Here is a 57,671-nt window from a genome sequence, read left to right on the forward strand (position 1 = left end):
GAGCAATTAAGTAATATGTATAAAGAACTCGGAATATAAAGACATTTTTGTCGGCATGATAAAACACGTATTCTGCCTTTCGCTAATGTAAGTGAAGATAAAAAATTAAAGGAAAAGATTACATGATCACCTTAAATATCAACGGTAAAGAGCATCAATTTAATGATGATGGCAATATGCCATTGTTGTGGGTATTAAGAGATATTTTAAAATATACCGGCACTAAATATGGTTGCGGTAAAGGTTTGTGTGGCGCATGTACTGTCCACGTAGATGGCCAACCTATTCGCTCTTGTGTTATGCCAGTATCTGCACTTGCTAATCAAAAAATCACCACGATTGAAGGATTGTCAGAGCTGGGAGATCATCCGGTTCAACAAGCTTGGCAAGATTTAAATGTGCCTCAGTGTGGTTATTGCCAATCAGGACAAATAATGTCGGCAGTTGCGTTGTTAGAACGTGAACCTAATCCTAATGATGAAGAAATAGAACTTGCCATGAGTGGTAATATTTGTCGATGTGGGACTTATCAAAGAATCAAACAAGCTATTCATCTTGCTGCAGATTTAGCCACTGAAGTTAAAGGAAGCTAACCATGAAACATATTGAAAATGTTAGCCGTCGCGGCTTCTTAAAAAAACTGGGTATTAGTTCAACAGCATTAGTGTTGGGCGTGCAATTACCGTCAATGCTGACTATTCCAAAAGCGTTAGCCGCTGTTACTGGATCAGATACATTCTCACCGAGTGTTTATGTGCAAATCGGCGCTGATAACATTGTCAGTGTTGTAGTGCATAGATCTGAAATGGGACAAGGGATCAGAACAAGTATTCCGATGATTGTCGCCGACGAAATAGGTGCTGATTGGCAACAAATAGCGGTTGTACAAGGTTTAGGTGATAAAAAGTATGGGAGCCAAAATACAGACGGTTCGCGTTCTGTAAGACGTTTCTATCAACCATTGCGTGAAGCTGGCGCGGCAGCCCGTATGATGTTGCAGCAGGCAGCAGCTCAGCAATGGCAAGTAGATGTTAGTGAAACTACTGCAGTAAACAGTACTATTGTGCATAAAAAATCAGGCCGAGTATTACCATTTGGTAGCCTAGTTTCAGCAGCGAGTAAATTAAAACTACCGGAACAGTCGGCATTGGTATTAAAAGCCAAGAAAGATTTCAATCTTATTGGTAAGTCTGATGTGGCATTAGTTGATGGTAAGAAAATAGCTACCGGTGCTACCACCTATGGTTTTGATGTTGAACTCAACAACATGCAATATGCCGTTATTGCTAGGCCTCCGGTACTAGGCGCTAAAGTTAAGTCGTTTAATAGCGAAGCTGCAAAAGCGATAACAGGTGTTATTGATGTAGTGCAAATGCCTGATCTTGAAGAGCCTGCGATATTTAAGCCACTAGGTGGTGTTGCGGTGATCGCAAAAAATACCTGGGCAGCAATAAAAGGTCGTGAAGCATTAGAGATTCAATGGCATGAAAGTGAGCATCAAAGTTATAACAGCGAAGAATATAAAAAAGCGCTAGCTAACAGCTGTGATAATCCTGCGAAAACTTTACGCAGCAAAGGTAACGTAGATAAAGCACTTGCTGACGCTAAACAAGTGATTACAGCGTCATATTATGTACCAGAATTAATTCATGTACCGATGGAGCCACCAGCCGCAGCCGCACATTTTCATGATGGTATATTCGATATTTGGGCCTGTACACAAACACCACAATCAGCACAAGGCACTGTGGCTCAAATTTTGGGTGTAGCGCCCGAAAAGGTTAATATTAATGTTACTTTGCTCGGTGGAGGCTTTGGTCGTAAATCCAAGCCAGACTTCGTTGTAGAAGCAGCACTATTGTCAAAACAGTTAAATGTGCCAATTAAAGTTATGTGGACACGTGAAGATGAAGTTAAAAATGGCTACTACCATGCGGTTAGTTATCAAAAGTTAGTCGCTGGCATTGATGAGAATAACCAAGTTACTGCATGGCAGCATCATGCTGCTGAGCCACCCATTGGCTCAACATTTAGTAAAGGTGCTGACTTAATTGGTACAGAAGCAAGTTTAGGCTTTATTGATATGCCTTATGATATTGCTAATGTAAGTTGTGCTATTGGTAAAGCACCAGCACATACTCGGATCGGTTGGATGCGCTCAGTCACCAATATAAACCACGTATTTGCGATTAGTTCATTTATTGATGAACTAGCACAAGCTAAAGGTGTCGACAGTAAAGACAACTTAATAGCTATGCTAGGTGCTGATCGAAAAATCGATTTTGCTAAAGAGAATGCAGACTATAGCAACTACGGTGAAACGCTAGAGAAGTTTCCTGTAGATACTGCTCGCATGAAAGCCGTGATCGAAAGAGTAAGTAAAATGGCGAAATGGGGCAGAAAATTGCCTAAAGGCCATGGTCTTGGCATTGCAATGCACCGAAGTTTTGTTAGCTACGTTGCTTGTATTGTTGAGGTTTCAGAAAACAGTGACGGAAAAATTAAAGTCGATGATGTGTGGATGGCGGTAGATTGTGGTTTAGCCGTAAATCCTGAGCGTATTCGCTCGCAGATGGAAGGTGCGGCTATTTTTGCTTTATCGTTAACCTTCTTTAGTGAATTAACAGCAAAAAATGGTGTTATCGAACAAAATAATTTTGACAGTTATCAAGTAGCTCGTATTGCAGATGCACCCACTACACATGTTGAAATTATTGAAAGTGATGCGCCTCCGGGCGGTGTAGGTGAGCCTGGTGTTCCGCCTATCGCTCCGGCTATTTGTAATGCTATATTTAATGCCACGGGTAAACGTTATAGAGAATTACCTTTGAAAAAATATGGTATTGTTTAATTAAATAGCTGAAAATTAAGTCAATATAGTTTGGCTTAAGTTTTATTCAACACTTTAAAAAGCAGCAACTTCGCTGCTTTTTTATTGAATGCTGTTAAATAATCAATGAACTGATAAAATAACACGCATATAAACATTCAATAAGTATTCTAGCGCAGGAAAATAGATGGCTTCTTTACAAGATCAATTGTTAAAAGCAGGTTTAACAACCAAACAAAAAGCACGACAGGCAAATAGTGATAAACGTAAATCAGGCAAGCAAAAGCGCAGTGGCGTAAAAATTGATGCCAGCTTACAAGAGCAAGTAAAACAAGATCTTGAGTTAGCAAAAAAAGAAAAACTTGCCCGTGATATTGCCTTGAATAATGAGAAAAAGTTAGCTTTAGTTGCAAAAGAGCAACAACTTAGAATTCTACAAATTTTAAAGCACCATCAAGTAACCAATGTGAATGGTGAAGCAGAATACAATTACACTTTTAATAGCAAAATTAAGAAGTTATTTGTAGATAATGTAGCCCACAAAGCCCTCGTTAATGGTCGTTTAGCTTTATGTGGTATTGATGATACTACTTACATCGTAACGGCAGAAACGGCAGAAAAAGTGTCGAGTTTAGACCCTAGCGTAATTTTGGTGCAAAACACTAAAAGCATTGAAGACGTTATTGCTGAAGATGACCCTTATGCAGAATTTCAAATCCCAGATGATATGATGTGGTAATTACAGCATTTCATTTTTTTAGTTTATTTACTTAACTGTGAGCACAACCCTATTATGTTTTTAATTCGTTGGCCGATTGGCCGTTTAATTTTGTTATTAAATTTTATATTTTCACCAAGTGCGCCAAAACGCTCGCCACAATTACAAAAAGAAGTCGATGAAAGTACCGCGCACTTAAGCTTGTATCAACTACCTGCGTGTCCATTTTGTGTTAAAACTCGTCGAGCGATTAAGCGATTAGGCTTAAATATTGAATTACGCAATATTAACCAAAATGAGCAATACCGAGAAGAGTTGATTAAAGAAGGCGGAAAAAGAACCGTACCTTGTTTAAAAATAACTCAGGAAGACCAATCAATTATCTGGATGTATGAATCAAGTGACATTATTGCTTATCTAGAGAAGTACGCTCGCTAAGCCAGTTTTTCTAATTGATTTAATTTTATTAAGAATTTTTTTGCCTGTTTCATGGTCTATGTTTACTGACCGGATTAAATAACTTTCGCTTTGTGATCTATTATTTCGTCCGATTAGTATAATTAGATCTACTAGGGGTAAATATGTTGATCAAATCTAAGAAGAGCTATCAGCTGTCTGAGCAGCAAGTAACTGATGAATCAGTTTATCATTCGAGACGTGATCTTTTAAAAAAACTTGGTTATCTTGGGGCGGGTAGCTTACTTGCCCAATCGGCTGCTAGTCATGCTAGCCCAATTGATTTTTTTAGCAGTAAAAAAGAAGTCGTATTTCAGCGCCAAGCTTTAACATATGCCAAAGCTGATGAATCTGCACAAATATTAACGCCTGAAGCCAAAATTACAACACATAATAATTTTTATGAATTTGGTACCAACAAAGGTGACCCGGTAGAAAACGCGCAAGAATTCAACGTTAACCCTTGGCAGTTAACTATCTCAGGTGAAGTCGATAAACCTTATACACTGGGTTACGATGACCTCTTTAAACGCTTTCCTTTAGAAGAACGTATATACCGCTTACGCTGCGTAGAAGCGTGGTCTATGGTTATCCCGTGGGTGGGTTTTAGCTTAGCTGAGTTAATTAAAAAAGCAGCACCAAATTCAAAAGCCAAATATGTCGCATTTGAAACTTTATATGATCCTAAACAAATGCCAGGACAAGACAGTCGTCGTATTGGCGGTGGTGTGCAATATCCTTATGTAGAAGGCTTACGAATTGATGAAGCTATGAACCCATTAGCCTTTATGAGTGTTGGCTTGTATGGGAAAACTCTACCAGCCCAAAACGGCGCACCTATTCGTTTAGTTGTGCCTTGGAAGTATGGTTTCAAAAGTATTAAGTCAATTGTTGGCATAAAATTGGTTGAACATAAGCCACCAACAACCTGGAATATTCTAGCTAACAATGAATATGGATTTTATGCCAATGTAAATCCAGAAGTAGATCACCCTCGTTGGAGTCAAGCAAGTGAAAGACGTATTACTACCGGCGGTTTATTTGCACGCAACCGTATAGCTACATTACCTTTTAATGGCTATGGCGAAGAAGTTGCACAAATGTATAAAGGCATGGATTTAAGGAAAAACTATTAGTGTCAGCCAGTTCAGACACCATGCGTACAGTGACTTTTAAGTCAGTTTTCCTGCGTAATAGGGTATTGCTACTTAAAATAGCGATTCATTTAATGGCTTTTTTACCGCTATTAGGACTTTATTTTTTGGCATTTACTGAACAGCTTGGCGCGGATCCTGTAGAAGAAGTGATTCACTTTACGGGCATTGGCGCTTTTAATTTACTGCTTATTTCCTTATTGATCACACCGGTTGCAAAGAAATATCGTCAAGGCTATTTAGTTCAAACTAGACGGTTGGTAGGTTTATATAGCTTTACCTATGCGGTGTTTCATTTACTTAATTTTTTAGCTTTTGAAGTGCAATTTGACCTGACATTATTTTTTAATGAAATATTTGAACGGCCTTATATTACTGTGGGAATGGGCGCTTTAATTATTCTTCTTTCTTTGGCAGTAACATCAATCACAGCGCTGAGACGAAAAATGGGCCCTAAATGGCAAAAACTACATAATTGGGTTTATGTTGCTGTTTTACTCATTGCCTTACATTTTTTCTGGTCAGTTAAATCTGATATTGTTGAGCCAATGATTTATTTTTCTATTGCAGTAGTACTTTTAATATTACGCAAAGATAAAATAAAGCGTTGGTTTAGATAAAACCTTAACTGATATAAAGCTTAAGATACAAAAAAGCGAAAGTAATAACTTTCGCTTTTAATACTCAAAGAGCAGTGAAAAAACTATCTATCAAACATTACTCGCTACGAGATGTTACTTCAAGTAAGTGATAACCAAATTGAGTTTTAACAGGGCCTTGTACTTCATTCAATGGAGCTGAAAAAACAACCTCATCAAATTCTTGTACCATTTGGCCGCGCCCAAAAGAACCCAAAGCTCCACCTTGAGCTTTAGAAGGACAATTTGAATGCGCTTGTGCAACGGCGGTGAAATCTTCGCCCGCTGAGATTTGTTGCTTTAATGTTAGACATTGCTCTTCAGTATCAACCAATATATGACGTGCTGACGCTCTTAACATTTTATTACCTCCAGTTTTATATATCTAGCAGGACTTTACCGTATTTTTTTTCAAAATAACACAACCATTACAATTAAATACATTTACCATGGTTCGCTACATGTTGATAAAATCGCTTTGAATATGGCCTTAAATTAGACATTGATTATATTTTTAACCACTATCGTTTTAATTAATTGAAATTAATCTTATTGATAGGTTAAATTAATGGTGCAGGAGTTAATTTATAAATTTTAACACCAATAACCTAATCATTAATGAGCGAATATGTACTTACCAAATTTAAAACATTTACGCTACTTAGTAGCATTGCATCAACATCAACACTTTCATCAAGCGGCTCAGGCTTGCTTTGTTAGCCAGTCAACATTAAGTAGTGCAATTTTGAAGCTTGAACAGCAACTTAATTGTCAATTAATTGAACGAGACAATAAGTCATTTTTATTTACTAGCCAAGGTAATGAGTTTGTTGAAAAAGCACGTAAGTTGTTGGTTGATGCTAATGATCTTGTTAACAGTGCAAAACAACAAGGTCAAACCGATGGTGGGGTATTTAATATTGGTTGTATACCCACAATTGCCCCTTATTTATTGACTGACTTAGTGCCCGCTTGCCAACATGAATTAAAAAATTTACGTATTTATTTTCGAGAAGATACGACTGATAACTTATTAAATATGCTTAAAAACGGTGAGCTTGATGTTGTTATTCTTGCATTACCTATTGCGCAAAGAGGCTTTGAAAGTGAAGTGGTTGGTAAGGACCATTTCTTTGGGGCAGGTGATCCTAAATTAATGGCTAAATTTAGTGCTGAGCAAGATTATCAATGTTTACCTGAACATAGTGTGTTTTTGTTATCAAATGAGCATTGTTTAACTAAGCATGCTTTATCAGCTTGTAAGTTGGCTGACACCAGTCGAATCAACCCTTTTTCAGCCTCAAGTTTAGCAACCTTAGTACAAATGACCGCTTTTCATCAAGGCTTTACTTTTCTCCCTGAAATGGCGATAAAAAAAGGCTTTTCAAAAGCCGAAGGGCTAACGATAGAAAAACTTTCTGGAAATGTTTATCGAGAAATCGCTTTAATGCGACGGTCAACTAGCGCTGTATCACCTATCTACCAAAAACTATCGGCCATATTAGTAGATTTATTAAAATAATTTGAAAACTTTCAAACTTTTTTACTCCTCATCTCTACCTTTAATATAAGAACGTAAAATAATAGGACAATGCGTGTTTGAACGAAGCGACGAAACGCTAGTAAAACAAGCGCTGAAAGGTAAAAAGTCAGCTTGGGTTACCTTGGTAAAACGGTATGAGAAAAACTTATACAACTATACTCTTCGCATGGTGAGTAATCCTGACGACGCCTTAGATTTGATGCAGGATGTTTTTATGGCTGTTTTTCGAAATTTGGCATCATTTCGTGGAGACAGCCCATTTAAAGGTTGGTTGTTTAAAATTGCTCATTACCGTTGTATTGAATTTTACCGTCGAAAAAAGCCAACACAATCTTTAGATGATGCACCCGAGCAACAAGAACAAAGCGATGATACTTGTCCAGAAGCTCATTTTTTTTCAGGTCAGCAAGCAAGTTTGTTAAAAAAAGCGATGCAGACATTACCGGTTAATCAAAAGCTAGTGGTGGAGTTGAAATTTTTTCAACACTGCACTTTTGATGATATTTCAAAGCAATTAGGTGTTTCGGTGAACACGGTTAAATCACGCTTATATAGTGCGTTAGATAAACTAAAAGATCATTTGGAGTTAGACCATGTCAAATAAACGGTCGGAACAAGCGGTTAGTAAAAATACGAATAATGCTGAATCAAATCAAGAGCAAGCCTTTGCAGAATGGCTTGATGGTAAATCAGATGAATGTTCGTTAGATGAAGCGTCGTTATGGCAACAACGTAAAAATACTGTCAATGCTATTGAGCATCAAATCGAAATGTATGGTGATGAAAAAGTGCCATCATGGGACAGAGCTAGCGGCTTTGAAAGTGATAAAATACCATTTTGGCAATGGCGAGGCTTGCCTGCATTATCGATGGCTTTTTCCATATTCGCTTTGGCATTCGTGGTGTTCAAAGTCGAGTTAGTGATACAAGATAATAGCGTGTTATTAAGTTTTGCCGGAAATAATAACCAGCTACAAGAGCAAAAGTTAACTCAGTTAGTTGATCAACGCTTACAGAGCTTTGCGCAAGAGCAGCAAGTGGTATTAGCTAACTATGCCGCGGATATTAAAGTTAAACAGCAAGATAATAATTTACAGCTTGCCAGTTATATCATGGGGGCTTCTCGTCAGGAGCGTAAAGAAGATATAAGTGACTTTATTCAATACATTAATGCTGAACGAAAAGATGAAATTTTAGAGCAAAAAATTAAGTATCAAGCGCTAGAACAAGCGATTAAATATAACAAAGCTTATCAAAGTGAAAGTATTAAAGGCTTTGGGTTAAAGCAAGGCGATGTAAAAAGTAGCCCTGCTAATTGGACAACCGAGGAATAGAGAATGAATAAATATAAAGTATTATCATCAAGTATAGTGTTGCCTTGTATGCTTATGTCGACTGCATTATTGGCTGCAGAGCAAGGTACAGAGCAGTATTCAGGATTGCATAAACAGCTATCTATCATGAGTGATATTATTAAATCATCAGTGACTGATAAATCGGCCAATCAGTTATCAAAAATTAATAGTATTGAAAGTACCTATTTACGTGGCCAAGGTGTTGTTTTTACTATTAGCTCTGCCGCAAATAATAGCCAGTGGGGTAATTACAGTTTTAATTTTTCAATGCCTGAAATGCCTACCTTGCCAGAAATGCCAGCGGCTCCAATAGCGCCTGAGGTTAATCAAAATTTTCATGAGAAATTTGATATTGATATTAATCAAACGGTTAGTCATGCAATGGAGTCCGCAGCTGTGGGTTATGAAAGAATCGTAGAAATTTTTGAACATAATCGTGATAAAACCAGAGAGCTCAGAGAAGAGCAGCGTGAGCTTGCATACAATTTAAGGGATGTAGAGCGTGAAAAACGTGATTTAAATTACCAGCTTGCCAGAGCGAGCGATGAACGCAAAGCCGAGATCATAAAAGACTTAAAAAGCCTTGAGAAACAGGAATCAAAATTAAACGAAGATAAAGTAAAAATTACCGACAAGGCGAATGACTTGGCCAAAAAGCAAAAAGCAGAACAGTCGAAAAGGATAGAACATCGTGCGCAGTATTATCAGCAATTAACGGTGAAACTAACCGAAACGCTTTGTTTATATGGTAATGGTTTAAAAGAGTTACCAAAGCAAGAACATGTCAGTGTTATTTTGAAGTCTGCGGGCGAGCAATCTTCAGGTCGTTATAAAGACAGTATTTTGGTGTTTACTAAGGAAGATATTGCAAGTTGTTCAGCAGATAAAATAAGTGCTGCAAAGTTAATGGACAAAAGCCAAGCTTATCAATTTTAACCACATTTAGATTAAGCATATTAGATTAAGTAAAAACGAGTTAACGCTACATAATAAAAAACCGTTAATAAGCTGTTTTTTATTTAATGACTTAAATACAAAATAGATGAATGACTTAATTTATATTTTTAACTATAAAATTGACTTTTCTTTTATCAACTTTTTCATTGATATTTTCTTTGCTCTTAGCGCTTTTTGATGAAAAGTTGAAGTAAGCGATGACTTGTTGCAACTTGTCATTGAATTTTGCAGCGAACTCAAAGAAGGAATTTTTTTTATCAAACTTACGTGGCACTAAACTGGAAAAGTCAGCAACTTTAATTCCCTGCATAGGTTGCTGGGAAGTTTGATTAGATGAAACTGCATTGCTTTGATGGTATTGAGTGAATATTTCACTGGTAATTGCAGGATACGAGAAGTTATTAATATCATCGATAGCAGATGACTGTATTGTAAAAACTACAATATCTTTGGTTAAGTTAGAGTGCAACTTTTGCTTAGTTCTTTTTTCTGCATAAGCTGTTGAGCAATATAGAAAAAAAAGACTGAAAATAGTAAGTAAAGTGGCAACTAAGTTGGGCTTAAATTGAATTGTCATTTTGTATTCCTCATCACATGTCGACCTTAAATCATTCCTTGATATCCCATCGTACCATTATGTTACAAATTAATATAGATAATGACTTGTGTTTACGCGATAGCGATAAGGTAGACGGTTTACTTTATCAGACCAATAGCCTAATTTTTAATAAGTAGAGTTATAAAAGTGAAAATTAGCATTATCACACAAGCTTTAGCTTTATTCGTATTAGGCAGCAGTAAGTGCAAGTTGTTGTAGGAAAATATGAAAGCTAATCTGCAGTTAAAATACCAATAGTGTGGAAGTTAATAAGGCGTTGTTATCAGTGAAAAAACTATGTGTAGAATATTTGCTGACAATAGATTGGTAGTCATAAATGCAATTATTTATGACTACCGGCAAGAGCTTACTTAAGACGTAACAACTGCAGAGTGCTTTATTTAACTTGTGCTTTATACACAAGCCTATTTTTATGTAATAAAGGCTCAGTATAACCGTTAGGTTGTTCATGGCCTTGCAGTACTAATGCTAATGCAGTTTGAAAAGCAATACTGTTGTCAAAGTTATTCGACATTGCATGATATTGCGTATCATGCTGATTTTGTTTGTCTACAACGGCCGCCATTTTTTTCAAGCTTGTTAACACTTGCTCTTTAGTGCAAATATTATGTTGTAGCCAATTGGCCATATGTTGACTCGAAATACGCAGTGTTGCTCGATCTTCCATTAAGCCAACATTGTTAATGTCGGGTACTTTTGAGCAACCAACACCTTGATCAATCCAGCGAACAACATAACCTAAAATACCTTGCGAATTATTATCCAACTCATCAGAAATTTCTTGTGCAGTCCACTGAGTATTCTCGGCTAAAGGTATGGTTAATATATCGTCTATGTCGGCCGGCGTACGTTTTTTAAGTGTTTGCTGTAATTGCAGCACATTAACTTTATGATAATGCAAAGCATGCAATGTAGCAGCCGTTGGTGAAGGTACCCAAGCCGTATTTGCACCCGCTTTAACATGGTTGATTTTTGTTGCAAGCATGTTCGCCATTTGATCGGGAATCGGCCACATGCCTTTACCTATTTGTGCTTTACCGCTAAAACCACACGCTAAACCCACATCAACATTGTTATCTTCATACGCAGATATCCATTTTGTTAACTTTATATCTGCTTTTCTTGCCATAACGCCCGCTGCCATAGAGGTATGGATTTCGTCACCTGTTCGGTCAAGAAAGCCAGTATTAATAAATACTACGCGCTCTTTTGCCTGATAAATACAGGCTTTAAGGTTTACACTGGTACGACGCTCTTCATCCATTATGCCCATTTTTAAAGTATTACGTGGCAGTGTTAATAAATCTTCAACACGGTCAAATAATTCATTAGCGAAAGCGACTTCTTCTGGACCATGCATTTTAGGTTTAACAATGTAAACAGAGCCTGTTTCACTGTTGCGTAAAGTATTTTCTTTATTGACGTCATAGCTTGAAATTAATGAGGTAATCACGGCGTCCATAATACCTTCAGGTACTTCATTATTGTGCTGGTCAATAATGGCATTGTTAGTCATTAAGTGGCCAACATTTCGCACGAACATTAAACTACGCGCTTTTAAGCTACTTTGCGTACCATCAAGTTTTTGATAAGTTTTATCTGCATGCATTAAGCGAGTTTGCTGCTTGCCAGACTTTTCAAATGTTTCAGATAACGTACCTTGATTTAAGCCTAACCAGTTTTGATAGGCTATTACTTTGTCAGCAGCATCAACCGCGGCTACAGAGTCTTCACAATCCATAATGGTTGTTATTGCTGACTCCATTGCAATGCCACTAACGCCTGCTATATCGCTTTTTGCAATTGTACTGTCTTGATCAAATTCAATAATAAAATGTAAATCATGATGTTTGAAAACCAACTCACTCGGAGATGCTGGTTCGCCATTAAAACCAATAAATAAACCAGGTTGGCCTAGGTAAGTATTCTCATCATTCTTCAGTGTAACGACTAACTTACCATCAACCACTTTATAACACTGTGCGTTATGGTGTGATCCGCTCTCTAGTGGGATAGTTTGATCTAAAAAGTCGCGAGCAAAGTCAATAACCTTAGCACCGCGAGCTGGATTATAAGATTTTGTTTTTTCTGCACCATTGTCTTCACTTATAACGTCTGAGCCATATAAAGCATCGTATAAACTTCCCCAACGAGCATTTACTGCATTTAAAGCAAAGCGGGCGTTCATTACTGGAACTACTAGCTGTGGACCGGCTATAGTGGCTAATTCTGCATCAACATTTTTTGTTGAAATAGTGAAGTCGTCAACAGGTGCTGCTAGGTAACCTATCTCTGTTAAAAAGCCTTTGTAATCAGAAAAATTAAAGTTATCAGCTTGATGACCTTGATGATAAGCGGTTATTTTTTGTTGTAGCGCATCACGTTTTATCAATAAGTCTTTATTTTTTGGTGCTAGCTCCTCAATAAGGTTGGCAAAGCCTGACCAAAAGGTGTCTTGAGGTAGCTTGGTACCCGGAAGCACTTGTTCATTAACAAAGTTATAAAGTTCTTCTGCTACCTGCAAATTTGCGATTGAAATTCTTTTTGTCATGGGACACCTATTGTTGAAAGTTAAGAAGAAAGTATTCTTACTTTAATACATTTACGAAAAACCAATACCTGCAATGTAGGAATATTGTGTAGCTGATGCAATAGCTGCTGGTTAACCACTGCGTGAGTTTGTGTGGTGTTTTTTATGCTGTATTGTTTTTTATATTTATAACTACTTGTTAAATAATATTAAATATTAATTATTTCATGGTTTTAAATATCATTATTCACACTATTGTTTATTATGATTTTTGTTATTTATTTTATGAATTATCTATTTAGAAGGCATGTTCTCACATTATATTGCTTTAGTACCATGGCAATATAATAACTTTAGCTTAGGTTATTTAAAATTTCCGATCAAAATTTCAATTAAATATTGTCATAAAGCAACGGTAAAAAAGCGTAGAATTGCTACGGATATTACGAATAAAGCGCTACTAAAAAAGCGTTACTAAAAAGTTAATAATAAATGGGCTAATAGTAGCGGTAATAACCGCGGACACAATTAAGGCTAATGAACTATAAGCGGCATGTTCGTAACTGATATTACTCACGGTAGCCGTACCTATAGCGTGGCTAGCTGCGCCTATGGCTAAGCCTTGCGCTTTCGGTGATTTAACTTTTATAAACTTTAACCAAGGAGGACCGGCCAAAGCACCAATAAAACCAGCAAGAATAATAGCAAAAGCTGTAATTGCTGTATTACCGTCCAATTGACCCGCTATGGCAATAGCAATAGGTGTAGTTACTGACTTTAATGACAGAGCAACCGCAATGGTGTGATCGCCAACCAATAACATAGTAACAACAAAGCTACTAACAATGGCAACAAAAGCCCCTATAAACAATACCCATATGATACTTTTCCATTGATTGGCAATAGTTGCTAGATGTTGATAAAGCGGAAATCCCAGGGCTACAACAGCAGGCTCTAGTAAGGCATTTAATAACCAAGAACTAGCAAAGTAACGTTCAAAGCTAATGTCTTGCCACAATAAAATAGCAATAATAACTAAAATACTCACCAGCATAGGCTGTAACCAAATTGCATTGAGTTTGCGTTGAAAAACCGCCGTGATTTGAAATAGTGCAATAGTAGCCGCTATAGCAAAAATTGAAGATAACAAGTGGCTACTTAATAGATTAGAGATCATTAGCTTACTCGTCATCCGTAGCATGGCGCTGATAATGTAAGCCGACAATAGTCATTAGCAAGAAGGTTGTTACAAAAGTAATCATGACGATGGTGATACCAAACTGCTTGATTAATTCAAAATGGTTCATGATACCAACACCTGCGGGCACAAAGCATACCCCCATATGTTTCAAGCCCCACACGACACTACTTTTAATACGATCGGCATTAAAAACTCGAAGATGTAATGTCAGCGTAAAAATAATCAAGCCGTATAAACTACCCGGTAAAAAAGGAACAAAAAAGGCACATAGTTTTCCCAAAGCAACACAGCTAAATATTGCAAACATACTATATAATGCATTGAATGTTCTTTGTTTAAACGTGTTCACAATTACTCATAACCTCCATGTGCTCGAAGCTTAGTTAGCCCTCATTTGCAGCTTCGATAACTAACTGCCTAAACCAAATATGACTAGCATCATGATGCAAGAGTGGGCTCCATATCATTTTTAATTCAATGTCAGGAATATCGAAAGGGGGTTTTAGCACCGTGTAATTTGCATCATTTTTGTGAATTAAGGCGGCCCGTGTGGGTAAAGTTGCCACTAATTCATCTTCAAGTGCCAATTGCATCGCTACATGGTAATTTCGGGTAAATACTTTTATGTCACGCTGTTTACCTAAGCGCGCTAAAGCTTCGTCAACCCAACCCAACTTTTGTACATCTTTTGGATCCATACCAACACCAACACCAAAGCCTGTTTTAGATACCCAAACATGCTTGGCACTCAGGTAGGTGTTGAGATTGAATTTTGACACTACGGGATTATCAGCACTTAACAAACAAGAGAAGGAGTCACGCCATATCGTTTTTTGATGAAATGATTGCGGCAGTTCGTCAAAGCGGTTAATCGCCATGTCAATTTTGCCGGCTTCCACGTCATGAAAGTTAACATCACTTGGGGTCATAATATCAATCGTGACATTAGGCGCTATTTGATTAATACGTTTCAATAATTTTGGTAATAAGGTTGAAGCCGCGTAATCACTTGCCATTAATCGAAAAACTCGCTGGCTGTTAAGTTCGTTGAACTCTTCTTCACCTTGCAGTGCTTCTTCTAATTCTAATAAAATTTTACGAATAGCAGGTCCTAAAGCACGTGCACGTTCTGTTGGCACCATACCATCAGAAGTTCTGACTAATATAGGATCATTAAAAAGTGTGCGCAGCCTTTTTAGACCGTTACTCATGGCAGGTTGTGTAATATTTAACTGACCTGCAGCACGCGTAACATTTTTTTCTCTGAGTAATACATCAAGATAAATCAGTAAATTTAAATCAATTTTTGAGATATTCATAAAATTAATAATCTAATACAAAAATATAAGCTAGATTTATGTCATGGCTCAAGAGGATAATCAAGTAAATTTAGAGAAAGAAATAAATTAATTTTAGTGTTTTTACACATGAAAAGCAGAGATAAATAATCTTAATTATTGAATTCATTGGACTATTTTATAATGTTATTTAGAGTTAATACACCATTATTTCCTTTGTGAATGGTAGGTATGTTAATTATATATTTCATTTATTTTAGTTGGTTGGTTTAGTATTTATGTTGTTCGGTGTGACAGCTTACACAAGCGGTTACATCATAAAGTATTTACATACTGTCAGTTATAACTTTTGGAGAAAGTGATATGTCTAATTATCAAAGTGCAATAGAAGCAGTTCAAGCGATTAAAGAAAAAGCTGGCAGTTCTTGGGATGCCATCAATCCTGAGTCAATAGCTCGTATGCGAGCGCAAAATAAATTTAAAACAGGTTTAGACATTGCCCAATATACAGCAGACATTATGCGCCGCGATATGGCTGCTTATGATGCTGATAGCTCTAAGTACACACAATCATTAGGTTGCTGGCATGGTTTTATTGGCCAACAGAAAATGATTTCTATCAAGAAACATTTTGCTGGTCAAACTGACCGACGCTACTTGTACCTTTCTGGTTGGATGGTTGCTGCACTGCGCAGCGAGTTTGGTCCTCTTCCAGATCAATCAATGCATGAGAAAACCTCAGTAGCTTCTTTAGTAGCAGAGCTATACACCTTTTTACGCCAAGCAGATGCGCGCGAATTAGGCGGTCTTTTCCGCGAATTAGACGCTGCAGCAGAAGGCGACAAAGCCGCAATTCAAGATCAAATTGATAATCATGTAACACACGTTGTTCCAATTATTGCTGATATTGATGCTGGTTTTGGTAATGCTGAAGCAACTTACATCATGGCTAAACAAATGATCGAAGCGGGTGCTTGTGCATTACAAATCGAAAACCAAGTAGCTGATGAAAAACAATGTGGACATCAAGATGGTAAAGTAACAGTACCTCATGCAGATTTTCACTCTAAAATTCGTGCATTACGCCATGCTTTCCTAGAACTAGGTATCGACAACGGCATTATCGTTTCACGTACTGACTCTGAAGGTGCTGGCCTTACAAAAGAAATCGCTGTTGTTAAAGAACCTGGCGACCAAGGCGACATATATAATTCATTCCTAGACGTTGAAGAAATTGACGTAGCTGATATGGCTGAAGGCGATGTATGTTTTAACCGCGATGGCAAGCTTGTTCGTCCTAAGCGTTTACCTTCTGGTTTATACCAATTCCGTCAAGGTACAGGTGAAGAGCGTTGTGTATTTGATAGCATTGAAGCGATTAAAGCAGGCGCAGATTTACTTTGGATTGAAACAGCAACACCAAACGTAGCCGATATCACAGCGATGATGAACGAAGTACGTAAAGAAATTCCAAATGCGAAGCTTGTTTATAACAATAGCCCATCGTTTAACTGGACACTAAACTTCCGTCAACAAGCATACGACAACATGGTTGAAGCTGGTCAAGATGTATCTAGCTACGTACGTGCTGATTTAATGAGTGTTGAATACGATACTACAGAATTAGCGGCATCAGCTGATGATAAAATCCGTAGCTTCCAATCAGACACAGCGCGTGAAGCGGGTATATTCCATCACTTAATTACATTGCCAACTTACCATACGGCTGCGTTATCTACCGATAACCTTGCCAAAGAATACTTTGGTGATGCAGCTATGCTAGGTTATGTAGAAGGTGTACAACGTAAAGAAATTCGTCAAGGTATTGCCTGCGTTAAACATCAAAACATGTCAGGTTCTGACATGGGTGATGATCACAAAGAATACTTTGCTGGTGAAAACGCTCTTAAAGCAGGTGGCGCTAAAAACACCTCTAACCAGTTTTAATAACATACCAACATTATTGTTGATGTGTAAAACAGACCCAACCGAAGTAAAAGTACTGTGTTAGAGCAGTATGATCGATAAGTTAATAATTTTTAACTTGAAAATCGATTGAAACCAAAGTCCGATGAACATGTTCATCGGATTTTTTTTTATCAAAAATAAGTCACCTAGAAGAATAATAAAACTAGCTGAGCTTTATTGCGTACCATCAAAAAGTCCGAAGTTATTCGTAGTAAATATATACTGGTTACATAAGTTTACACTTTTGTTAAAGATTCTAAGTGGTTAACCTGTTAAAACTGGACTTGATTTGCTATAAAAATCAACTGACTTTTCTTATTGGACTTATTTAGCTAAATAGTATTTTAGCAAAAAAATACTATTCAAATATTATAAAAAAACAAGTCATTATAAAACATAAAAAGGAAGATAAAATGAAACTCTCAAACAGACGTAAACATACACTCGCCCTCAGCATAGCCGCTGCCTTATTTGCCTCACAAAGCCATGTTGTGGTCGCTGCTGAAAAAGACAGCGTAGAACGCATAGAAGTTACCGGTTCTCACATCAAAAGAACTGACATGGAAGGACCATCGCCATTAACATCACTTAGTGCAGAAGATATCGCTAATAGTGGTGTTACTGACCTAATCGGCCTTTTTACTAAGTTACCTATGGCCGGACAAGGTACATTTTCAACACAAGGGAACAGTAGTGACAATACCAGTAATGGTGGTTCAAGTGTTTCATTACGTGGTTTGGGTGCAGACTCAACGTTAATACTTGTCAATGGTCGTCGCGTTTCTGTTTCACCTTTTGCTAATAATATTGACACTGCATTTGTTGATATTAACAATATTCCATTAGCAGCAATTAAGCGTGTTGATATTCTAAAAGATGGCGCTTCAGCAACATATGGTTCTGATGCTGTTGCCGGTGTAATCAATATCGTACTTCGTGACGATGTTGAAGGCGCTGAAGTTTCCGCAAAACTCGGTGATACCGCAGATGGCGGTGGTAAAGAAAAAAATATAAGTCTTGTTTGGGGTAACTCAACAGAAAAAAGCAGCCATACGTTTGCGTTAGATTACTTCGAGCGTGAAGAAATTCTTTATGCGGATCGCGACTATTCAAAATCGGCGAATCAAGCAGCATTGAGACCTAACGATCCGTTTGCCACTGACTTTAGAAGTTCATCAGGGTTCCCTGGTACTATAGCTTTAGCGGATGATTCAACTATTCGTATGCCAGATACTTTTGGCAATGACGTTTGTGCACCAGAAGACATTATCGGCAACCTTTGTGGTTATGATTACGCACCGGTAATGACTTCAGTACCTGCTACTGAACGAGCTAGCTTTATTTACTTAGGTAAATATGAAATTAATGACAATTTACGTGGTTTTGCTGAATTGAATGGCCAACATTCAAAAACCACTATTCGCGGTGCAGGTAGCCCGAGTTTTAATGAGCTATTTATGTCGGGCGATAATGTAAATCATCCATTTGCAGATTTGCCAGACCATGCTTTTTATCAGCAAGATTTAACTATGCGTCGACGTATGCTCGATATTGGTAACCGTGAAAAGCGTGTCACTTCTGACTATTACCGTTCAATCATTGGCTTACAAGGTGAGATCGAAGATTGGAGCTGGGAAATTGCTTATAACTACATTAAAAGCACATCAACAGAGCGTGGCGTAAACGGTTTCCCTAATTCTCGTCGCACACAAGAAGCAATTGATAGTGGTTTATGGAATCCGTTTGAACCTTCAAGTAACTTACAAGAATCATTAGATTTTATTGAAACCACTACTACACGTATTGGTAAATCAACCAGTAAGTCTTTCGATGGTAAAATTAGCGGTTCAATCATGGAAATGGAACATGGTGATCTTGGCTTAGCCGTTGGTGTTGAATACAGAGAAGAAAGCATTAGTGATAATCCTGATGATCAATTCTTACGTGGTGAAGTTTTTGGTACTGAAGCAACTCAAGCGAATGGCAAGCGTGATAATACCTCTGTTTTTGCAGAGTTAGCTATTCCAGTGCTAGACACACTTGAAGTGCAAGTTGCTGTTCGTCATGAAGACTATAGTGATTTTGGCACCACAACCGATCCAAAAGTTGCCTTTATTTGGCAACCTACCGATTCTTTATCATTACGTGGCTCATACGGAACAGCGTTTAGAGCACCTTCATTGCATCAAATCGGCTTAGGTAATACTGATGAATCTCCTACTTTAGTTGATTCGGTGCGCTGTGCAGCTGTCGGCATTGATTGTGATCCGAAAGAGTACACCGCGGTATTATCAGGGAATGACGACTTAGGTCCTGAAGAATCGAAAAGCTATAACTTAGGTTTAATCTATGAAGTAGCTGATAATTTAGACTTCTCAATTGATTATTATGATTATGATATTGAAAACGTAATTACTAAAGATACTCAGTTTAAATTTAGTACTTTAGGTAATGATCCAACTGTTGTAGAACGTTTACCGTCATCTCTTGCTGGCGATCCAGGTGAAGTAGTACGTATTTTTGATCAATATGAAAACATTGGTAATATCACAACCTCTGGTTTAGATATTGAAGCCAACTACGGTTTAGACACTGATATAGGCGAGTTCAAATTTACCTATGTAGTCAATTATGTTTTATCTTATGAAGATGCGCGTCCAAATGCTGATGGCTCTATGCGTATTGACACTCAAGAAGGTGACTTTGAACAACCTGAAGTGCGTTGGACATTCAACACGTCTTGGGTACAAGGTGATTGGAACGCAAGTATGGCGATTAACTATATTGGCGAATTTAAACAAGACGCTGCTGTAGCGACTGAAGGCATGAGTGATGTAGACGCATGGACAACGGTTGATACCACGGTAAATTATATTGGTATTGAAAACACCACGTTAAGTCTTGGTGCTACAAACCTATTTAATGAAGAGCCTCCGTTTGCTTATCATGACTTTATGGGCTTTGTTAGTGGTACGCACAATAGCCAAGGTCGTTTTGTGTATGTTAAAGCAAGCTATAAGTTTTAAATAATGATTAGTATTTAATATCAGCTTAAATCTTGTTAAAGCGCTTACTTAGGTAAGCGTTTTTTTTTGCCAAGAATAGGCTGAAATAAGCCGTAACAATCGTTAAGAGAATGCTTTTGTTGTGTATGTTAATAGTTGTGTATTTTAAGCTGACTTTGCTGTTAACGTGTTGCCTTGGTGTTTAATCATTTGTCTGAATGCTCGAGGCGTTATGCCATATCGGCGTTTAAAGTGCCGATAAAAGTGACTTAAGTTACTAAACCCTGTGGCGAAAGCCACTTCTGTTATATCGGTACTTGAGCTTGCAAGTAAGTTAGCCGCCGCATCGCAGCGAACCTTTAGCAAGTATTCAATAACGCTAAAGCCGGTATGCTGGCGAAATTGTCGAGCGAAATGGCTTCTTGATATATTCACCTGATTCGCTACTATTTCTAAAGTTATATCTAGGGCATAGTTATCATGTATCCAGTTTTGCGCCTTGTTCATTCGCAATGTGGCTAGCTCACTTGTACTTTCCTCATAACCCGCACCGCTCATATGGGTGAATAATAATCTCAGGTATAAGGCTTCTTTTAAACTCGCATGTAAAGGCGATGAAGAATTAGGACTATTTACGAGTTCTTCGGCTACAGCTAACATTTTTTTTGTGCTGTTATCTGTACTTTGAAACTCATTATTAATCAAAAATTTTCCTGTTGATAACGTATTTAAGAACAGCCGATTGGTTGGTGTTGATAAAGTATCAAAAGAGGGTGGATCAATGCAGGCGAATAGTAGAGTAGTTTCAGCTTGTTTAATAATATTAATTGAGTGCGCGTATTGTGCAGGAATAAAAATAGAATGCCCTGATGATAAACTATACTGTTCATCATTGATTTGAATATTCACACAGCCTGTTAAGCAAACCACCATCTCATGAACGTTGTGCTTGTGCTGTTCGATATTTTGTCTGAATAAAACGCTAGAAGTCCAAAGCATTTATATAGTCCGATAGTACAATTATTAGGTTCAATCCTATGCGACACAAATAAATAAAGATACTAAAATAATATCAACGTAGCACTATTGTACTTTTTGTTTTTATTCTTGCCTTCAGTTAGATGAATGAACAGGTGGGTTTTGGCAAGTTAATGGCGATAGTTCAGTTACATACTTTACTGTATTGGAGAAAACTATGATCGTTGTACATCACTTAAATAATTCGAGATCGCAACGCGTGCTTTGGGCATTAGAAGAGTTAGGCGTTCCTTATGAAATAAAGCATTATAAGCGTGATCTAAAAACTAACTTAGCCCCTGCAAGCCTAAAAAAAGTTCATCCTTTGGGTAAATCTCCAGTGATCACTGATGGCGATATAACGATTGCAGAGTCAGGTGCTATTGTTGAGTATCTCGCGCAAACTTATGGTCAAAATAACTTTTTACCTGAGGCTAAAACCGAAGCGCATCGTCAGTATTTATATTGGTTGCACTTTGCTGAAGGTACGTTGATGCAGCAATTGTTGTTAAAGCTTATTTTAGAGAAAGCAGTTCAACGTTCATTACCTATTCTGGTTAAGCCAATCGCTAAAGGCATAATGAAAAAAGTGATGGCTGGCTATGTTGGACCGAATATTACTGCAAATTTAACATTAATTGAAAATCACTTGAAAAATAATGAATGGTTCGCTGGCGACGAACTTTCAGGAGCAGATATTCAAATGAGTTTCCCACTAGAAGCTTGGGCAGCGAGAAAAACCGCTGACCAAAATTATCCTACAATTATTGCCTTCGTAAAACGCTTTCAGGCGCGAGAAGCATATCAAAAAGCTTTAAAAACTGGCGGTACTTACGACTTTGCGTAATGCTTTAAAATTAAAAATGCTTAGGGAAAAGTGAGTAGTATAAAGTCGGCATAAGCTAAAATATCGATTTAACAGAAAAATAAGCTTTGTTTTATTTGCTGTAAATGCTGGCAATATTAAGTCTTTAATTCATCAGAGTAAGCAATTATATTGTGAAACGTAGCGGGTTTATCGGTTAGATTACGGTAGCCGTGAGCTACGTTTGCGCAAAACCTTACCGTGTCACCTTTTTGTATTGCGTACCATTTATTATCTAGAAAATATTCCATATCACCTTCAATAACCAAAATGTGTTCTATCACGCCAGTATTGTGTGGTGGTGACATTTGTTGGTGAAGAGGTGATAAAGTTAACGAGAAAACTTCAATTTTTGTTACTTCATCAAAAGGGAACAGTGTAGAGATAGCGATTCCTTTTTCGGTCTTTAGCAACCCTTGCTTTAAATCGCTTTTACCAATGATCCCTAAAAAGTAACTTAACGGTAATTGAAAGCCATTTGCCACCTTCCAAAGTTTTGCAACAGTAGGGCTAGATTCTCCTCGTTCAATCTGTCCTAACATAGCTTTTGAAACGCCAGTGTGTCGGCTTGCTGTATCTAAGCTCCAGGCTTTTTTTGTTCGAGCTAGTTTTAACTGATTACCAATAGCGTTATTTATTTTGTCAGTCATGATTTACCTTGTGCGTTATAACATACGGTGATATGTTGTGCGCTATAACGCACTGAAATTTATTATGGGAGCTTTTACTATGGTAGTCAATCGTATTATTAGTTCGGCGGTTGCCGGATTAGCTGCTGTGGTGATAGGTTTTGCTAGCTCTATAGCACTGATATATCAATTAGTTATTAACCTTGGGGGTGATGCAAGCTTAGCATCGAGTTGGTTATTATCACTAGGGCTAGCTATAGGTATTACCTCTATTGCTTTATCATTTTATTATCGAATACCGATATTAACAGCTTGGTCAACTCCTGGCGCAGCATTGTTAATTGCCGATGCACAAAACTTTAGTCTCAACGAAGCAGTCGCTGGGTTTATGTTTTCAGCGTTGCTAATCTTCTTATCTGGCATTACAGGTTGGTTTGAAAAGTTAATCAACAAAATACCCTTTCAGCTAGCGTCAGCAATGTTAGCGGGCATTTTGGTAAACTTTGGTATCGACGTTTTTAATCATATGAACCAAGAGCCTATTCTTGTTGGTGTGATGTTTTTAACTTATTTAATTGCGAAACAGCTCGCGCCTAAATTCACAATATTATTTGTATTACTACTCAGCGGCGTAATGGCGTGGCAACTTAACTTGATTGATGTAAGTGATTTTTCATGGGAGATCAGTGAGTTCACTTACATCTCTCCAGAATTTAATTTAAAAGCAATATTGGGTGTGGGTGTACCACTTTTTATTGTCACTATGGCAGCGCAAAATTTACCGGGCATTGCAGTATTAAAAGCACATAATTATAAAACGCCGGTATCTTCAATTCTCAGTGTAACAGGGCTAGTAAACTTAATTGCAGCTCCCTTTGGAGGCTACGGGCTCAACTTAGCAGCAATAACCGCTGCTATTTGCATGACAGAAGATGTAGATAAAAAACCAGAAAATCGTTACTGGGCGGCAATTTCAGGCGGTGTTTTTTATATAGTAATGGCGTTATCAGCAAGCTACTTAATGAATGTATTTTCAATACTGCCAACAGCACTAATTTTCGCCTTGGCCGGTATTGCGTTGTTTACAACCATTACCAATAGCATCAAGCAAGCGTTAACAGACAATAAAGTATCTGAAGCTGCAATGATCACATTCTTAGTCACCGCCTCAAACCTAACATTGTTGAACATAAACTCAGTGCTATTAGGATTAATTGCGGGCTGTTTGGTCATGGCTGTTCAGCGTGCGTTCAAAAAAAATGCGGTAATTAAATAGTTTAATAAGCAATAATTTCATTTATTTACAGTAATCGTTATTTTGGATAATAAGCTGAAATATTGTAAATACAGTGAGGACTTTTTTGGTAACACAGTTGGTACATAAAGTTTATGGTACTAAATAGAGTGCTAAAAATAGGAAAGCTAAAGTGTAGAGTGGCTGTAGATCAGACATAAAAAAAGACGCTAATATGCGTCTTAAATCGTTGAAATGGTGGCCCCTCCCTGACTTGAACAGGGGACCTGCCGATTATGAGTTCTTTATTTGCTCCTATCTCATAAATCTATTATCATCTACGAATAACTACAACTCAATAAAATCAATGTCTACAGAGTGTTATTACTTATTATCTGAATCTATTTTAAAGGCGTCCAATAGGCGTCCACAAAAATAAAGGCGTCCTATAGGCGTCCAGATTTCACCTAGTAACATTGTCTGTGTGTGACTTGAACAAGGGATCGTATATGAGCAATAGTAATTCACTGCCTTTCAGAGATGACCGCATAAAAGCCTTAACAGAGCTTGGAGAATATAAAGACTCTTCCTTAGCTGGCTTTGGCATGCGTATAACCAAGAGTAAAAAAACCTTTCAAGTTAGGCGCAAGCGCAGTGGTAAAGATATTCGCGTTAAAATTGGCGAATATCCTGCTATGAATTTGAAGCAAGCAAAAGATAAAGCTTATAAAGTATTATCTGACATTGAGAATGGCATAAACCCCAACGAGCAGCGCAGAGAGCATGAGAACCAAGCGGTAACTTTAGATTCTGTTTTTAATGCTTATCTCGCCAGCAAGTCATTAAAGGATAAAACGATACTAGGCTATAAGCAGGTTATTACTTGTTACCTTAAAGAGTGGCAAAATAAACCGCTGTTAAAACTAAATGAAGATGAAGTTACATATATTCACCAGCAAGTAAGCAAGCGCAGCCAAGCGCAGGCTGATTTAATGGCTAGGGTATTACGTGCAATATTTAACTTTGCTAAATACGAATATCGCGGCACTGATGACTTATTTATCTTCAATGAGAATCCTGTAAAAATTTTATCTCATAAGCGGCAATGGAATCACGTTCCAAGAAAACAAACCCGTATTAGACCTACCGAATTAAAGCAATATTTAACCGCAGTAAAGCAAGTAAGAGACAATCCAGAATACGACCGTTTTACACGTTCCGTATGTGATGCGGTAGAGTTTGCTTTGTTTACAGGCTTAAGAAAACAAGAGGTATTAAATATTGAATGGCAAAGAGTGAACTTAAAAGCTGGCTACTTCTGGATTGATGAAACTAAAAACGGTGATCCTTTAGAGTTACCCATTACCGACACATTAAGAAAAATACTAATGCGCTGCTGGTCTGAGCGTGATGAAACAGCACGTTATGTATTTGTAAGTAAAACTGCAGGGCAAGCAATTAAAGAGCCTAAGTTTGTTTTAAAGAAAATCGCGAATGCGACTAAGCATGACGATAACAACGAACTGATCGCCCACTGGCACGATTTAAGGCGTACATATGCCACGCTTGCCGAATCTATCGGTGTTGGTGGTTATACGCTTAAAAGGCTGTTAAATCATCGTATCAAGCGCAGTAATGACGTTACTGCTGGCTACGTGGTTTTATCGGCTGATGAGCTTCAAGAGCCTGCTAAGCGTGTTGAACAATCAATACTAGAACACGCTGGGCTAATTGTTAAAGAGCAAGGCATAGATCTTAAGCTTCAAGAGCTTTTGCAAGGCGTAAGCGAAGAACAAAAGCGAGCATTAATATTTCAGTTATCTCAAAGCATGGAGCAAACTAAGTAATGACATCACTTATGTTAAAAAAAAAGAGAATGAGAATAGAGCAGCAGAAAATAGATTATGAAACTTGGCTAAGGAAGTTTAAAAATCAAAGGAACTGGATATATTTTCAAAACTGCTTTAATAAAGATATATCTCAAAATAAAAAATACAAAATATTGGATGAGAATGATCGTGACTATTTAATGAATTCAATGTTGTACGCAATATATTTTGCCAAAAAGTCCAAATATGAAAATGAAGAACAGCCCTTATTTAAAGAAACGGAAAGATACAAGCGAGCCACAGAGAGTGAAGAATTACAGGAGGCTCTTTCTAAAATGTTAGACGCAATAAAAACTATATCTAAAATAAGGAGTAAAAATGCTTTTAAAAGAACTCACATTGAACCTAATGCTTCCTCCGATATGTATTCTATTCTCAATAAGTTAGGTGATAGAACGCACCTATCATTAAAAGAAACAATTTCAGATGTAGAAAATCATCCTGATAGAGCAGTAATTAATAATTGGGGTAAAGTCTTTGAGGTTTATGAAAGTGCGATAAAAAATGAAATATCACAAAAGCATGAATATTTTTTTAGTTCATTTCACTGTCTTTTGTTTGAAAAGCCTATAGCTAAATCTAAGTTAGGAAAACGCGTGAGCTATAAAACGGCATTAACTATTTTTTTTCATAATGAATTAAGTAGCATGATGACAGCAAGAAAAAAGGATGAGTATCCAGCAAAGAACATTTCTGGTGGTCCATTTTGCACACTAAAAGGAATTGGTTGGACAACTCCTGCTAGATTAGCGCTTTCAGCGCTGGATTGTTTAAGTTTTGATAATGGAGATGGAGGTATTGATAGTAGTAACATTACGGCGGTGAAATCTCTTGTAAGTGGTGCTAAAAATGTTATTAAATCTCAGAAGAATTTATACATATCAGGTTGGCATATTAGTTTTGATCATATGTGATTTTGAGGATATTTATTGTGCTCACCTAAATATTGGTAAAACCCCCCAAGTTATTAGGACACTTGACTCGTAAATAAAGACAATACTAAACGAGGTCAATATGAAAACAGTAGAACTACAATCAAGATTATCAGAGCTAGTAAACGGCGAACAAGCTGCTTTAATTTTATGTTTAAAACCTGCAACTCTTGCACAAATGAGGTGGCGCGGAGACAAGCGTTTACCTTATGTAAAAATGGGTAAGAGTATTCGATATAAACTATCAGATATTGAAGATTTTATTGAACGCAGCACAGTAGGGGATGGGGCATAATATGAGCAGAAAAAATAGGTCATTAATTAATACTACTAATAGCACTCATGCCACTGTTACTGAGCAATCTATAATCTTTAAACACATGTTAAATGGGCAAAGAATAAATTCAGATCAAGCATATTCAGTATATGGAATTAAGCATTTACATAGTGTAATCCCAAGAATTGAACGATATGTAAAAGTTAACCGTGAGGAAATAAGTAGAAAGCATCACAGAACTGGAAAGATTCGAATCATAGCTAACTACTGGATAGATGACTATTTAATTGGTATTTATGAATCCGCAGAAGCAAGGGAAGAACTAAAGAAACGGCAAACTAGTATTAACATTGCCAAAAGTAGAGCCAGTGATAATAGGGCTCTAAATCGATTATGTAAGTACTCTACCTATGAGACTGTACTTTCAAAGCTTCATGAAATATATGGTCAGCAAGCTGCTAATGATGATTAAGCTTTAATGCTGAGAAACAAAAGGGCTTAACGGCCCTTTTTCTTATCTTAGTTTTTCGTACGCATAAAAAGGTTTAGGGTAACAACGTGTAATTAGTTGCTTAGCATCTACAGGTAAGTTATTGATTAGCTTAGTTACGTACAATTTAACAGCAGTAGGTTGTAAGCACATTATTACCCCTTAATTAATAAGCTTAAATTGCTCCTACCCTTTAAAGCGCACCGTATAGCGAATATCTTAATTTACTTATTAACGGTGGTGTTGATAATAACACCCCTTATTAGCTTGGAATATCTATGAGTATCAAACCAAGGCAATGGGCAAAGCAGCACACCAGCAGATCAAATACCTATGAGTTCAACGGTACACTATGGAATGTAAAAGGCGGTAATGGTGGTCTTAATAAAAGGCATCTAGCTAGGCTATTTCAACAAATGGATGTGATGTTAACCAAGTATTCAAAAGTGTGTATTATTCAGTTTGATTTGCACATGCTCGAATACTCTGAAAATAATCAAATGATGCCAATATTCAAGCGTAGGCTATTTGGTCAAATTAGCAGTAAGTACAAAATACCTGAAAACGATATTGCATATTTTTGGTGTCGGGAATATGAAAAAGGCAAAGGTCAGCACTACCATTGGGCAGTTGTTGTAGACGGTAAAAAAGTTCGATCTGGATATCCTATTAATGAGCTTGTTAGAAGTGTATGGGAAAGCATGGACGGAACAGTTCACTTTCGTCAGTACCATAACCTGACCCGAACATCATTTACAAAGCAAAGTAACGCAATGGACCACTTGAGTTACTTAGCCAAGGTAAGAACCAAAGGCTATGCTGGCGTAAAGGTAAAAAGCTTTTCATCAAGTAAAATTCAATACCCTGATGGAGACATTGATTATAAAAAAGGGTTATACGCAGAATGCACAGGTGGGTAAATACTTAACATTACTTAACATCTTAAACCTGTTAAAACCTAAGTATTCCTAATAGTAGAACCTGATAAAACCTGACATTTATTTGTATAGTTTTGTATAATTTTGAATAGTATATTGTAGAAAGTTAGTTTGTGAATGGATAGGTTTTAATTTATTTAGAGCTGGTAAATTTTCATCTAGTAGATTGTTAAAATTAAAGGGAAGTTTATGTTAAAAATTATTATTGGTTCTTATATCGGCTGTTTGTTTGCAGGTTTTTCTTTATGGTTCGTACAGCAACAATATTACCTTTATAAGGTTGAAGAGGTTAAAGCGACTATAGTTTTAGATAAGCATAAAAATGACGAACGTAAAAAAACATTAGTTACTTCAATAGAGAATTCAAAAATTGAACGGTCTGCCAAGTTATGCCTCAATGAAGCGACCAAGTATCATCAAAGTAAGGCTGTGTTAAAGAATATAGCTCGAAGAGGTTCAGAATTTGTAGCGATAAATTACTTTATCAACAACAATGTATTTCATGCACAGTGCTACATTAATGATCACACATTAACTAGCTTTAAGGTTATTGATTAGTAGCTTGTATTTTTTGAATTGTTTATTTAAAGGCGTAATGCTAAAGCCCTAATATGAACCTAAGAATATTGAATTTATTTAACTCTTGAAGATAGTTGCTCAAGCATAAAGCGTCCAATAGGCGTCCACTAAAATAGAATGAGGTTATCATTTTTAGTTATTATTGGTAAGTATTTGAATTGCAAAGGAAAAATGGTGGCCCCTCCCTGACTTGAACAGGGGACCTGCCGATTATGAGTCGGATGCTCTAACCAACTGAGCTAAGGGGCCATCTTTCTACTTTGCTTTAAAAAAACGCGAAAGGTTCTTCAAAGCGGCGGGAAGTATAAGCATTTTTTATTTTGTTGTCACCATTATAAAGTTAAAAAAACTGATAAATAAGTTCGATAGTTCAATAGTTGAGCGATTTGTTGTTTCAGTAATCGCTCAACTGAGTTTTTAAGTTACTTTAGTCGTTTTCTACTGAGTACAATAATCATAAATAAGATGAAGTATCCTATTGAACCACTGCCTGAAGATTCATTTTCTATTGGTGGTGGCAGTACCACAGGTGCTGCAACAACCGTTAGGGTTAGCGATTTACTAGAAGATAAGCCTTTTGAGTCTGTAGCAGTGAATGACAGTGTTATATCACCTGCACTCGAAGGTGCTACAAAGCTTGCTGCTAAAGCGCTAGCGTTTGTGAGTGTAATGCTAGTTCCTGCTGTTTGCTGCCATAAATAGGTCATTGGGTCATTTTCATTATCGCTGACGGTAGCTGTTACGTTAACGGTTGCACCTGTATTTACTTCGCTATTTTCTGCTAAGGTTATCGTAGGGGCTGTATTACTATCGTCATCTGAAATGGTCACGGTGAATTGGGTATTTGCTCCTAATTTACTGCCTGCAATAGGTGAAAGTGTGATGAAGAAACTCTCATTAGCTTCATTTTCTGTATCATCAATAATAATCACTTGAAGGTTTTTTTCTGCTGAATCGCCGTCAGCCCAATTTATTGTGCCCGAAGCAGATTCTACATCTTCCCCAGTAATCGCGGTATCAGAGCTTAATAAATATGAAACCGATATGGCTCCAGCAGAGCTTCCTTGGCGTGCTAGTGCTATATCAAGCACGCCTTGGTTTTCTGCAACGGTAGTTTCTGCTGTAATAAATGATATTGAACCACTGTCGTCGAGGCCGTCAATATTTACAGTTAAGTAGCTATAGTTACCTAGTGTCGCGCTATTGCTTGGTTGGCTTAAACGCACGAAGAATTTTTCTTGTAACTCTTCACTTGTGGTGTCAGTGGATATCGATATATTGAAGCTTTTATCCGTCGTGTCGTTTGCTGGCCAATTTAAAGTACCTGCTGTAGGTGTATAGTCGCTATCTTCTTTTGCGCTTCCGGGTATGAGTTGGTAATTAACACTTATGGCTTGATCTGGGGCCGTAGCATTATTTCGCTGAACATTAACGGTTAATATCTCTCCCTGGCTGGCGCTGATGCTACTATTTGTAAAAGATACTTTGCCCTGATTAGACTCTAATGTTCGGTCTTTTAAAATATATAATCCACTACCAATATCGCTAACTAAAATATTACCTGAAGGTAGGAAAGGGTAGGCACCCCAAGCGCCATTAAAGCCAGCGTTATTTGATGGAGTATAGGTGTCGAAAAAGCCTACATCGATAGGGTTTGCAGGGTCAGTAATATCTAATACAGTTAAGCCACGTTCGTAGTTTGACATGTAATAACGGTTACCCCGAACAAAACCATTATGGTCAATGGCACGCGTAGGGCCGGTCCATTGTCCAACTTGAGTTGGGTTATTTAAATCAGCGATAGAGAAAATACGCACGGTTGAGTTTAAGCCGCCATCTTTTTCGTCAAACTCATCATGCAAAAATATATGTTGGTTGTCTTCTGTTCCCCAACCTGAGTGTACGTATTGGTTGCTTTTGGAGACATCGTTATATTCACCAGTACCTAGCAGTGTTGTTGCTGAAGTATCTGTGATGTTCCAAAGCTTTACTTCTTTTTCATTGAAGTCGATGAAGACTGTACAGCTATCACCACGGGTATCACATTGGCTTTCTTTTCTGCTATCAGTAATGTTTATTGAAGCACCGTCATGGGTATATCCTGAGCCAAAATAATTATTAGCCAAGCCCGTTAACGTTGATGGTGTTGCTAATGAATAACTATGAAATGCACCACCAAATCGGTTACTACCAATAAGCTGTAAACTAGGTGTTAAACCAGGTAGTGTGATGTTAAGCGAGTGATCTACATTACTAATGTAAACGTTATGTGCTTTCGTAACTACGGTGTTTTTCTCAACTAAACTTACTGAGTTTGGCAATTGATTTAGGTTAATAATAGTGACGAAGTCAGAGGCGCCATCAATGGTGGCATATGCATACGCTTGCCAAGCATTTATTGATTCATCGAAATGTTGATAAACCTTTATGTCTCGCCATGTGGAGTTTAGTCCGCGAATGGTGCCAACTTCTTGTGGATCTTCAGGGTTGGTAACATTTACGATGGCAACGCCATTACGCAAACCAATCAGTGCATATTCGTCACCGGTGTTCAAATCTACATGGCCCCAAATATCATTAGCACTGCTTGGGCGGCTTGAAAAATCATTTAGAGGCATATGAGCAAGTAAGTCGATATTGTTACAAGCAAAACTTCCTGCTGCACCGTTAACACAGTCCACGCCAACTTGCTTTTCACTTAAGGTATAGTAACTTGCTAATTTATTTTGAAGTGCTTTACTCTCTGCACTGTCTTTGGCAAAAAGCGATTTACCATCAGCCATTATAACAAAGCCTTGCTGGCGAAGCGGTTCTGCCATATCTAAGGGAATATTTTTTAGCTCTGTTGGGTTTGTGTCTGGGCTTTGGGTTTGAAAGTGATCAAAGCGATTGTATCCACCGTAAATAGGCACAAGCGCACTTTTCAAATAGAACAATTCATCGCTTGAATTAATGGTGTATTCACCAGAAGATACTAATATTTTATCGCCTTTATTCGCTTGTTGAACTGCGTAGGCAATCGACTTACAAGGCCTTAATACTTGATCACACTTTCCGGTATCTTTGCCCGTTTCAGCGACAAATCGTGCTTTATCATGTTCTGAATGTGCCAAGATTGCTTGGCTTTGAAATAAGGCGGCGATAACGACGAATACCAATGATATGCGTAACATCAGATAGTCCTTATGTTAATAAAATGTTATAAATGTACTTTACTTTAACGTATTTAGATTATTTATTAAATCATTGTAATAGTAGTTGTTACTTTTAACTATGATGATAAATTTTATATTAACAGCTGTAATAAATACTATGTGGACCTTATGTTAATAAATAGGCGCTATACACACTTACTTATATTTATGATTTTAATAAGTGTAGGAGGCTGTTTTTATTTGGGCAATTTGTCAAATGAACAGAAGATTGATCTAAGTTTATCATGGCGAGATGCTACGCTTGACTGTCAATCAACTTTTCATGCAGGCAAAAACAATAAAACGTGGTTTATTGAGCAGTTTCAATTTTTTATTAGTGATATTGAAATTGGTTCGACAAACGCGGGGTGGCAAAAAGTTAAATTAGCTAACACTCCTTTCCAAAATCAAAATACCGCTTTGATAGGCACAAACTGCCAAACTGAAAAACTGCATGCCAAGGATTTAACCAACGTGGCAAATGATGCTAATTGGTCAATTAAGTACACAACTCCCACAGATATAATATTGGATGAAAACAGTGGTATTCGTTTTACGCTAGGTGTGCCGTTTCAGGTAAACCACTTAAATCCTATCAGCCAACAAAGTCCGCTAAATTTACCGTCAATGTTTTGGATTTGGCAAACAGGACATAAATTTTTGCGTTTAGAGCTTGCCGCTAATCATGAGAAGTGGCTATTTCACTTGGGCTCTACAGGTTGTAAATCAGTTAGTGCAATGCGAGCACCTAAAAGTAATTGCCTTTACCCTAATAGGTTTAATTTCGAACTTCCCCTTGGTATTAATAGTAAAATTGCTAAAGGTAACCTTGCAATAAATGTAGACTTAGCTGAATTGCTAAAGCATGTTGAATTATCAGCATCATCTAGCTGTCAGTCAGAACAAAATAATAAGAGCTGCCAACAACTATTTGATAATTTATTGTTAAATAATCAAATTAAAAGTGCTGAAACTGAACCTGGTGTTTTTAATGCCGTGAATATCAATCATAAAAGTAAGGGAAGTACGGTTGAATAAGTTTTTAATAATAACCATCTTTTTAGCTCTGAGCAGTGTACTTTTTTCGTGTGATAACGCTAAACCGATAACAAGTAGTTATAAGTGGCCTATTATTGAGGGTTTTCCAAAGCCACAAGTACCTGACAGTAACCCAATGACTGTTGAAAAAGTAGCACTGGGAAAAACTCTTTTTTTTGATAAAAACTTATCAGCAAACAAGCAGCAATCGTGTGAAAACTGTCATCAACAAAAGTATGCATTTGCCGAGCCTTTGACTATTTCTATTGGTTCAACTGGTGAAGTACATCGAAGAAATGCGCCTGCCTTAGTTAATATTGCTTACAACAAAACCTTAACATGGGCGCACGATGGCATCACTTCATTGGAACGACAAATTTTACTACCAATGTTTGATGAGTCTCCAATTGAATTGGGTATAACTGGCCACGAAGATGAAGTCATTGAGCGGTTTAAAAGCGAAGCATATCAACAGGCTTTTAATGCCGCCTTTCCAAAAGAGCCGATAAGCTTTGAGTTAATAGTAAAAGCGTTAGCGAGTTATGTACGTAGCTTAATTTCATTAAATTCCCCTTTCGATAAATATGCCTATTTAGGTGATGATAACGCAATTTCAGCAGCCGCTATTCGCGGTATGAACTTGTTTTTCTCTGAGCGCTTGGAATGTCATCACTGCCATGGAGGCTTTAACTTTACACAATCAACTACTCACGAACAGCAACTTATCGATCGTCGGCCGTTTCATAATACCGGCTTGTATAATGTGGAAATAAAACCAAAACAATATGGTTATCCCGCTACAGATATTGGCCTTGCAGAAGTTTCTACCTTAGCAAAAGATAATGGTCGTTTTCGTGCGCCAACGCTGCGAAATATTAGTCATTCAGCACCTTATATGCATGATGGCAGTGTTGCGACACTTGCTGAAGTTATTGATATTTATGCCGCAGGTGGGCGAAATATTGAAAGTGGTCCACTAAAAGGCGATGGACGCACTAACTCAATGAAAAGCCAGTTTATCAAAGGCTTTGTACTTACCGCGGAAGAAAAAAAGGACTTATTAGCCTTTCTTGAGTCTTTGACTGACATGAATTTTTTAACCTCACCAGAACATAGTAAAGTGGAAACACAATAAGTCAGACTATTTGATTTGAGATGAATGCTAATTATGCTTCTATTTAGCCAGTCGTCTGACACTTTAGTTATTCAGAATAAGTATTATGATGTAAGCCTTTCGCTTCAACCTCTTTGGTAAACATCTGAATATCTTTCCTTGCTTTAGTGACTTGTTTTTATTCTCTCGCTTGAAGAGCGAATTTTTCACCGTTATGCCTTGTACTGTTAAATATCTATAAATTAGGTAAAAATATTCCTTCTGTTTTTGGTAATAGGAATTATTTTTCTCATGCTTAAAATAATATCCCTTAGATTCAATTAGTTAATTTAGGCATGACTTGTGCAATATATGTTGTGATGGGGAAAGTAAAACGAAAACAAATAATATAATTCTTACAACATTCATCACCCAATTAAATTAAAAGCACAATATAAGGGAATAATATGAATACTAAATTTAACTGCATTTTCAGTGCATTGATAATAGCTGCTACAACAGCCGCACCTGCATCGGCAGAAATTGCTACTGAAGGTGAATGGGGGAAAGTGCAATTCTACGGCAGCTTAAGAGCACTTGTTACTAAAGAAAAAGAACAAGAAAGCGATGTTGCCGATGGTATTTCACGTATAGGCATTAAAGGCTATGTTAATCTTTCTGATGAATGGAAGGGTACTTACCAACTTGAGGGGAGAATTGTTTTAGATGATGGTGTTATTAATAGTGATGCCAGCGATTATCATAAGCGTATTACTTTTGTTGGTTTGAAAAATAAAGAGGTTGGTGAAATCAGGTTAGGTAAACAATATTCACCACACTACTTATGGACTGTGCTGCCTATTGATATTACTTTTCATAATCCTAGACATTACAATATTAGATGGAATGCTAGCGAGAACTCGTCAATTCGCGAAGCCAACTCAGTGGCTTACTTTTCACCATCGTATAACGGGCTAAGTTTTGGTGTGCTTGCAGAGATAGATGGTAATGATACTCAAAGCTCTGGTGTAGATAGTTACAACATCGCAGCTAAGTATAAAATCGGTGCATGGCAACTGGGCGTATCTTATTTTGATCGTAGTGATGATCTGCGTATTAACGATGCCATCAAACCAGATGCTGACACTCTTGCGGCAGCACTTCAATATAAAGCTGATAACCATAAGGTTGTTTTACGTTATCAAAATGAAGATGTATCAGATGGTACAGAATTTAATACTATCGGGTTTTATTATTCATACACTCTTGAGTCTGGTATAACGCCACAATTTAGAATTTACAATTTAGATAATGGCATTATTAAAGGCAATCAAATAGCGATTGGTGCTACAAAGAAATTTAACAAATATGGCGAGATTTTTATTGAATACACTGATTACGATGATGAAGCTGCTCAGCTAAAAAATCGCGATGACGACATAACTGTCGGTGTGAAAATATCTTTCTAAGACCTTATATAATTACTTATTTTAAGTGCAAACATAAGCACATAAGCTTTAATATTTTGGAGAATGACATGAATAAAATTAAATTAGCAGTCACTTGTATATCATTAATAATATTGCCTTTATTAGGACAAGCCGCTGAGAATAAAACACCCAGATCTTACATTTTGTCAACCGCATCAACCGGCGGAACTTTCTATCCAGTAGGTGTTGCAGTAGCGACTTTAGCAAAAATAAAACTAGCCCCGCAAGAAAAACTATCTCTATCTGCTATTACCTCTGCAGGCTCTGGTGATAACTTAAATTTAATGCGTAAAAACGAAGCACAATTTGGCATATTACAAGGTTTATATGGTGCGTGGGCGTGGAATGGTATTGGCCCCTTTGAAAAACAAGGCGCAAATAAAGAATTTCGTTCGGTGAGCATGTTATGGAAAAATGTTGAGCACTTCACGGTTAAAAAAGATGCCGTTAAAGGCAACAACCTAACTGATATGAATGCACTTTATAATGAGTCGTTTTCGATTGGTAAAAGAAACTCAGGAACCGAAGGTTCAGGCAAGTATATTCTTAGCGCCGTAGGCATTAATACGGATAAACTAAACAATGTTCATATGGGATACGGAGCTAGTGCTGGCGCCATGCAAGATGGTCGTATCAAAGGCATGAACACTCCTGCTGGTGTTCCTGTTAGTGCGGTTACACGTGCTTTTTCTAGTGAAGGTGATAATTTGAAAGTATTGAATATTTCAGATGAATCATTGACAAAAATTAACAAAGATTTCCCATTATGGGTTCGTCAAATAATTCCAGCAGAAACTTACCCTAATCAAAAAGAACCAATTAATACTATTGCTCAACCTAACTTTTTAGCCGTAAAAGCTGATTTGCCCGAGCAAGATGTTTACTTAGTCACCAAAGCTATTTATGAAAACTTACCGTTCTTACATAGTATACATTCGGCAACAAAAGTAATGAGTATTGAGAGTGCAATTAGCGGTTTAACCGTACCACTTCATCCTGGAGCAGTTCGTTATTATCGTGAAGTAGGTGTTGAAATTCCGGCACATTTAATCATTGAATAGATAATTTATACCCATTCTACATTAGGGGTTTAGTGTTTTGTAGAATGGGTTTTAAGTGATATAAAAATGCAATGAACACTTCGTCGAAAACGCCAGTAACCTAAATTATCTCATTCAATAGAGCGATAATTATCTTAAAAAAACATCAATTAAAAATATCAATAGTTGGATAAATTATGAATATTAAAAATATAAAAATCCCCATGATATATTGGCTAGCAGTTTTATCAAGCCTCATACATGTCGGCTTAAATTACTTCGCTATTATTCCTGAAAATTGGGCTGCAGCCACTCATTTTGCGTTATTTGGTTGTCTTGGCTCTCTTATACACTTTAAAAAATTATGGCAACAAATAGCTGTTTCAGTTGGTATTATTGCTAGCTCAACATATCTTATATTTGCCGAAGACAGTCTCTATGAAAGAGGACAAACCTTTATTGGTACAGATTTCTTTTTCAGTGCTTTAGCTATTATCTTGGCTTTAGTCTTAATGTTTAAAGCTATTGGTTGGTTCATTCCAACTTTAATTGTTGTTTTTCTAACGTATATAACCGTTTGGGGCCAATACGTAACGGGTGTGTTTAATTTTCCTGGTCTGTCATGGGAAACTATGCTTTTTCGCAGCTATTTTAGTACTGATGGTATGTTCGGTACTATTGCTCAGCTGTCTTGGACCTTCGTTTTTATGTTCGTTTTGTTTGGTGCTTTTTTACAAGTATCAGGTGCGGGCGATTACTTATTAAAAGTTGCAGGTAAACTTGCATCACGATTCAGAGGCGGTTCAGGCTTAGTGTCGGTTTTAGCCTCTGGATTAATGGGCTCAGTTTCAGGTTCTGCCATTGCTAATACAGCGGCGACTGGTGTTATTACTATTCCATCAATGAAAAAGGCAGGCTATTCAGCTGAGTTCGCGGGTGGCGTTGAAGCGGCAGCATCGACTGGCGGGCAACTTATGCCTCCAGTAATGGGCGCAGGTGCTTTTATTATGGCTTCGTATACTCAATTACCTTATTTAACTATTGTTACTGCAGCCTTACTTCCTGCCTTACTTTATTATATTACAGTAGGTTTTTTTGTTCGAGCGTACGCGATTAAACGGGGTATTGATATCCCGAACAAGTTAGCTACTGACTCATCAGAATGTGATGATAATGTTAAAAACGGCTGGAGACACTTAGTTTCTATTGGTATATTGGTCACGTGCTTAATCATTGGTTTTACTCCACTATATGCTGTAGGCATGGCAATAGTTTCTATTATCCTTTTATCTTGGATATCAGAAAAACCCATGAAACTAAAAGAAATTAGTGATGCCCTTGCTGAAGGCTCCAAAGGCATGGTGGTTACTGCAATCCTATTAATTACAATCGGATTAATGGTAAATGCTATTACTACGACAGGCTTAGGAAGTACTTTTTCATTAATGGCAATTGAGTGGGCAGATGGTAGTTTACTGATACTCATCGTATTAATTGCCGTTGCTTCACTTATCTTAGGTGCAGGATTACCTGTAACTGCTTCTTATATTATAGTGGCAACATTATTAGCCCCTGTGCTTAGTGACCTGATTTCATTACAAGTAACAACAGAAGTTATTAATAATGGTTCGTTATCGGTCTCTAAGGATATGATCGCAACTTTATTACCTGCTTTTGCCGATGGCAGTATGCCATTGTCAGATGCTTTATTAGCAGCACCAAGTGAAATTCGTACTATGTTATATGACATGGTGTTATCACCAGAGATTTTAGCGAGTTCTTTATTAGCGGCTCATTTAGTTATATTTTGGTTATCACAAGACAGTAATGTTACTCCACCAGTATGCTTAGTTGCTTACACTGCAGCGGGTATTGCTAAAGGCGATCATACTAAAACAGCCTTTTGTGCTTGGAAGCTTGCTAAAGGGCTATATATTGTACCTATACTAATGGCGTACACTGGATTAGTGATGGGTGATGCTGAAGAACGTATTCTCATTTTTGTATTTTCTGCTATAGGTCTATTTTGTATTATCGCAGCCTGGGAAGGAGTTGTAATGGACGTTATTAATCGAACTAACAGGTTGGTGCTAGGGGTTGTCGGTACTTTATTACTCTGGCCGTTTGACGGAGTTTTACTAAAAATAGTGTTATCTGTAATATTTTTAGCTTATTTACTTTTTTCATTCATTCAATTTAATAAAAAACCTACCTGTGCCCAACTTGTTTAAACAAAAGTACATACCACTTTTATTTGGGCTAACTTTTGTTAGCCTAGTGATTGTGGTGCTTTTAATTTGGATTAAAGATAGTCAAAACGCATCTTTATTTCGATTGTCTCTCATTGAAAAAACGCTCACTAGTACTTTAGAAAAGTATCAATATCTGCCTAAAATATTATCGCATGATACTCGTTTAAGATTAGCGGTTGAAGATAATGATTATGGCTCTCAACTCAATGAATTATTAAAATCTATGCAGATTTCTGCTGGTGTCGACATTCTTTATTTAATGAATAATAAAGGTATTGTTATTGCCACCAGTAATTATGATCAACCCACCAGCTTTATGAACAATCAGTATGAGTTTAGACCTTACTTTGAACAAAGTATGCGCGAAGGCAGTGGCTTGTATTATGGTGTTGGCATTACGAGTAAAATCCCTGGTTATTTTATTTCTTCTCGAATCGAAGGCTTTAATTCAGGATTTGGCGTTATTGTTGCTAAAGTTGAGCCTAATAATATTGAGCGTTCTTGGCAACAATTGACAGGTGATGTGTTAGTGGTTGATGACAATGATGTTGTTATTATGTCGGCACAAAAATCATGGAAATATAATAGCCTTACTGCACTTTCAGCTAACCAACTAGAGAGCATTAATAAGCATCAACAATTTGCAGGTCAAACTCCTAAATTAATCGTTAATAACTCTTTTTACCTTAATTGGGCCTCATTAACGCTTTGGGAAATTGATGATCAGCACTTCCTAATGGAGTCTACTCAATTAGGGAAAAAAGAAAATACGTTATTAAAAAATTGGCGACTTTACTACGCACTACCTTTGAACACTATTATTGAAAAGACCATTTTTAGCAGTTTAATCATAGCGTTCTTATTGTATGGTCTTTATGTTTTTATTAAGCATCTCCGGTTTATTGAATACACACGTAATTTGAAAGAAAAAACAGATCAAAAGCATCGTGCTGAAATGCAGCTGATCATTGATCAAACGAAAGTTGGAATTTTAACACTTGATCAAAAAGGTAATATTCTCAGTAATAATGCCACGTTCCAAGCCTTGTGTAATTATGATGATAGTGATGAAATTAAAGGAAAAAACATAAATAAATTTGTTGGATTACCGAAAAGGTTTGAAGAAGCTATAAACATCAAAGAAACATTTACTGAAGCTTCGTTAACGGACAAAAGTGGTAGCTCGGCATTGCCAATCATGTACATTATTAGTCCTATCAACATTAACGATAGTCTGTATTTAATGACTATTGTGAATATTACTAAACGTAAAAAAGTAGAGGAAGCATTAAGTTTTGCTAACTCTCGTTTAGAAAAGCTCGTTCAAGAAAGAACCTTAGCGCTTAATGCGGCCCAAAAAGAACTCATGCGCCAAGAAAAAATGGTCGTTCTAGGCCGAATGGCTGCGGCGATAGTACATGAATTAAGCCAGCCTTTAGTTGCCTTTAAAAGTGCATTAGCAAGTATTGCTATTAAACAACAAAGAAGTGATTGGGAAGGGGTAAACACCTCGTTGAATAACCTACTCCCACTTTGTCATAATATGCAGGATATACTTATTCAATTAAAATCATTTGCTTATCAAGGTGGTAGCTCAACTAAAGCAGAAAGTGTTGATCTTAATAAATTAATTACACGCTTATTAAGTACTTACCTTGAAAATAATGCTGCGACTATTGATATCACACTCGATGTGCAAACACCGCTAGTGAGTATGAATTCGACTAAACTCGAAATGGCCATTGGTAACTTAGTTAGGAATGCATTAGATGCTGTTGAAAAATCAGAGCAACCTAAAGTCTTTGTTTCAACCCAAGTGATTGATCAACATGCCTTTGTGATTGTTGAAGACAATGGTGGCTTAATGGATGAAAGTGTCGTTGAACATATCTTCGAACCTTTCTTCACAACAAAATCTATTGGTAAAGGGCTTGGTTTAGGCTTAGCGATTACGAATAATATTATTAAAGAATATGATGGGAATATTGAGGTGAAATGTTTGGAGAACTCTACACGTTTTACCATTTCATTGCCTTTATCCTGAAATAATAAGTGCTTTAAATATAAGATCTAACGGTTTAATTAAGGTTAAAATAAATTACACAAGTTCATATAAATCGCTTTATTTCAATTTAAGCACTTATTGATAAAATATACACTGTACTGAAGGACAACATGACCGATATTGATGATCTAACTGCTGAAACTTGTGAGGTCGTCATCGTTGACGACAATAAAGACTTACTGACGAATGTTTCTGACTATTTATCCCTTCATTTTACAAAAGTTCATTCATTTCTAGATCCCGCCGAAGCCATTAAGTTTATTTATAAAGATTTTCCAGGCATTGTGGTTAGTGACATCAAAATGCCTGAAATTACCGGAGTTGAACTGCTTAATCAGGTACTTAGCTGTGATAAAAATATTCCTGTTATATTAATGACTGCGCACGGTGATATATCTCAAGCAGTTCAAGCGGTACAAGAAGGTTGTTATGATTTCATTGAAAAACCTTTTGAGCCTGAGCGACTCTTAGAAAGCATTAATAGAGCCATTGAGAAACGGGTATTAACTTATAACCAAGCCCGTCTGCGCAATGCTTTAAAAAATAAAGATGCCATAGAAACTCGCTTAATGGGCGTTTCACCTAAAATGGCTAAGTTACGCCGAGATATATTGTCCGTTGCCAATTTAGATGTACCTGTACTGATCCACGGTGAAACAGGTGCAGGTAAAGAGGTCGTTGCTAACTGTTTACATGATTTTAGTGACCGTAAAAAAGCCGAATTCGTAGCTTTAAATTGTGCTGCAATCCCCAAAGACTTATTTGAATCAGAGTTGTTTGGCCATGTAAAAGGTGCATTTAGTGGTGCAGATACTACCCGGATGGGAAAATTTGAATTTGCGAATAAAGGAACCGTATTTTTTGATGAAGTAGAGTCTATTCCTTTAAGTGCCCAAGTAAAAATATTACGTGCATTATCCGAAAATAAAGTTGAAGCTTTAGGCTCTAACGTTGCTAAAGATATCGATATTCGTATTATTTCAGCGACCAAAGAAGATCTAAAAGATAATCCAAACTTTAGACAAGATTTATATTTTCGCATGCAAGTTGCGGAGTTATATATCCCACCGCTACGCGAAAGAAAAGAAGATATATTATTGTTGTTCGAACACTTTTCGAGTCAGTTTATGAATCAAAATAACATTGAATGGTCAGGTGCGGGAGTTAACCTTCAACGTCAGTTACTAGAGTATGACTGGCCGGGTAACATTCGTGAATTGATCAATGTTGCTACTCGTTGTGTTATAAAAAATTGTCATGATCTTAATGAACTGTTGAATCCAAACGAGCAAGACAAGCAAGATAAACTCGTACAGTCGTCTTTGAAAGATCTGGTTAATGATTTTGAAGCCAATATGCTTATTAATTCTCTTCAGCGTCACAAGGGCAGTGTTCAAGCGGTTCTTGAAGAGCTTAATATGGAACGACGCACTTTTAACTTAAAGCTAATTAAATATAATATAGATAGCCAGCTTTATAAAAAATAGCGTTCGATTGATCTAGGTGTGAATAACCGTTACTGAGTATTAGCAGTGGTTTTATCGGACAAATAAAAAGAGCATATTAGTTAAACTAATATGCTCTTTTTTTATGCTTTAAATTACTTTATGTAAATTTATTCGCCGTCTAAGAAACTTTTAAGTTGCTCAGAACGAGAAGGGTGACGCAATTTACGTAATGCTTTAGCTTCAATTTGACGAATACGTTCACGTGTTACGTCAAACTGTTTACCGACTTCTTCCAAGGTATGATCTGTGTTCATATCGATACCAAAACGCATTCTTAACACTTTAGCTTCACGTGCTGTTAAGCCCGCTAATACTTCGTGTGTTGCATCTTTTAAGTTTTCAGACGTTGCTGAGTCAACTGGCAATTCACCGCTACCATCTTCAATAAAATCACCTAAGTGAGAATCTTCATCATCACCAATAGGGGTTTCCATTGAAATTGGCTCTTTGGCGATTTTTAACACTTTACGAATTTTATCTTCCGGCATAATCATGCGTTCAGCTAATTCTTCAGGTGTTGGCTCGCGACCCATTTCTTGTAGCATTTGACGTGAAATACGATTAAGTTTGTTAATCGTTTCAATCATATGTACTGGAATACGAATAGTACGCGCCTGATCGGCAATTGAACGTGTAATTGCTTGACGTATCCACCATGTTGCATAAGTTGAGAACTTATAACCACGACGGTATTCAAACTTATCAACCGCTTTCATCAAACCAATGTTACCTTCTTGAATTAAATCCAAGAATTGTAAACCACGGTTTGTGTATTTTTTAGCAATTGAGATAACCAAACGTAAGTTAGCTTCTACCATTTCTTTTTTCGCACGACGAGCTTTCGCTTCACCGATTGACATACGACGGTTAATGTCTTTTATGCCATGTACGTTAAGATAAGTTTCTTCTTCTAACATGTTTAGTTTGTATATGCAGCGTTCAACATCAAGTTCAATGTCAGCCATTCTCTTCGAGTGAGGAAGATCAGCAGCTTTTTGCTCTTCAAACCAACTTTTCGAGGTTTCGTTACCTGGAAAAATTTTGATGAAAGTAGTTTTTGGCATACCAGCACCAACCACACAGTGTTTCATGATTAAGCGTTCTTGAACACGTAAACGGTCCATCACACTGCGCATGTTTTTCACTAAGCGATCAAATACTTTTGGTACGATTCTAAATTCTTTAAAGACTTCAGCTAAAGCGTCAATTGCCGCTTGTGCACTAGCATGACCACGGCCTTTAGTCTTGATGACTTTATTGGCATGTTCGTATGCTTCACGCAAAGCAGTGAATTTTTCACGCGCTTCTTCAGGACAAGGACCGGTATCTTCTTCTTCCTCGTCTTCGTCATCATCAGATTTATCTTCTTCTGCTAACTCTTCTTTAGAAAGCTCAGAACCGATATGCGTTGCTGCAGCAGGAATTTCTTCATCTTCAGCGTCAGGGTCTAAAAAGCCAACGATAATATCGCTCAAGCGAACTTCTTCAGCTTCAAAATTATCCCATTGCTCAAGCAAGTAGTTTATTGCTGGCGGGTATTCTGAAACGCTGCGCTGTACTTCTTTGATGCCTTCTTCGATACGCTTGGCGATTACAATTTCGCCTTTACGTGTCAATAGCTCAACTGTACCCATTTCACGCATATACATACGAACGGGATCAGTAGTACGACCGATTTCACTTTCAACGGTAGCAAGTGCTTGCGCCGCAGCTTCAGCTGCATCTTCATCAGTATTGGCTTCACTCATCATTAACGTGTCGTTATCCGGTGCGTTTTCAAACACCTGAATACCCATGTCGTTAATCATTCGAATGATGTCTTCAACTTGATCTGAATCGATAATATCCTGAGGGAGATGATCGTTAACTTCGGCAAAAGTTAAATAACCTTGCTCTTTACCTTTGGTTATTAACTCTTTAAGTCTAGATTGTGGGGCTTGATCCATTGACGAGTGTCCACCTATTTATGGCTATCAAAATTACAACAGTAAGCCGGAAATTATAGCGAAATGTTTACTAAATTACCAGACGTAACTGTTTTTTGTTGTTAATTTAATGCTGAAATATATTCAGCACGTTATATTATTTTTGCTCACTTAGTAGACTATGTAATTCGCCTATTTCAGCTTTGGTTAATCCCTCAGTGCGTTGCTTTTCCATTAATTCATTCGAGCGATTTTCTAAAAACTTATTAAGAAACTTTTCAATAATATCAAGAAAAGTATCTTCAGCATGACCTGTTTCAATGTGATGCTCGATACACATTATTTTAGTTAACTGCTTTCCGGCTTCTTGATCTCTAAAATATTCAATAAGCTGTGCACTGTTAACTTTCGGGTTTTGCTTACATAACCTAAGTAACTCGTTAAGTAATGGAATGCCCGGTAAATTTAAATCTGCCAATATATTTGGATCAGGCAGCTTTTCTACTATATGGGGATGCTCGAGTAATAATGCAATAGCGAGTCTCACTGGAGTTATTTTTGGTCGCTTCGGTTTGACTTTATTTTCAGTCGTATTCGCAAAGTTTTTATGCAGTTTTTTTAACTGTAGCTCGTTACTTGCGCCAAATTGATTTGCTAGCTTAGTGACTATAGCGTCTTTAAGATTACTTTCTGGTAGTTTAGCTAAATAAGGTTGAAATGCGCCTACAGCAGCGCCTTTTCCTTCTGGTGAACTCATATCAATTTGCGTTAATAAGTGCTCAAATAAAAATCGAGATAAAGGAATGGCATTGTCTAAGATACTTTCAAAAGCGTCTTGGCCTTGCTCCCTGATCATTGAATCGGGATCTTGCCCATCAGGTAAAAAAACAAATTTAAGACTATAGCCATCTTGAATCATTGGCAGGGCGTTATCCATAGCTCGCCATGCAGCATCACGACCGGCTCGGTCACCATCGTAACAACAGATAACTTCTTTTACGGTGCGAAATAATGTTTGTAATTGCTCAGGTGTGGTGGCTGTACCAAGCGAAGCTACTGCGTAGTCAACACCATGTTGTGCAAGGGCAACCACATCCATATAGCCTTCAACGACGACTAAGCGGGTTAATTGCTTAACGGCTTGTTTAGCTTCAAATAAGCCATATAACTCTTGGCCTTTATGATAAATACGTGTTTCAGGCGAGTTAAGATATTTAGGCGTGCCGTCACTTAATACTCTTCCACCAAAACCAATAACACGACCACGTTTATCGCGAATAGGGAATTGAATACGGCCTCTAAATCGGTCGTAAGGTCTATTTTTATCACCTTGTATTGCCATGCCTAAATCAACAAGTTGTTGATTTATTTGGCCGCTGCGACCAAATGTTTTCATCATGCCGTCCCAGGCATCGCTGATATAGCCGATACCAAAACGTTTTACTATTTCGCCACTTAAACCTCGACCTTTTAAATAATTAATGGCGACATCTTTATCGGTGGCAACTTTTAACTGTTGTTGATAAAAACGGCTTATTTGTGCCATTAATTCATAGTCGTCTTGCTTTTGTATATAAGCTTTTTGATCTTGTTTTTGCTGAGCTGGAGAGCGATTATTTTGTTCGCGAGGCACTTCCATATTGTAATGGGAAGCCAGTTCTTCAACAGCATCTGGAAACTCTAAACGGTCAAATTCCATTAAAAACGAGATAGCATTACCGTGTTCGCCACAACCAAAGCAGTGATAAAATTGCTTGTCTTGACTAACACTAAAAGAGGGGGATTTTTCGGTATGAAAAGGGCAGCAAGCTTGGTAATTTTTACCTGCTTTTTTTAAAGGTACGCGAGAATCTATTAATTCGACTATATCGGCACGTGCCAATAGGTCATCAATAAATTGTCGAGGGATCATACCAGCCATAAATACCATTACTTCTATTTAAAATACTATTTTTACACAATTAATATTGGGAGAATAGTAACTTTATGTATGCTAGTTAAAATAAAACCGCGAGGCCAAAGCTGTCGCGGTTTATATTCAGAATGAACAGTGAAGTTCAAAATGGAAGATTAACTAACTGTTTAAAACTTTTCGAATTTGACCGCTAACAGCGCCCATATCCGCTTTGCCTTGCATTTGCGGTTTTAACACCGCCATTACTTTACCCATATCAGCCATTGAGGCTGCACCGGTATCGGCAATCGCTTTTGTAATCAGTTGGTTAATTTCATCTGCAGATAATGGTTGAGGTAGAAAATCTTCTAATGCGACGATTTCAGCAGCTTCTTTAGCTGCTAATTCTTCGCGACCACCTTCAGTAAACATTTTGATAGACTCTTTGCGTTGTTTAACCATTTTAGTTAACAAAACAATGATATTGTCGTCGGTTGCTTCTGTATTGTGATCGATTTCTGCCTGCTTTATCGCAGATAGTGCCATACGAATTACGCCAAGACGAAGTTTGTCTTTGGCACGCATGGCATTTTTCATTTCATCTTTAAGTTGGCTAAGTAGACTCATAGTTAGTATACGCTTAAGTTAACTCAGTTGGCTTAGGATTTACTAAGGTATTCTTAGTACATGCGAACGCGACGAGCGTTCTCACGAGAAACTTTTTTAGCTGCACGTTTTACTGCTGCTGCTTTTTTACGCTTACGTTCCCAAGTTGGCTTTTCGTAAGATTCGCGACGGCGAACTTCTGAAAGGATACCTGCTTTTTCACATGAACGTTTGAAACGACGTAGTGCAACGTCAAATGGTTCGTTTTCTCTTACTTTAATTACTGGCATGTACTGTTTTACCTTAGTTAGAATCTATATTAAATCGGTGTCTGATTTCAGCCACATGGCCTCATCTTCACCCACTCTATTAAAAATTGGTGACGTATTCTAATGCGAAGCATGTGGTAATGTAAAGTAGTAATAAATTTTTCACCTATATCTGTACCAATTGTTGCCTGTATATAACTCGTTTTGGGCGATATTCATTATTAAGGTATCTTTTATACGCTATAAATTGAAAGTTGCTAAGTGCATAGGTAAAATCAGCGGCTATATAACGACTGATTTTTTAATTAACTTTCAGTCGGCTTCTAATGTTGATGAAACAATTCTAGGTAAAGTAAAACTATGCGAATTTTAGGGATTGAAACCTCTTGTGATGAAACCGGTATTGCAATTTATGATGACGGTGAAGGCAATTTACCTGAGGGTATAGTTGCGCATAGGCTTTATAGTCAAATTGCGGTTCATGCAGATTATGGTGGAGTAGTGCCAGAATTAGCATCACGCGATCACGTTCGCAAAACTATTCCATTAATAAAACAAGTATTGGCAGACGCTAATTTAACGCCAGCTGATTTAGATGGTGTTGCTTATACAGCAGGGCCAGGTTTAGTGGGGGCTTTATTAGTTGGTTGTTCAATAGGTCGAAGCTTGGCTTATGGTTGGGATTTACCTGCTGTTCCTGTTCATCATATGGAAGGGCATTTATTAGCGCCGATGTTGGAAGAAAATGTTCCTGAGTTTCCCTTTGTCGCCTTATTAGTGTCGGGCGGTCACACCATGTTAGTGCGTGTTGACGGTATTGGTCATTATGAGTTATTGGGGGAATCTGTGGATGACGCAGCAGGCGAAGCTTTTGATAAAACAGCTAAATTGCTTGGGCTGGATTATCCAGGAGGCCCTGTATTAGCTAAAATGGCAGAAAGTGGACGCAAAGGTCGTTATAAATTTCCACGACCAATGACTGATAGGCCTGGATTAGATTTTAGCTTCAGCGGATTAAAAACTTCAGCAGCAAATACTATTCGCAAAGAAGAAAAAGAACCGTTAACACCTGAGCAAAAAGCGCAAACCCAAGCTGATATTGCTTATGCCTTTCAAGAAGCTGTAGTTGATACGTTAGCAATTAAATGCAAACGGGCATTAAAACAATGTGATTTAAATCGCTTAGTTATTGCTGGTGGTGTCAGTGCAAATAGCGCTTTAAGAGAAAAGTTGTCAGAGATAACGAAAAAGTTAGGGGGAGAAGTTTTTTACCCTAGACCAGAGTTTTGTACTGATAATGGTGCGATGATCGCTTACGCAGGTTTACAACGTTTAAAATCGGGTGTTGATACTGACTTAACGTTTAAAGCAACTCCGCGTTGGCCGCTCGATACGTTAGAGCCAATTTAATCGGACTGACGATATTATTTTTTAGTAAAAGATATTTTTGATTCTGAACCCTGTATAAGTCTGATTATATTTTCTTTATGTCGAAATATAATCAGCGCAGATAACATTAAAACAGGAAAGACATAAATAGGTTTTAATAACCAAGTGTATAAGGGTGCCATTGATACGGTCACAATGGCAGCTAAGCTTGAATAACGCGTGGTTTTAGCGACAATTAGCCATGTTAATATAAGCAAGCCACCTAAATCCAAACCAATAGGTAACAACACACCAAAGGCAGTCGCCACCGCTTTACCACCTTCGAAATTAAAAAATATCGGATACATGTGCCCTAAGCAAGCGGCAACAGCAATGATTCCCAAATATACAGGATCTAAGCCTAGAAAGTAGCCGCCCCATACTGGTAAAGTTCCTTTTAGTATGTCAAAAATTAGCACAGAGGCCGCGACATACTTATTGCTAATACGTAGAACGTTAGTTGCGCCAGGGTTTTTGGAACCGGAAGTTCGAGGGTCGGGTAAGCTCAAAAGTTTACAAAGTAAAATGGCACTCGAAATTGAACCTACTAGGTAGGCCATAACAACCATTAAAAATGTAACAAGTAAACTAATGATATTCAGTTCCTTTCAAAGTAAGCGGTAAAAATAGCCAACTCTTTTTATCTTTTTGTCATTGTAGCGTGTTGTTTACTAGTTTTTCTAGACCTGCACAGGTAAACTCGCCATTTATTTTGTAAAGTAAGTTATGGCGATTGTTTGTACTATCTCATGAAACGCCATTAGATAAATAAGGTTTGAGTGTGGATAAAGTCTATATTGAAGGGTTAACCTTTCAAACAACCATTGGTTTTTACGCATGGGAAAAAGAAATTAAACAAACACTTGTTATAGATTTAGCGATGGGTTGGAATACGGCTGAAGCTGCAAAAAATGACGAATTATCTAAAACACTTGATTATGCCGCAATCTCTGAAGCAATAGTCGAGTTCGCGAACGCTAATCCCGTTGATTTAATTGAAACGCTTGCCGAACGAATTGCTGAGTTTCTTATCGCTAATTATCAAATTCCTTGGTTACGATTAAAATTAATGAAACCAAATGCCGTGCATAATGCCACTACAGTAGGTGTTGAGATAGAGCGTGTTTCACAGAAACTTGATCAAATAATGTAATGGCTGAAATTTATATTTCACTTGGCAGTAACATTAACCGCCAACATCATATAGAACAAGGACTTAATGCTCTAAGCGATACTTTTGGTGTACTTACACTGTCTTCGTTATTTGAAAGTGAAGCTGTTGGTTTTGCCGGAAAAGCATTTTACAATATGGTCGTTGGTGTTGAAACACAGTACAGCTTAGATGAGGTTGCCGCGATATTACGCAAAATAGAGTTTGCTAATGGCCGAAGCCAAGACGCTAAAAAGTTTAGTCCGCGTACGTTAGATTTAGACTTATTACTTTATGATAATGTTATTGCTAATGCGCCTGCACAAATACCTCGTGAAGAAATCAATAAAAATGCCTTCGTATTATGGCCACTGGCGGAAATCGCGGGGCAGCTAGTTCACCCTATTATTGGGCAGTGTTATCGTGAGTTATGGCAGCAATACGATAAAAGTCTTCAACAGTTAAAAGTAGTGCCTTTAGTTTGGGCCGAAAAAAATAAGGGAATATAAGTTTTATGAGTACAGTAGAAGTTTTTATTTTAGCGTTAATCCAAGGTTTAACCGAGTTTTTACCTATTTCTAGTTCAGCACACTTAATTCTACCGTCAGCTGTTTTAGGCTGGAAAGATCAAGGCTTAGCATTTGATGTTGCTGTACATGTTGGTACTTTATTAGCGGTAGTGCTTTATTTTCGAAAAGAAGTTGGCAGCATGGCTGTTGCTTGGTTTGGTACGTTGAAAGGCGAACGAGATAATTTTGATGGCAAGTTAGCTTGGTGGATTATATTTGCCACTATTCCAGCAGGCTTGTTTGGGTTATTGGGTAAAGACTTCATTGAAGAACACTTACGCAGTGCTCTTGTGATTGCGGCTACTACATTATTGTTTGGTTTTTTACTTGGCTTTGCAGACTTTAAAGCTAAACAAAATAAAACCATTGAAAATTTAGGTTTTAAAGGCGCTATGCTTATTGGTTTGGCTCAAGCAATCGCTTTAATTCCAGGTACATCTCGCTCGGGTATCACTATGACTATCGGCTTAATGTTAGGCTTAAGCCGTGAAAATGCAGCGCGCTTTTCTTTTCTATTATCAATTCCTGCGATTGCCATGGCAGGTAGCTATTTAACTCTAAAGCTAATTCTAGAAGCTGGTAGTGTTGATTGGGCAGCTATGGGGTTAGGGAGTGCTTTAGCATTTGTGAGTGCATATGCGTGTATTCATTATTTCCTTATCATGGTGAATAAAATAGGCATGATGCCATTTGTAATCTATCGCTTAGTTTTGGGTGCTGGTCTGCTTTGGTTTGTACTGTAAACGTTGTTACAATATGATAAATAAAAAACGCGCTTTGGCGCGTTTTTGCTATAAATCTATAAAGTAGTGCATTAGAACTAATCTAAACTTTGTAGCTATAGCAAACGTATTATTACATTAGTCTTATTAATATTAACGCTAGCTTTAAAAAGTAGAGTCTAATATTAAACTAATAACAAGTGAGAATTTTGATGGATTTGTCTTTAACTGAAGAACAAATAATGATTCAAGATATGGCAAGAAAGTTTGCCGATAGTGAATTAGCACCTGTAGCAGCAAAGCTTGATGAAACAACGGATCAAGCATTGTTTTTGAAAAACTTAGCTAAACTTAATGAGTTAGGTTTTATGGGGCTAAATATCAAAGCTGAATATGGTGGTGTTGAAGCAGGAACCGTCGCTTTTAGCTTAGCCATTACTGAAATAGCACGTGCTTGTGCCTCAACCGCGGTAACAACATCGGTAACCAATATGGTGGCAGAAGTTATTCAAGCGGTAGGTAATGAAGAACAGAAAAATAAATATTTGCCAAAAATTTGTAGCGGTGAATATCGCGCCGGTGGTTTTTGTTTAACTGAAGCTACGGCAGGATCAGACCCTGCGGGCATGAAAACACAAGCGGTTAAAGATGGCGATGACTATATTATTAATGGCAGTAAGCTTTATATAACCAGTGGTTCGTTTGCTGATGTTTTTGTTGTTTGGGCGGTTACCGATCCTGCCGCTAAAAAAGGTAAAGGTATTTCGTGTTTTATCGTTGAAGCGAGCACCGACGGTATCACCATTGGCAAAGCAGAAGAAAAGATGGGACAAAAAGCATCACCGACCAATGAAGTGCACTTTAATAATTGTCGTGTGCCTGCATCGGCGATGATGGGCGCAGAAAATAAAGGTTTTGGCGTCGCTGTTGGAGAGCTTGCAGGTGGTAGAATTGGTATTGGTTCATTAGCATTAGGTGTGGGACTTGCCGCGCTCGATTATGCGAAAGCGTATATTGTAGATCGTAAGCAATTTGGTCAATCACTTTCAAACTTTCAAGGGTTACAGTGGAAGTTAGCAGAGCGCTATACCGAAATGGAAGCTGCGCGATTGTTACTGATGCAAGCGGCATATACTAAAGACCAAGGTCAGCCCTTTGGTATGGCAGCGTCAATGGCGAAATTATTTGCTACAGAAAATGCCAATAAAGCCTGTTACGATGCTTTACAGTTAATGGGTGGGGCAGGTTATGTAAAAGAATACCCACTTGAGCGTATGGCGCGTGATGTGCGTGTAACTTCGATATATGAAGGTACCAGTGAAATTCAGAAAGTGATTATAGCCCGCGAATTATTGCAAAACGTTTAAATTATTGTCGCTGCTGAATAAAAGTTAAACGCTCTGAACCTGCCTACAACGCTTGAAAACTAAGCGTGGGAAAGAGCGTTAGATAATAACTGAATATAAAACTAATATACAAAACTGAATGAGTAAAAATTATAAGACCTAAGCGCCAATTTGAGCAATGAGTCGCTTAGCTTTATTTACAAAGCTTGGATCTTGGAATAATTGGCTAATTTTTTCTAGACCTAGCTGTTCTATATTTGTTTGCACATACATGAAATCTACGCTGCTTAATGCATCAAGACCATTGTTTTCACTCTGAAAAATATCTCTAACCTCTTCAAATGCAATTAAATCACCTAGTCGACAAGATAAATAGCAAAGCAAAGTATTTTGAGCTTCTTCAAGCGGCATAGCACTGATGAGTTTGTTATTCACTAAAGGGATTAGGCTGTTACCAATTCCGTCAACAATCGACTTGGGCAATTGCCATTGCTCTGCTAAAGCCTTACCTATTACCGATGAGTTTACATCTAATGTTATTTGTCCATTTTGTACTCTTTCAAACAATGACGTTTGATTTAAGTAAGTACTGGCTATTGATGGCTTGTAAGAGAGCATTGTCATATCGCCCAAGCTCATTAGCAGGCACAAGGTAGATAATTCAGCGGCATTCTCTTTGTCTAAATGTTTAGCGAGTAAAAATACTAAAGAACTTGCGAGATAGCTTGAGACCCATATTTTCTTATAAGCAGCCGCTTGCGCTTCGTCTTTGAATGACAAACTTTGTTGTAAAATAAATTGTATAGCGATATTTCTTACTGCGGTTGCGCCCATAAATACAATAGCATGATGAATACTTTCAATGGGTTGTTGCAAAGAAAAAAGTGAGGAGTTAACCGTGTTAAGTATTTTGGCAGTCATTTCTGCATCTGATTTGATCAGAGTGATTAGCTCTTTAGCTTCAAGCTCGCTTTTGGTTAAACTTAACAATAAGGGGTTTGGCTGGCGGCAGCATTGACTCATTTCATTAATATTTTGTTGCTGCTTACGATTAAGAATATCAAAAGGCAGTAATGTAAAATTCAAAAAGTCATTTGAATTATGCGCTAAGTTATTTACCCCACTATTTTCCTCTGGAATAAGGCGTACTGGCATCTGAATGGGAGATGATATGCTACGTATGTTAGCTGCTGGTGATTGACTTCGTTTAGCGACAATATTTTGAGTGCGACTAATTCTTCTATTGCCTTTTCCTCGTTTTAAATACCATAAAAGAGAGGTAACAATGACGATAACTATAACAAACATTTCTAATGACATTTTACGGCTTATTTAATAATAAAATTCCTATAAATTATGAACTTATTAAGTATTAAGGTCAAATGTAATACACGTCACTTATTTGACTTTGCGGTAACCTCGATAACATTATTAGCTAAGCTGTTTAAAATAGTTTAAGAGCAAGTGTAGAGCCGCATGATAAAACTTATAAACTTAGGTTTTAATCATACAGCTGTTACGCGCACTTATTTATAGTCTGTGCTTACAATAAATATTTAGCACATTTGCTTGCATCTTTAGGGTTTGACCCCACTTAAAAATATATGTCTTTATTATTGGAACTGCATTAATGGCAAATTCTATTGCGATTACCTTAGAAAATTTTCAGCAAGTTATTCTCGAAGAATCAAAAACTAAACTTGTACTGGTTGATTTTTGGGCTCAGCAAATACCAGAAAGTGTTGAATTGCGAGATAAATTAGCTATAGCATTAACCCATGTTGGCGATACTATTTTGTATGCAACGGTTGACTGTGAAACTCAAGGGCAAATTGCTCAACAGTTTGGTATTCAAGGTTTACCCACCGCTATTTTAGTACAAGACGGTCAACCGCTTGATGGGTTGACTGGACCACAAACTGATGAAAGTATTAGTGAATTTTTGGCGAAATATTTACCAAAAGAGCAAGACTCTTTATTAGCTCAAGCAAATGAGTTAGTAGCAGAAAATAAAATTGCTGAGGCATTGCCTGTTATTAGCCAAGCTTACCAACTCGACAATGAACGCGCTGATATTAAGTTAGTATTGGCCAATGTTTATATTCAAACAGGTAAAGTCGAAGAAGCAGAAATTTTGCTCAATAGCATAAAAATGATTGATCAAGATAGCGATTATAAATCGTTAGTGGCGAAGTTGGAGCTTGCGAATCAAGCGGCAGATTCTCCTGAAATTCAAGCGCTTGAGCAACAATTACAAAACGATCCGGATAATATTGAATTACAGCAAAAACTAGCTGCGCAATACAGCCAAGTTAATCGTAATGATGAAGCGTTGTCGATACTGTTTTTATTAGTACAAAAAGATGGCGCAGATATGACCAGTAAAGATTTATTGTTAGATGTGCTGAAATCATTGCCAGATGGTGATGCGCTAGCAACAAAATACAGACGTAAGCTATACACCTTAATGTATTAACACTCAGGTGTTTATTTAAGTTAGGTAAATAAAGTTAATAATGCTCAAAAAAACGCATAACAATTTATTGTTATGCGTTTTTTTATTCATCATGTTTGCTAAAGAGGGGGCGTAATTTGTAAAGTCGTTGCTATTAACTCGCTTGAGCTATTAAGTTTTCATCTTTTAATAAATAAGAAAACTCATGTAAAAATTTTTGTATCTTTTTCGCAACCACTAACTGGCAGTATTTGTTTTCAGGGTTGTTAGTAAAATAGTCTTGATGGTAACTTTCTGCACTATAAAAATTATTGGCGGCTTTTACAGAGGTAACTATAGGTTGATCAAAGGCTTTTTCATCAGTTAACTCAGCAATTCGCGCTATCGCTATTTCTTGCTGAACTGGGTTATGGAACAAAATAGTTGAGCGATATTGACTACCAATGTCATCACCTTGGCGATTGATCGTTGTAGGATCATGTATAGCAAAAAATACCGTTAAAATTTGCTCTACACTTAATAGCTCTGGATAAAAGTTGATTTGCACCACTTCTGCGTGATTACTAGTACCGCTGCAAACCTGCTCATAGCTTGGATTGATAATGTCGCCATCGGCATAACCACTTTTTACTAAATCAACGCCTTTTATGCGAGCAAAAATATTTTCAATACACCAAAAACAGCCTGCGCCTAATGTTATTGTTTCGATGCTCATTTATCTAATCCTCGGAAAATTTTCTTGGTGAAATAAATCATTTTGTTAATACATGAGACGTTTAGACGTCTATATATTTAACTTTTGTAAAAGATAGCACTCAGACGTTTAGATGTCTATATGTTTTATTCACTAATTTTAAATACTAGCCGCTAAAAAATAGGATAATTGATAAGTTACTTAATAAAGTATTGAAGTGAGAGATATTCATAAAAAAATAGGGAGTAATAAGCTTTATGATTAGCATATTAAATCACAAAGTTTCGTTGCGTGTTTTAAGAGAGAAGGTGAAAATACTCTGGCAATTTAATGCCTTCGTCACTGATTAAAAAAGTCTAATTAAAAAGTAAGTCTGATTTAAAAAACGAGTCAAAGTAAAGTGCTGTTGAAGTTGGCCTAGTGCTTTTTAATAAACACTAGGCTCATTACATACACCACAAAGGGGCTAATCTGAGGTTAAGTTAAAAGCAACATGTTGATGAAAGCGTAAGGTTAATTCATCTTTTTCAGTGGGAAGCTCTAATTCTGTAGCTAATAGGCGCATGGCTTGCTCTATTTGATTAACAAATTTCGCATAGTTTTGCTCTTCACCATTCTCAGAATGGGCAACAAAGACAAACTGTACATTATCAACCAATTCAGCTGCTTGCCATCGGCTAACAATGCCACAAGGACTTTGGTTTGGGTTGTAGCCTAACATTTGCAATTCTCCAACTTTGGATACTAAATCATGCAAACTGTGTCGCACAATAGGGACTAATCCGTTCGCAATCAGGGCGCCATTATTTAAGTTAAAACGTTTTGCGACTAAAGAAAAAGTATCGGTTAAGTAAGTGTATATTGGGTTGTAGGGATCTTTGGCTGTGGGATCAATATCTACTAATTGAGAAATTCTATGATCGAGTGTTAAGTCGATAATGGCATAAGTGATAGACGCTGTATTTTCAGCTAGAGCAACATTTTCACTTGCATACCTTTGGCCGATAGGCCTGAATTTATGTGCCGTACTTGTATTGCAGCCTTTGTTTTTAGCAAAAATGTCATAGGTTAAGTGTTGGTGGTCGCGCATACGTATTTCTTTGAGCGGGAGTTTTATTTGCTGAGCAAATTTTTTCAGTAAAGCTTTTACGCGTTGATGAAAAGCGGCAGCACCAAGCCTGATATCTGTTCCTGACGCTAAAAATACTAAGGTTATTTTTTTTGTTCTAATATTGGCATCAAAGAAGGAGTTTTGTAATACATGCTGATTTGGATCGTAATAGAAGATGATTTGCTGCTTTGTTTGCCATTGATGCATTTCTTGGCTATAACGCACTCTGACCAATTTATTGTTGGCGACCAGTATGCTGTTTTTAATCTCGCTTTCGTTACTTAGGGTAAATAATATTTTCGCTAGCGTTTGATAACAGTCATAATAATTGCTGCTGCCATCTTTAGCTATTTGTATGGGTAACTCTGCAAGCAGTTGATCTGTTAAAGCAAATTCAGCCAAGATATACTGATTGTCGCGCGAACTTGCCGGTATATAAGCTTTTGCTGCAGCGTTACGTTTCCTAACTATTGACATCACAATTCCTTGTCTCAATTTTAGGTACCACATTGATACCGATTCATTAAATATGAGTTGGATTATAAGCCGTAGATGTGACATTTTTATGTCAATGAATCAGCGAAACTGAAATAGTAAATAACATTTGGAGGCTCGCTTGAGCAGACGAAATATATGTCGATAGAGGATAAAGCAGAGCTAGTTGCTGCAATAAATCAGATCATGCCATTCGGAAAGTACA

The 57,671-nt window shown here is 37.3% G+C and carries 51 protein-coding genes and 1 tRNA gene (1 of these 52 running past the window's edge); 34 read left to right on the forward strand and 18 right to left on the reverse strand.

Annotated elements, in window-relative coordinates:
- Positions 1-122: 122 nt before the first annotated feature.
- From H4J50_RS01610 to msrQ, 6 genes are all read left to right on the forward strand, one after another.
- A complete protein-coding gene (locus tag H4J50_RS01610; RefSeq protein ID WP_108457155.1) occupies positions 123-593 on the forward strand; it encodes a (2Fe-2S)-binding protein in 471 nt (156 codons plus the stop codon).
- 2 nt (positions 594-595) lie between these two features.
- Positions 596-2,851, forward strand: coding sequence for a xanthine dehydrogenase family protein molybdopterin-binding subunit (locus H4J50_RS01615; RefSeq protein ID WP_182254032.1), 2,256 nt, complete (start codon positions 596-598; stop codon positions 2,849-2,851).
- A gap of 166 nt (positions 2,852-3,017) precedes the next feature.
- Positions 3,018-3,569 (forward strand): DUF2058 domain-containing protein, encoded by a 552-nt coding sequence (locus H4J50_RS01620; RefSeq protein ID WP_182254034.1) that lies wholly within the window; start codon positions 3,018-3,020, stop codon positions 3,567-3,569.
- Between the two features lie 54 nt (positions 3,570-3,623).
- A complete protein-coding gene (locus H4J50_RS01625; RefSeq protein ID WP_108457152.1) occupies positions 3,624-3,986 on the forward strand; it encodes a glutaredoxin in 363 nt (120 codons plus the stop codon).
- Positions 3,987-4,129: 143 nt separating this feature from the next.
- The gene (msrP, locus tag H4J50_RS01630) at positions 4,130-5,140 is read left to right on the forward strand and encodes a protein-methionine-sulfoxide reductase catalytic subunit MsrP (protein WP_108457151.1); all 1,011 of its coding nucleotides are present in this window, start codon (positions 4,130-4,132) and stop codon (positions 5,138-5,140) included.
- Positions 5,140-5,778 carry a protein-methionine-sulfoxide reductase heme-binding subunit MsrQ gene (gene msrQ, locus H4J50_RS01635; RefSeq protein ID WP_310733243.1) on the forward strand — a complete coding sequence of 213 codons (639 nt, stop codon included), beginning with the start codon at positions 5,140-5,142 and terminating at the stop codon, positions 5,776-5,778. The genes msrP and msrQ overlap by 1 nt, the downstream gene beginning before the upstream one ends.
- Positions 5,779-5,875: 97 nt before the next feature.
- Here the strand turns inward: msrQ and H4J50_RS01640 are convergent, their stop codons facing one another.
- Complete coding sequence (locus tag H4J50_RS01640) at positions 5,876-6,157, reverse strand: peptidylprolyl isomerase (RefSeq protein ID WP_108457150.1); 282 nt, start codon at positions 6,155-6,157, stop codon at positions 5,876-5,878.
- Between the two features lie 267 nt (positions 6,158-6,424).
- On the opposite strand from H4J50_RS01640, the gene H4J50_RS01645 reads away from it, so the two are divergent.
- The 4 genes from H4J50_RS01645 (at position 6,425) to H4J50_RS01660 (ending at position 9,630) form a co-directional block, all read left to right on the forward strand.
- A complete protein-coding gene (locus H4J50_RS01645) occupies positions 6,425-7,318 on the forward strand; it encodes a hydrogen peroxide-inducible genes activator (protein WP_108457149.1) in 894 nt (297 codons plus the stop codon).
- 73 nt (positions 7,319-7,391) lie between these two features.
- Positions 7,392-7,943 carry an RNA polymerase sigma factor gene (locus tag H4J50_RS01650; protein WP_108457148.1) on the forward strand — a complete coding sequence of 184 codons (552 nt, stop codon included), beginning with the start codon at positions 7,392-7,394 and terminating at the stop codon, positions 7,941-7,943.
- On the forward strand, positions 7,933-8,673 hold the full coding sequence (locus tag H4J50_RS01655; RefSeq protein ID WP_182254036.1) for a hypothetical protein: 741 nt from the start codon (positions 7,933-7,935) through the stop codon (positions 8,671-8,673). Before H4J50_RS01650 ends, H4J50_RS01655 begins: the two co-directional genes overlap by 11 nt.
- Positions 8,674-8,676: 3 nt before the next feature.
- On the forward strand, positions 8,677-9,630 hold the full coding sequence (locus H4J50_RS01660; protein WP_182254038.1) for a hypothetical protein: 954 nt from the start codon (positions 8,677-8,679) through the stop codon (positions 9,628-9,630).
- A gap of 115 nt (positions 9,631-9,745) precedes the next feature.
- Here H4J50_RS01660 and H4J50_RS01665 read toward each other — a convergent pair whose 3' ends face one another.
- The 5 genes from H4J50_RS01665 to H4J50_RS01685 all read right to left on the reverse strand — a co-directional run bounded on the left by H4J50_RS01665 (position 9,746) and on the right by H4J50_RS01685 (position 15,320).
- Positions 9,746-10,228 (reverse strand): hypothetical protein, encoded by a 483-nt coding sequence (locus H4J50_RS01665; RefSeq protein ID WP_182254040.1) that lies wholly within the window; start codon positions 10,226-10,228, stop codon positions 9,746-9,748.
- A 418-nt stretch (positions 10,229-10,646) separates the two neighbouring features.
- The gene (locus tag H4J50_RS01670) at positions 10,647-12,821 is read right to left on the reverse strand and encodes a malate synthase G (RefSeq protein WP_108457144.1); all 2,175 of its coding nucleotides are present in this window, start codon (positions 12,819-12,821) and stop codon (positions 10,647-10,649) included.
- Between the two features lie 439 nt (positions 12,822-13,260).
- Positions 13,261-13,977 (reverse strand): LrgB family protein, encoded by a 717-nt coding sequence (locus H4J50_RS01675; protein ID WP_182254041.1) that lies wholly within the window; start codon positions 13,975-13,977, stop codon positions 13,261-13,263.
- Positions 13,978-13,981: 4 nt separating this feature from the next.
- Positions 13,982-14,350, reverse strand: coding sequence for a CidA/LrgA family protein (locus tag H4J50_RS01680; RefSeq protein ID WP_310733244.1), 369 nt, complete (start codon positions 14,348-14,350; stop codon positions 13,982-13,984).
- A gap of 34 nt (positions 14,351-14,384) precedes the next feature.
- Entirely contained in the window at positions 14,385-15,320 is a 936-nt protein-coding gene (locus tag H4J50_RS01685) for a LysR family transcriptional regulator (RefSeq protein ID WP_108457142.1), read from the reverse strand.
- 342 nt (positions 15,321-15,662) lie between these two features.
- Between H4J50_RS01685 and H4J50_RS01690 the strand changes: the two genes are divergently transcribed.
- Entirely contained in the window at positions 15,663-17,246 is a 1,584-nt protein-coding gene (locus tag H4J50_RS01690; RefSeq protein WP_182254043.1) for an isocitrate lyase, read from the forward strand.
- A gap of 434 nt (positions 17,247-17,680) precedes the next feature.
- Entirely contained in the window at positions 17,681-20,293 is a 2,613-nt protein-coding gene (locus tag H4J50_RS01695) for a TonB-dependent siderophore receptor (RefSeq protein ID WP_182254045.1), read from the forward strand.
- Positions 20,294-20,437: 144 nt separating this feature from the next.
- Here H4J50_RS01695 and H4J50_RS01700 read toward each other — a convergent pair whose 3' ends face one another.
- The gene (locus H4J50_RS01700) at positions 20,438-21,271 is read right to left on the reverse strand and encodes an AraC family transcriptional regulator (RefSeq protein ID WP_182254047.1); all 834 of its coding nucleotides are present in this window, start codon (positions 21,269-21,271) and stop codon (positions 20,438-20,440) included.
- 196 nt (positions 21,272-21,467) lie between these two features.
- Here H4J50_RS01700 and H4J50_RS01705 point away from each other — a divergent pair, with 196 nt between their 5' ends.
- The gene (locus tag H4J50_RS01705) at positions 21,468-22,136 is read left to right on the forward strand and encodes a glutathione S-transferase family protein (RefSeq protein WP_182254049.1); all 669 of its coding nucleotides are present in this window, start codon (positions 21,468-21,470) and stop codon (positions 22,134-22,136) included.
- Positions 22,137-22,252: 116 nt separating this feature from the next.
- Here the strand turns inward: H4J50_RS01705 and H4J50_RS01710 are convergent, their stop codons facing one another.
- A complete protein-coding gene (locus H4J50_RS01710) occupies positions 22,253-22,804 on the reverse strand; it encodes a helix-turn-helix domain-containing protein (protein ID WP_182254051.1) in 552 nt (183 codons plus the stop codon).
- 79 nt (positions 22,805-22,883) lie between these two features.
- Between H4J50_RS01710 and H4J50_RS01715 the strand changes: the two genes are divergently transcribed.
- The 7 genes from H4J50_RS01715 to H4J50_RS01745 all read left to right on the forward strand — a co-directional run bounded on the left by H4J50_RS01715 (position 22,884) and on the right by H4J50_RS01745 (position 29,101).
- A complete protein-coding gene (locus H4J50_RS01715; protein WP_404842731.1) occupies positions 22,884-24,059 on the forward strand; it encodes a benzoate/H(+) symporter BenE family transporter in 1,176 nt (391 codons plus the stop codon).
- Positions 24,060-24,526: 467 nt separating this feature from the next.
- Entirely contained in the window at positions 24,527-25,864 is a 1,338-nt protein-coding gene (locus H4J50_RS01720; protein ID WP_182254053.1) for a site-specific integrase, read from the forward strand.
- Complete coding sequence (locus H4J50_RS01725) at positions 25,864-26,820, forward strand: hypothetical protein (protein ID WP_182254055.1); 957 nt, start codon at positions 25,864-25,866, stop codon at positions 26,818-26,820. The genes H4J50_RS01720 and H4J50_RS01725 overlap by 1 nt, the downstream gene beginning before the upstream one ends.
- A gap of 100 nt (positions 26,821-26,920) precedes the next feature.
- Positions 26,921-27,133 (forward strand): helix-turn-helix domain-containing protein, encoded by a 213-nt coding sequence (locus tag H4J50_RS01730; RefSeq protein ID WP_182254057.1) that lies wholly within the window; start codon positions 26,921-26,923, stop codon positions 27,131-27,133.
- Between the two features lies 1 nt (position 27,134).
- A complete protein-coding gene (locus H4J50_RS01735; RefSeq protein WP_182254058.1) occupies positions 27,135-27,587 on the forward strand; it encodes a hypothetical protein in 453 nt (150 codons plus the stop codon).
- Positions 27,588-27,883: 296 nt separating this feature from the next.
- Entirely contained in the window at positions 27,884-28,525 is a 642-nt protein-coding gene (locus H4J50_RS01740) for an inovirus-type Gp2 protein (RefSeq protein ID WP_182254060.1), read from the forward strand.
- Positions 28,526-28,732: 207 nt separating this feature from the next.
- On the forward strand, positions 28,733-29,101 hold the full coding sequence (locus H4J50_RS01745; RefSeq protein WP_182254062.1) for a hypothetical protein: 369 nt from the start codon (positions 28,733-28,735) through the stop codon (positions 29,099-29,101).
- A 193-nt stretch (positions 29,102-29,294) separates the two neighbouring features.
- On the opposite strand, the gene H4J50_RS01750 is transcribed toward H4J50_RS01745, so the two are convergent.
- Positions 29,295-29,371: transfer RNA gene (locus H4J50_RS01750), tRNA-Ile, on the reverse strand.
- 173 nt (positions 29,372-29,544) lie between these two features.
- Positions 29,545-32,295 (reverse strand): choice-of-anchor B family protein, encoded by a 2,751-nt coding sequence (locus H4J50_RS01755; RefSeq protein ID WP_182254064.1) that lies wholly within the window; start codon positions 32,293-32,295, stop codon positions 29,545-29,547.
- Positions 32,296-32,517: 222 nt separating this feature from the next.
- Here H4J50_RS01755 and H4J50_RS01760 point away from each other — a divergent pair, with 222 nt between their 5' ends.
- From H4J50_RS01760 to H4J50_RS01790, 7 genes are all read left to right on the forward strand, one after another.
- Complete coding sequence (locus H4J50_RS01760; protein ID WP_182254066.1) at positions 32,518-33,354, forward strand: MbnP family copper-binding protein; 837 nt, start codon at positions 32,518-32,520, stop codon at positions 33,352-33,354.
- Entirely contained in the window at positions 33,347-34,489 is a 1,143-nt protein-coding gene (locus H4J50_RS01765; protein WP_182254068.1) for an MbnH family di-heme enzyme, read from the forward strand. Before H4J50_RS01760 ends, H4J50_RS01765 begins: the two co-directional genes overlap by 8 nt.
- A gap of 425 nt (positions 34,490-34,914) precedes the next feature.
- Positions 34,915-35,916, forward strand: a complete 1,002-nt coding sequence (locus H4J50_RS01770; RefSeq protein WP_182254070.1) for a porin — start codon at positions 34,915-34,917, stop codon at positions 35,914-35,916.
- A gap of 68 nt (positions 35,917-35,984) precedes the next feature.
- Complete coding sequence (locus H4J50_RS01775; RefSeq protein WP_108457132.1) at positions 35,985-36,998, forward strand: TAXI family TRAP transporter solute-binding subunit; 1,014 nt, start codon at positions 35,985-35,987, stop codon at positions 36,996-36,998.
- A gap of 176 nt (positions 36,999-37,174) precedes the next feature.
- Entirely contained in the window at positions 37,175-39,208 is a 2,034-nt protein-coding gene (locus H4J50_RS01780) for a TRAP transporter fused permease subunit (RefSeq protein WP_182254072.1), read from the forward strand.
- A gap of 55 nt (positions 39,209-39,263) precedes the next feature.
- Positions 39,264-41,273: an ATP-binding protein gene (locus H4J50_RS19810; RefSeq protein ID WP_182254074.1), complete on the forward strand. Its 2,010-nt coding sequence runs from the start codon at positions 39,264-39,266 to the stop codon at positions 41,271-41,273.
- 131 nt (positions 41,274-41,404) lie between these two features.
- On the forward strand, positions 41,405-42,781 hold the full coding sequence (locus H4J50_RS01790) for a sigma-54 dependent transcriptional regulator (protein ID WP_085301371.1): 1,377 nt from the start codon (positions 41,405-41,407) through the stop codon (positions 42,779-42,781).
- Positions 42,782-42,909: 128 nt separating this feature from the next.
- On the opposite strand, the gene rpoD is transcribed toward H4J50_RS01790, so the two are convergent.
- The 4 genes from rpoD to rpsU form a co-directional block, all read right to left on the reverse strand.
- The gene (gene rpoD / locus H4J50_RS01795) at positions 42,910-44,748 is read right to left on the reverse strand and encodes an RNA polymerase sigma factor RpoD (RefSeq protein ID WP_108457128.1); all 1,839 of its coding nucleotides are present in this window, start codon (positions 44,746-44,748) and stop codon (positions 42,910-42,912) included.
- 136 nt (positions 44,749-44,884) lie between these two features.
- The gene (gene dnaG, locus H4J50_RS01800) at positions 44,885-46,648 is read right to left on the reverse strand and encodes a DNA primase (RefSeq protein ID WP_108457127.1); all 1,764 of its coding nucleotides are present in this window, start codon (positions 46,646-46,648) and stop codon (positions 44,885-44,887) included.
- A 153-nt stretch (positions 46,649-46,801) separates the two neighbouring features.
- Complete coding sequence (locus tag H4J50_RS01805) at positions 46,802-47,248, reverse strand: GatB/YqeY domain-containing protein (protein WP_108457126.1); 447 nt, start codon at positions 47,246-47,248, stop codon at positions 46,802-46,804.
- Positions 47,249-47,301: 53 nt separating this feature from the next.
- A complete protein-coding gene (rpsU, locus tag H4J50_RS01810) occupies positions 47,302-47,517 on the reverse strand; it encodes a 30S ribosomal protein S21 (protein ID WP_011045067.1) in 216 nt (71 codons plus the stop codon).
- Between the two features lie 339 nt (positions 47,518-47,856).
- Between rpsU and tsaD the strand changes: the two genes are divergently transcribed.
- Positions 47,857-48,906, forward strand: coding sequence for a tRNA (adenosine(37)-N6)-threonylcarbamoyltransferase complex transferase subunit TsaD (tsaD, locus tag H4J50_RS01815; protein ID WP_182254076.1), 1,050 nt, complete (start codon positions 47,857-47,859; stop codon positions 48,904-48,906).
- A 14-nt stretch (positions 48,907-48,920) separates the two neighbouring features.
- Here the strand turns inward: tsaD and plsY are convergent, their stop codons facing one another.
- Positions 48,921-49,517 (reverse strand): glycerol-3-phosphate 1-O-acyltransferase PlsY, encoded by a 597-nt coding sequence (gene plsY, locus H4J50_RS01820; RefSeq protein WP_275403670.1) that lies wholly within the window; start codon positions 49,515-49,517, stop codon positions 48,921-48,923.
- 188 nt (positions 49,518-49,705) lie between these two features.
- On the opposite strand from plsY, the gene folB reads away from it, so the two are divergent.
- From folB to H4J50_RS01840, 4 genes are all read left to right on the forward strand, one after another.
- The gene (gene folB, locus H4J50_RS01825) at positions 49,706-50,077 is read left to right on the forward strand and encodes a dihydroneopterin aldolase (protein WP_108457123.1); all 372 of its coding nucleotides are present in this window, start codon (positions 49,706-49,708) and stop codon (positions 50,075-50,077) included.
- Positions 50,077-50,583 (forward strand): 2-amino-4-hydroxy-6-hydroxymethyldihydropteridine diphosphokinase, encoded by a 507-nt coding sequence (gene folK, locus H4J50_RS01830; protein WP_182254078.1) that lies wholly within the window; start codon positions 50,077-50,079, stop codon positions 50,581-50,583. The genes folB and folK overlap by 1 nt, the downstream gene beginning before the upstream one ends.
- Before the next feature lie 5 nt (positions 50,584-50,588).
- Positions 50,589-51,386: an undecaprenyl-diphosphate phosphatase gene (locus H4J50_RS01835; RefSeq protein ID WP_108457121.1), complete on the forward strand. Its 798-nt coding sequence runs from the start codon at positions 50,589-50,591 to the stop codon at positions 51,384-51,386.
- 191 nt (positions 51,387-51,577) lie between these two features.
- A complete protein-coding gene (locus tag H4J50_RS01840; RefSeq protein WP_108457120.1) occupies positions 51,578-52,732 on the forward strand; it encodes an acyl-CoA dehydrogenase family protein in 1,155 nt (384 codons plus the stop codon).
- Between the two features lie 138 nt (positions 52,733-52,870).
- Here H4J50_RS01840 and H4J50_RS01845 read toward each other — a convergent pair whose 3' ends face one another.
- Positions 52,871-54,031: an HDOD domain-containing protein gene (locus H4J50_RS01845; protein ID WP_182254079.1), complete on the reverse strand. Its 1,161-nt coding sequence runs from the start codon at positions 54,029-54,031 to the stop codon at positions 52,871-52,873.
- A 310-nt stretch (positions 54,032-54,341) separates the two neighbouring features.
- Between H4J50_RS01845 and H4J50_RS01850 the strand changes: the two genes are divergently transcribed.
- Positions 54,342-55,187, forward strand: a complete 846-nt coding sequence (locus tag H4J50_RS01850; protein WP_182254081.1) for a tetratricopeptide repeat protein — start codon at positions 54,342-54,344, stop codon at positions 55,185-55,187.
- Between the two features lie 133 nt (positions 55,188-55,320).
- Here the strand turns inward: H4J50_RS01850 and msrA are convergent, their stop codons facing one another.
- Positions 55,321-55,881 carry a peptide-methionine (S)-S-oxide reductase MsrA gene (msrA, locus tag H4J50_RS01855; RefSeq protein ID WP_182254083.1) on the reverse strand — a complete coding sequence of 187 codons (561 nt, stop codon included), beginning with the start codon at positions 55,879-55,881 and terminating at the stop codon, positions 55,321-55,323.
- A 445-nt stretch (positions 55,882-56,326) separates the two neighbouring features.
- Positions 56,327-57,448, reverse strand: coding sequence for a DUF3083 family protein (locus H4J50_RS01860; RefSeq protein ID WP_108457116.1), 1,122 nt, complete (start codon positions 57,446-57,448; stop codon positions 56,327-56,329).
- A gap of 156 nt (positions 57,449-57,604) precedes the next feature.
- Between H4J50_RS01860 and H4J50_RS01865 the strand changes: the two genes are divergently transcribed.
- A protein-coding gene (locus H4J50_RS01865; RefSeq protein WP_108457115.1) for a DUF3820 family protein crosses the window boundary here: on the forward strand, positions 57,605-57,671 show its start. It continues 155 nt past the right edge of the window; only the first 67 of its 222 coding nucleotides appear in the window; the start codon lies at positions 57,605-57,607; its stop codon lies beyond the right edge, outside the window.

Origin of the sequence: Colwellia sp. 6M3 (genome assembly GCF_014077595.1) — a bacterium.
In the GTDB taxonomy this organism is placed as follows: Bacteria; Pseudomonadota; Gammaproteobacteria; order Enterobacterales; family Alteromonadaceae; genus Cognaticolwellia.

Coding starts and splice junctions, on each gene's coding strand:
- H4J50_RS01735 (WP_182254058.1), top strand. CDS start 27,135: ATGAGCAGAAAAAATAGGTCATTAATTAATACTACTAATAGCACTCAT.
- H4J50_RS01770 (WP_182254070.1), top strand. CDS start 34,915: ATGAATACTAAATTTAACTGCATTTTCAGTGCATTGATAATAGCTGCT.
- H4J50_RS01730 (WP_182254057.1), top strand. CDS start 26,921: ATGAAAACAGTAGAACTACAATCAAGATTATCAGAGCTAGTAAACGGC.
- H4J50_RS01720 (WP_182254053.1), top strand. CDS start 24,527: ATGAGCAATAGTAATTCACTGCCTTTCAGAGATGACCGCATAAAAGCC.
- folK (WP_182254078.1), top strand. CDS start 50,077: ATGGCTGAAATTTATATTTCACTTGGCAGTAACATTAACCGCCAACAT.
- rpsU (WP_011045067.1), bottom strand. CDS start 47,517: ATGCCAGTAATTAAAGTAAGAGAAAACGAACCATTTGACGTTGCACTA.
- H4J50_RS01775 (WP_108457132.1), top strand. CDS start 35,985: ATGAATAAAATTAAATTAGCAGTCACTTGTATATCATTAATAATATTG.
- H4J50_RS01670 (WP_108457144.1), bottom strand. CDS start 12,821: ATGACAAAAAGAATTTCAATCGCAAATTTGCAGGTAGCAGAAGAACTT.
- rpoD (WP_108457128.1), bottom strand. CDS start 44,748: ATGGATCAAGCCCCACAATCTAGACTTAAAGAGTTAATAACCAAAGGT.
- H4J50_RS01700 (WP_182254047.1), bottom strand. CDS start 21,271: ATGCTTTGGACTTCTAGCGTTTTATTCAGACAAAATATCGAACAGCAC.
- H4J50_RS01790 (WP_085301371.1), top strand. CDS start 41,405: ATGACCGATATTGATGATCTAACTGCTGAAACTTGTGAGGTCGTCATC.
- H4J50_RS01615 (WP_182254032.1), top strand. CDS start 596: ATGAAACATATTGAAAATGTTAGCCGTCGCGGCTTCTTAAAAAAACTG.
- H4J50_RS01715 (WP_404842731.1), top strand. CDS start 22,884: ATGGTAGTCAATCGTATTATTAGTTCGGCGGTTGCCGGATTAGCTGCT.
- H4J50_RS01655 (WP_182254036.1), top strand. CDS start 7,933: ATGTCAAATAAACGGTCGGAACAAGCGGTTAGTAAAAATACGAATAAT.
- H4J50_RS01860 (WP_108457116.1), bottom strand. CDS start 57,448: ATGTCAATAGTTAGGAAACGTAACGCTGCAGCAAAAGCTTATATACCG.
- H4J50_RS01665 (WP_182254040.1), bottom strand. CDS start 10,228: ATGACAATTCAATTTAAGCCCAACTTAGTTGCCACTTTACTTACTATT.
- msrP (WP_108457151.1), top strand. CDS start 4,130: ATGTTGATCAAATCTAAGAAGAGCTATCAGCTGTCTGAGCAGCAAGTA.
- H4J50_RS01610 (WP_108457155.1), top strand. CDS start 123: ATGATCACCTTAAATATCAACGGTAAAGAGCATCAATTTAATGATGAT.
- H4J50_RS01645 (WP_108457149.1), top strand. CDS start 6,425: ATGTACTTACCAAATTTAAAACATTTACGCTACTTAGTAGCATTGCAT.
- H4J50_RS01690 (WP_182254043.1), top strand. CDS start 15,663: ATGTCTAATTATCAAAGTGCAATAGAAGCAGTTCAAGCGATTAAAGAA.
- H4J50_RS01725 (WP_182254055.1), top strand. CDS start 25,864: ATGACATCACTTATGTTAAAAAAAAAGAGAATGAGAATAGAGCAGCAG.
- H4J50_RS01685 (WP_108457142.1), bottom strand. CDS start 15,320: ATGAATATCTCAAAAATTGATTTAAATTTACTGATTTATCTTGATGTA.
- H4J50_RS01660 (WP_182254038.1), top strand. CDS start 8,677: ATGAATAAATATAAAGTATTATCATCAAGTATAGTGTTGCCTTGTATG.
- H4J50_RS01840 (WP_108457120.1), top strand. CDS start 51,578: ATGGATTTGTCTTTAACTGAAGAACAAATAATGATTCAAGATATGGCA.
- msrA (WP_182254083.1), bottom strand. CDS start 55,881: ATGAGCATCGAAACAATAACATTAGGCGCAGGCTGTTTTTGGTGTATT.
- H4J50_RS01620 (WP_182254034.1), top strand. CDS start 3,018: ATGGCTTCTTTACAAGATCAATTGTTAAAAGCAGGTTTAACAACCAAA.
- H4J50_RS01745 (WP_182254062.1), top strand. CDS start 28,733: ATGTTAAAAATTATTATTGGTTCTTATATCGGCTGTTTGTTTGCAGGT.
- H4J50_RS01640 (WP_108457150.1), bottom strand. CDS start 6,157: ATGTTAAGAGCGTCAGCACGTCATATATTGGTTGATACTGAAGAGCAA.
- H4J50_RS01625 (WP_108457152.1), top strand. CDS start 3,624: ATGTTTTTAATTCGTTGGCCGATTGGCCGTTTAATTTTGTTATTAAAT.
- H4J50_RS01740 (WP_182254060.1), top strand. CDS start 27,884: ATGAGTATCAAACCAAGGCAATGGGCAAAGCAGCACACCAGCAGATCA.
- tsaD (WP_182254076.1), top strand. CDS start 47,857: ATGCGAATTTTAGGGATTGAAACCTCTTGTGATGAAACCGGTATTGCA.
- H4J50_RS01695 (WP_182254045.1), top strand. CDS start 17,681: ATGAAACTCTCAAACAGACGTAAACATACACTCGCCCTCAGCATAGCC.
- H4J50_RS01705 (WP_182254049.1), top strand. CDS start 21,468: ATGATCGTTGTACATCACTTAAATAATTCGAGATCGCAACGCGTGCTT.
- H4J50_RS01755 (WP_182254064.1), bottom strand. CDS start 32,295: ATGTTACGCATATCATTGGTATTCGTCGTTATCGCCGCCTTATTTCAA.
- H4J50_RS01850 (WP_182254081.1), top strand. CDS start 54,342: ATGGCAAATTCTATTGCGATTACCTTAGAAAATTTTCAGCAAGTTATT.
- dnaG (WP_108457127.1), bottom strand. CDS start 46,648: ATGGCTGGTATGATCCCTCGACAATTTATTGATGACCTATTGGCACGT.
- H4J50_RS01845 (WP_182254079.1), bottom strand. CDS start 54,031: ATGTCATTAGAAATGTTTGTTATAGTTATCGTCATTGTTACCTCTCTT.
- H4J50_RS01710 (WP_182254051.1), bottom strand. CDS start 22,804: ATGACTGACAAAATAAATAACGCTATTGGTAATCAGTTAAAACTAGCT.
- H4J50_RS01780 (WP_182254072.1), top strand. CDS start 37,175: ATGAATATTAAAAATATAAAAATCCCCATGATATATTGGCTAGCAGTT.
- H4J50_RS01675 (WP_182254041.1), bottom strand. CDS start 13,977: ATGATCTCTAATCTATTAAGTAGCCACTTGTTATCTTCAATTTTTGCT.
- H4J50_RS01805 (WP_108457126.1), bottom strand. CDS start 47,248: ATGAGTCTACTTAGCCAACTTAAAGATGAAATGAAAAATGCCATGCGT.
- H4J50_RS01835 (WP_108457121.1), top strand. CDS start 50,589: ATGAGTACAGTAGAAGTTTTTATTTTAGCGTTAATCCAAGGTTTAACC.